Source organism: Saezia sanguinis (assembly GCF_963921665.1).
GTDB classification, from domain to species: domain Bacteria; phylum Pseudomonadota; class Gammaproteobacteria; order Burkholderiales; family Burkholderiaceae_C; genus Saezia; species Saezia sanguinis.
The window spans coordinates 139,068-196,738 of the sequence record NZ_CAWUGC010000014.1 but is presented as its reverse complement, the minus strand read 5'-3'; the positions used below and the strand labels follow the sequence as shown (position 1 = coordinate 196,738).

Sequence of the window (57,671 nt, the reverse complement as noted above, 5' to 3'; positions counted from 1 at the left end):
AGTTTTAACGGTTCTAACTGGAGCGGGGATATCACACTGAATGATGTGAAGGTTGATGCCGATGACAAGGTGACATTGGTCAGGCACGAAAACTGGGGGGTGGCCCAGCCTTTGAATGAAAAGCTATGGTCGGAGCGCCAGATTTTTGTCGGGCAGCGGCTGGCCGGTGATTATAAAGCGGTGGCATTTACCTGGGACCGCCTTTCGTCTTCGCAAAGAACGGCGATTTCCAGCGGTGCTTCAGCAACAGTGGGCCAGCAGCGTACCGATTATCTGCGGGGAGACCGCTCCAATGAAAGCAAAATGCGGTTACGCAGTGGGGTGCTGGGTGACATCATCAACTCCGGGGTTGTGTATAAAGGAGCACCTTTCAATCTGAAATACGATGCCGATTACACCACATTCCAAAATGCTTTGAGAGACCGCGCGGGGGTAGTTTATGCCGGTGCGAATGACGGGATGTTGCATGCTTTCAGTGCGGAGTCGGGTGAAGAATTGTTTGCCTATATTCCAAGTTTTGTGGTGCCTGATTTGTATCTGCTGACGTTGCCTGACTACAAACACCACAGCTATGTGGATGCCACCCCTGTTGTTGACGAGGCTAAAGTGGGTGACGAATGGAAAACGGTTCTTGTGGGCGGCGCCGGTGCTGGCGGACAAGGCGTGTACGCGCTGGATGTGACAGACCCGACCAAATTTGGCGCTGACAATCTGATATGGGAATTTACGGATGAAGATGACCCCGAACTTGGCAACGTAATGGGAAGTCCACGCATTGTGCGGATTGCAACCCAGTCTGCGCCCACGATGCCTATTGAGTACAAATGGTATGCCATTGTGCCCGGAGGCGTGAACGCTGAGGTAGAAGGCAACGCCAGTGTGATGTTAGGAATAAATACGCTGTTCATTCTGGATTTGTCCAAGCCAGCAGGGCAGCCGTGGCGTTTAAACAGCAACTACTATAAAGTGGTATTGCCTGGTGTTGCTAACCAGGCGCTGGGCATTATTAACCTGAGTGTGGCGGTGAATCGCAACAATACGCTGGAAGCGATTTATGCCGGGGATTTGTCGGGAACGTTATGGAAGGTTCCGCTGGGGACAAATCAAAGCTTGTGGTCTGCTGACAGTGCGCAGTTGTTGTTTATGGCGCCGCGAGGGCAGTCAATTTCCATGCCACCGATGGTCAGTTCGGACAATGCCAGAACGTACATTTCGTTTGGAACCGGTAAATACCTGGAAGTGGCTGATAACAACCCGCCCTACAAAGAGCAGGCGATTTATACGATTATAGATACCGGGGAGGAGGTTGACCTTGAGATGCTGGCACAGGCAACGATTGGGGTGGACCAACAGTTCACGGCACCCTCCTTTGTCTGGGGCTCGCCATCGGAAATTCAGAGTAACCCGGCAATGCGTGCCGGCTGGTATCTGAATCTTCCGGACTCGGAGAGCCGGGGAGAGCGCATTGTTTACAACATGGCACTCAAAGACGGCATTCTGGTGGCCAATTCGGTCATACCGTCTTTGGGCGGATGTGATGTGGGCAGCAGCAACCGCTACACCATGAATTTACGCAACGGAAGCGGTGAGTATGAAAACGTGCCGGACCAGATGCTGGGCGGGGCCTTCATTGTTGAAGGTGGGTATCGCGTGTGGGTAGACCCTGGAACCGGAACTGTCGTAGGCGGAACCGGCGGTGTTGCCGGCAGTGGCGGAACCAAAGATCCTGTGTTTGGCGGCGAGCTGCCGATTCCCGGGTCTATCACCGGCATTCTGGACTGGCGCGAACTGAATAATTACGACCAGCTTAAAAGCAGTTTTTAAAAAGGGCCATGCCGGTTTTCTGATGGAGCCGGCATGACATGCTGACGGGCAATGTTGAGACTTATAAGCGATAAGCGGCCAAAAGGTTGGTATATGCAAAAAGAACAATGGAGTTTAAAGCGGAAGACGCAGCGTGCTGGATTCACACTGGTGGAGATTCTGGTTGCGATTGTGATTTTGGGAATAGGCGCGATTGCCGTACTCGGATTGCAGGTGGCTGCCGTGAAATCCAGCATTGATGCCAAATACCAGAGCACAGCGCTGCAACTGGCCTCAGATCTGTCGGCCATGATGAGGGGCAACCCGACGGTTGCCAGCATGAACAGCAGCAGCAATCCGTATCTGATCAATAAAAACAATACGACGCCAGATGCAGTCAGCTCAGGCTCGGGGCTGGCGTCTCAGGGCAGTGCGTCGGCTATTGCGGTGGCAGACATCAAACAATGGTACGCACACGCCTATGAAACATTGCCTGCGGCAAAGGTCGTGGTCTGTTTTGACGCCAACCCTTATGACAGCGCAGGTGTGCCAAGGTGGGAATGCAGCGGGTCCGGTGCTACACCTTATATCAAAATCGGCTGGTCTTTGCGGCGGGGCAGCTCCGCTTTGGATCAGAAAGTACCGGGCGTAGTGATTCCAGTGGGGGTCTGTAACCCGCTGGATGCCAATGCAACGGCAGCGTGTGTCAGCGGCATTGCTGCAACACCGTAAATATGGGTGGTGATAAAGATGAATTTAATGATGAAAAAACAAAGCCAATTCATTCAGAGAAGCCACGCCTTGCGCTTTGCCTGGCAGGCGGGGTTGACGCTGGTGGAGCTGATGGTGGCGATGGCCTTGTCTTTGCTGGTGATTGCTGTGGCGCTGTTGTCGCTCATGGGCGTTGGGCAGGGGCTTCGCAGTACCAGTGCAACGGCGCAGCTCAATGATGCAGCGATGCTGGTAACTTCCGTGCTGCAGCGTTCCGCTGCGCAAGCAGGCTATCAGCCTTCGGGGACAGAGACGTTCACACGTGAAACTTATTATTCCGCTTTTAATGCACGCCCCGAACCCGATGTCTATGGGCGGGATGCAACCCAAATGGCAACGGCTGCTGCTGAAGTATCGTCCAGCGATATCAGTGGCTTTTATGCTGGCGGCGGCGGGGGCGGGCTGGCAACCAGTGGCAATACGGCGGGCAATGATTTGCTGGCAATCAGGTTTCAAGCGGTTCCCGAAACCGATGAAGAGAAAAAAGGGCTGACTGCCATGGCTGATTTATGTACCGGCAAGCCATTGACGACCAGTCCTTATGATACTTATTCGGCTGCTGACCGGTTTGAAATGCATAAGCCGATCTATACGTTTTTTGTGACGAATGATGTGCTGTATTGTAAAAGCTGGGCCCGCGCTGCCGGGAATTCCGAAGCCGTTGCAACGCCTATCATGGATGGCGTGCTTGCGTTTGAGGTGTTGTATGGTGTGTGGGACAGGACCACAGGGGCACAGGGCGCACCTAACCAGTGGAAGTCGGCAAGTGACATGGAAGCGGATGACTGGTATCGGGTCAAGCGTATTCGCGTTGGGCTGCTGTTGCAAAGCAAGGTGAACGCCGGACCGGCCCGAGATGAAGCGGCGACTTACTATCCTTTGGGGGAAGGGTTTTATACCAGTGCTGATCAGGGCTCCAAGGTAACGGTGAATTTCAAAGATGGCCGGGTGTTCAGAGTGGTGAACTTCACGGTCAATGTCAGCAACATGATGATACCTCGCAATGAGCAGTCATCTGATGAGGCGCATCAGGGCTGAGTCCCGTCTGGTGTGGGGATGTTATGAAAAATAATCAGTCAGAAAAAAGTGTTCTTTCTTTAAAAGCGCAACATGGTGTAACGATTGTTGTGGTGTTGATTGTGCTGATGCTGATGTCGCTGTTAGGTGTAGCGGCAGCCAAAGTTGCAATGCTTTCAAGTCAGTCGACGCGTTATCAGCGGGACTACCGTGTGGCGTATGAGTCGGCGCAAGCAGCACTTACCGATGCCATCATGGATATTGAGTCGGGCAGCCGGAAAGATATGTTTTTTGCCGGAAACGAAGCGCAGTTCCCGGCGAACTGTGGCAACAGCGGCAATACCAAGGGGCTTTGTTTATATGAAGAAGATCCGCAGAAGACTCCGGAAATTTATGCCATGGACTTTGCAAATAGCGACAAGGTGGTTCCTTATGGCGCATTTACCGGCCGCAGTTTTGCAAGCGGCGCAACCGGGCTGAAACCAGTCAAGCCACCCCGTTACATCATTGAACGGCGGGAAGATACTGTCGGTCTGTATGCCAACCCGGTAAGCGGGCACTATATTCCGCGCCCACCCATTTATCGGATTACGGCAATGGGGTTTGGCCCGAGTGAATCCGTTTATGCCGTCATACAGGCGGATTATCGAAAAGCAAACTGACTGCGGATGATTGAAGAAGTCATGCAAATAAATCGACAGGGGAAATGAACCATATGTTTTTACGCAGCAAAATTTTTTATGCAAAGCAGCGCGGGTTTACTTTGCTTGAGTTGATGGTGGTGGTTGCAATTGTCGGGATCATTGCCGTGTTTGCCTACCCGAGCTACAGGGATTCAATCGTTAAGGGCTGGCGGACAGAAGGGCGGGCGGCGCTGGCGGCATTGCAGATGGAGCAGGAGCAATATATCAACCAGACGGGACAATATAAAGTGTTTTCTGCGGGTGCGTCGACCAGTGGTTTTACAACATATTCCGGCTCTAATAAGGAGAGTTCGGCTTATCTGCTGGGTGCGCGTGAATGTGCGGGAAAAAGCCTGCGTGAATGTGTTGTGGTTTTTGGCAAGCCCTCAGCGTCCAAATCTGATCCTGTCATTACGGAGTTGACATTGGATAGCGCGGGGAGCAAATCGTGCTCCGGCGCTGCCGTATCGGTTTGCTGGCCATGAGCAACCATAAAGGTGAGACTGCTACTGCCTGTAGTCTTGTAGCCTGTAGATAGCAAAACATGAAAGCTGGTATGAAAGATAGATATGCTGCAAAAGGGTTCACGCTGATCGAGTTGCTGGTGGTGCTTATGCTTTTGGTCATATTGATGACCTGGGCAGTTCCGGGATTTAATGACTTTAAAAGAAACTATCAACTGGAATCTGCACTTGTCAGGCTGGACTCTTCAATCGGTTGGGCGCGCAGCCAGGCGATTCGCATGCAGTCGTTTGTTGTTGTGCAACCCGTGGGAGGTTCCTGGGCGCAGGGGTGGCGGGTATTTGCCGATAAGAACCGCAATGGGAGTTACGATGCAGGCACAGATGAAGTTCTTCAAACGGAAGAGAAGTTTGCCGACACGCTGACGGTGACGGGCGGCAATTCCGTTCAGATCAATCCTTCCGGGATGATTACTGAAATTACGGCCGTGGCCCGTTTGTCAAATGGCGCCAGGACGCGCAATGTATCGGTGCGCATGAACCGTCTGTTCATTTGTGATCCGGTGACTTCAGGGCTTCCTTCCAATGCTTCAATTCCGTCGTGTTCCTGATTGCGGGTGAAGCAAGTGATGAAGCAGGTGGCCAATAAAAAAAGCCATCTGGTCAGATGGCTTCCCAAGGAAGATATACGAAGGTTATACGCTCAGGGCAGCAATTGCTGCTTTGGCGTTGTCCATGGCTTTTTCCCAGGCATCTGGCCCCATGCCGAGACCTTCGGCGCGGATAAACGTGATATCGGTCATGCCCATGAACCCCAGTACGACTTTCAGATAGCTTTCCTGATGGTCCATCGCCTGTGCGGCTTCAGATGTTGAATAAAATCCGCCCCGGGCAGAAAGCACATAGACTTTTTTGCCGGTTACCAGGCCAATCGGGCCTTTTTCTGTGTATTTGAATGTTTTGCCGGCCTGGGCCAGGCGGTCAATCCAGTTTTTAAGCTGAGCCGGTATGGAAAAGTTATACATGGGCGCGCCAATGGCGATGGTGTCGGCGGCTTGCAGCTCGTCAATCAGTTGCAGCGTCAGTTTGTTTTCCGCGCGTTGCGGTTCAGTCAGGTCTGCGTGGTCAAGTCCCAGGCGGAAACCAAGCGAATCCATGTCCAGCGGCTTAATCGGCTGTTTGATCAGGTCCAGGTGGTTCACTTGTGCCTGCGGGTGTTTGGCCTTGATGTGTGTGACCAGTGCAGCGGTAAGCTGGCGTGATGCGGATTTTTCTCCCAACGGGCTGGAGTCGACTTGCAAAATGTTCATTTTGTGAAATACCTTTTTCTAAAAAATAAGGGGAAGCACGTTGTTTCCCTTGGTTCGTATTATGATCATGCATCAGTGTTTTGATAAGAGGGCATTTTTGCGATATATTGTTGCATGTATAGAACAATAGATGATTATGCAGGATTGGAACGATATTCAAATATTCACCGAGGTGGCGCAGTCTGGCAGCTTTACCGCAGCGGCGATAAAGCTGGAAGTGCCTAAATCCAAGGTTTCCAGAAGGGTGGCCGCGTTGGAGAGCCGTCTGGGTGTGCGGTTGCTGCACCGGACCACCCGCACTTTGTCATTAACCCAGGCGGGGACTGCCTTTTTACAGCATTGCCAGGTTATGCGGCAGGAGGCCGAGGCTGCCGAAGATGTTGTAGCTGGTTTGTTACAGGAGCCACGCGGAACGGTGCGGATTACGTGCCCTGTCACGGTGGCGCATACATGGCTGGGCGCATTGATGCCTGGATTTTTGCGTAAAAATCCGTTGGTACGGGTTGAAATGCAGGTGACTAACCGTGTGGTCAACCCGGTGGAAGAGGGCATTGATGTGGCCTTGCGGGTTCGCAGCAGTCTGGATGAAAGCGGTTCATTGGTGATTAAACGGCTGGGGTATTCAAGACAGGAACTGGTGGCTGCACGTGAGCTGCTGCCGCCTGCCGGGTTTTTAACCAGGCCGGAAGATCTTGACGGGCTGGAAACGATCGCCATGTCTGCCCTGGACGGGCAAACCACCTGGGTGTTGCAGGCAGAAGATGGGCGTGTACATGAATTCACGCACCGGCCACGTTATGTGGCGGATGACCTGCAGACGCTGAGGCTGGCGGTTTTGCAGGGTGTGGGTATCACGCTGCTTCCCGTTGAGCTGTGCTGGGAAGATATACATGCCGGCCGGTTGCTTAAAGTGCTGCCCGGCTGGGCTATGCCGCGTGGGTATGTCCATGCGGTGTTTGCATCACGGCGCGGGATGTCAACGGCAGTGCGTTCTTTTCTGGATTATCTAGGGACGGAGCGTGAGCACAATGAACATTGGTTTGGTGCCATGCTTTAATGGATGATCAAAAAGACCGTGTTTGTCAGTGCGGGGAGGTCTGAATTTTACGGATGTTGATGGCACCAGATAAAAAGCCGAAGACGCTGGTTTTCGGGATGTTTTCAGGTATGATGAGTTCGGACAAAAAAATGTGTATGCATCAGGCTATTCCATGCAGCAAACAGAAGCGACTTTAACTGCGGCTCCAGTGCCAAGCACTGAAAAAAATGGCGGTTTATATCCACCGATGGAAATATTGCAAAAGCAGAAAAAAAGTCAGTCAAAGCCAAGACATTGGCTGGGAGCGGCAGGGTGGTTTCTGATGGTTGCGGTATTGACGATTGCATTTATGGAACCCCGTAGTCTGGATAAGGTGTGGGGGATCTGGATTTTTTACTTGGGGCTGGCTCTGATTTTTTTAACTATCAGCATACCAATCAATATCATTTTGCACGAAGTGGGACACATGCTTGCTGGGCTGTTCTGCGGGATGCGTTTGTTGGTCTTAAGCGTGGGGCGGTGGCGTTTTGAACGGTCTGTGCAGGGGTTCCGGCTGAGGAGGGCAACACCTATTGCCGGTATCAGCGGGTTGGCGATGATGGTGCCAGATGTGACGCATACGAGGGCTTCGCCTAAGCGCGATCATGTGATTATTTTTTTAGGCGGGCCGGTCATGAACCTGGCCTGTGCTGCGCTGGCGTTGGTGGCGGCCTATGCACTGTCACTACATCTGATAGTCAATGTGTTTTTGTATACGTTTGGTGCAATGGCGTTGTTTGTTGGTGTGCTGAATCTGATGCCGCTCAAAATACAAAACTGGCGTACAGATGGTCTGCAAATCATAGATGTGTTCAGGCATAAAGAAGATATTCTGATGCAAAACATCCAGTATTTGTCGGGGTTGGCACTGACAGGTTTAAGAGCGCGGCAGTGGCCGCCGGAGTTGATACCGCAAGAACAAGTGGCTGGTGATGGAGCGCTTCCTTTTTTTACCCGGATCAGCGCACAGAATGCGCGGCTGATTTACGCATTGGATTGTGATGATGAAAAAATGGCACGGCCTTGTGTAGAGTGGCTGGCAAAGCATTTTGACCAGATTCCTGACGGTTTGCGGCAACTGGTTGCGGTTTTGATTGCAAGTTATGCAGCACAGATGTGTGGCGACAAAGATCTGCTGGCGGCGTGGCGCCCCTGGTGTGACGGGGGCTTGACTGATACCGGCGCGGTATGTCATTGGCTGGATGCCGAGCTTGCATGGCTGAACGGGGATGATTTGAAAGCCCGGCAATATATACAGCAGGCACAAGCTGCCATGTCTACAGTGATGAGCCGGGTTGACCAGCAGATGCTGGAGGAAAGCTTATCATCTCTTCAATTGCGAATGCGCGGTGGCCATCAGGAAATATGCCACACGGGTTCTTAAAATGCATACCGTATATACCGCTGATGAATGAAAATACGCCCCTGAGCTCAGAGCCAATGCTGTATCCGCCGCCAAAGCGCAAAACCGGAGCGCAGGACACACCTGCAACTGGTGGGAACGAATGGCTGTTTTATGCCATCTGGGGTGCGATTCTGGCAGCCACGACGCTGGTGGTTGCTTTGTTCATGGAGGGTGTAGAGGGGGCCAGAAACTCGGTGCCTACATTGCTGAGCGTATTTGGTTTTGGCGTATTGCTGCTGGTGTGTTTCTGGTTCAATGTGGTTTTGCATGAAGCCGGGCATTGCATTGCAGGCAGCATGGGGGGACGGCGTGTTTATATCATTGCCGTTGGGCCTTTGTGGTTTAAGCGTACCCCCTGGGGGTGGCGTTTGCGCTGGTATAAGCGCATCCAGGAGATTGGCGGCCTTGCGTTTATGCTGCCTAAAGCCGGACGGCAGTCTTCCAAGGCGGAAGATGTGATGTATTCGCTGGGCGGTCCGCTGGCTAATTTTGTTCTGGCGCTGGTCTGCTGGGGTTTGTTGTCATCGGGGGCAGATGGTTTGTGGCGCATGGTGCTTTACACAGTGATGGTTCAATCGTTGATTATTGGTGTCATGAATCTGCTGCCATTTCATGTAGGCGCCTGGAGAACAGATGGACAGGCGGTTCTTGATACCTGCTTTGCACCGCCATCATCCTTGGGGCAGCAAATCACACAGCTGACCGCGTTGGAGTTTGAGGGGGTATCCACCCGGAACTGGCCGCAAGACCTGGTGCCAACGGAAGCGCAGTTCCAGGCGGCCGAGCATGTCACGGTGGCGCATCTGATTCAGATTTTTCGCCTGACATATGCCATTGCCTGCAGGGATGATGTGCAGGCGCAGCAGTGCGCATACTGGTTTGCGCAACATTATGATACGCCGGAACTGGATGCAACATTGCAGTCTCAGACCGCGCTGTTGATGGCAATTTATGCATTAGTGATGTGTAAGGACGTTGCCTTATGCAAAGCTTGGCGCAGCCATTGGTCACAGGACCAGGTACAGGTGTTTGACGGTTCCGCACAGGCATATATTTACTGGCTGGATGCAGAGCTGGCGCTTGCGGCTGGAAATATCGAGCAGGCTAAACAAGCGTGTGTGAAGGCGTACGGAGCGTTGCAGGATTGCATGGCTAAGAGCGATGTGATGCAACTGCAGGCATATCTGATATCTGTTGTTCAGCGCATTGATGCACTTGAGAAGGATATGAGCGGGGGATTTAAACAAGCTGTTTAAGAAGCAGACGCACCCGGTATCAAGTCTGGATTTGGTCTGCCATATGCAGATTTGCAATGGATATGATAGATTGGCTCCATTCATTTTAATCACAAATTTTTTTATTTATATCTTTTAAGGAGAAGGCATTCATGAAATTTCGTCCTACTTCATTATTGACCGCTATGGCTGTTGCCTGCGGCTTTGCTTTTTCTGTTGCGGCTCACGCTGACAATATCAAAATTGCATTTGTTGGCCCGATCACCGGCCCGGTGACGCAATATGGCGATATGGTCAAAGAAGGGGTGCAGACCGCAGTGGAAATGATCAATGCCAATGGCGGTGTGAACGGCCAGCAACTGGAGATTGTTTACATTGACGATGCCTGTGAGCCCAAACAGGGACCGACCGCAGCCAACCGTGTGGTGAATGAGGGCATCGGGTTTGTTGTCGGACATGTGTGCTCAGGCGCTACGATTTCCGCGGTGGATATTTATAACAACGAAGGCGTTGTTATGGTCACGCCTTCGGCTACAGCGCCAGGGGTGACAGATGGCAAGAACCTGGAAACCATTTTCCGTACCATCGGGCGTGATGACCAGCAAGGGCCTGCGGCAGCGAAATTTATCATTGAGCATGTCAAGCCGCAGCGCGTTGTGGTGTTGCATGACAAACAGTCTTACGGACAGGGTATTGCGACGTCCGTGCGCGATAACCTGCAAAGCGCTGGCGTGAATGTGGTGTTTTTTGAAGGGATCAATGCCGGAGACAGTGATTATTCGGCAACGATTACCCGCATCAAGAGTTCAGGGGCTGATTTTGTTTATTTCGGCGGCTACCACCCTGAGATGGGGTTGTTAATGCGTCAGGCAGCCGAGCAAGGCATTAAAGCGCGCTTCATGGGCCCGGAAGGTGCGGGCAACCCGGAGATTAACGCGATTGCAGGTAAAGCGGTTGAAGGGATGCTGGTGACGTTGCCGGCAGATTTCTCCAGCGATCCTGAAAACGGCAAGATTGTGCAGGCCTTTGAAAGCAAGGGGCGTAATGCCAGTGGCGCTTTCCAGCTGACAGCTTATGCGGCAGTGCAAACGATTGCAGAAGGTATTAAGGGTGCGGGGTCAACCGATCCAGTGAAGGTGGCGCAGTACCTGCATGGAGCGACATTGAATACCACCATTGGTAAAACGTCGTGGAACGCTCAGGGGGATTTGAATGAGTTCAACTTCCAGGTGTATTCATGGCACCAGGATGGTTCACGCTCGCCTGCTAAATGAGCATGATGTAATTTGTTGAGTCCGATTTGAAAACGCTGCGCCTTAGTATGGTGCAGCGTTTTTTTATGGGGTTTTACAAGGGATATAGGGTAACTACCTATGGCAGGAGAGGTGAAAAAGAAATTATTGTGTAACTTTTGCAAGGTACGCGCATAGCCCGATGGGTAGGGTAAACGGTATCAGGTAAAAATTAAAAAATTGATATGCTTGTGGTGCACAGGCCTTGACCAGCTTGCTTCAAAGATGCCCCCGATACAACCGGATGGCATATTGAAGCGGGTCTGGGAAAGCCAGGAGTTCATTTTTACTGGGTATCAGGATAGACGTCAGGCCAGAACCTAACCGTGTGCGACTCGATGGCCGGGCACATGAGATTGATGCAAGTACGTGATGAAGTGTTAGACAATGTTGTATACGTTTTGCTGGGCGGCATGATTCTTGCGGGTTTGTCATAGCGATAGAACATTTGTCGGGAGATCTCAAAAAGGGGCATGTAAAGTGGCGCTTATGCACTGTTTCAGTGCGAAATGTTGCGGCAGGCTTCTTTTGTGGACAGATTGTGTTTCATTTTTTCAGGAGAATTTTTCATGAAATATGTGTTCCGCCCCCAATCCGTTTTGACTGCTTTGGCGCTGGCCTGCGGTTTTGCGCTGTCCGCAGCTAGCGCACAGGCCGATGTGATTAAGATTGCTGCTGTTGGGCCCATGACCGGGCCGGTCACGCAATATGGTGACCAGATCAAAGCCGGGGCATTGACGGCCATTGAGGCGATTAACGCGGCCGGAGGGGTTAACGGGCATACTTTTGAAATGGTGCCAGTGGACGATGCCTGTGAACCTAAACAGGGGCCGATTGCCGCCAATAAAGTGGTTAACGACGGGATTAAATTTGCTGTTGGCATTGCCTGTTCAGGCGCAGCAATTGCTTCGACCGACATTTACGAGAATGAGGGCGTTGTCCTGATCACCCCGGGGGCTACTTCGCCGCTGGTGACAGAGGGCAAGGGGTATGAGTACATTTTCCGCACCATTGGTCGTGACGACCAGCAGGGCCCTTTGGCAGCCAAGTTTATTGCAGAGCAGGTCAAGCCCAACCTGGTGGTTGTGTTGCATGACAAACAGTCTTATGGGCAGGGTATTGCCACTTCAGTTTATGAAGCGTTGAAAAAGGCGGGCGTGAATGTGGCTTTCTTTGAGGGCATCAACCCCGGAGACAGCGATTATTCGGCCATGATCACCCGTGTGAAGACCTCTGGCGCAGATTTTGTCTACTTTGGTGGCTATCACCCGGAAATGGGGCTGTTGCTGCGCCAGGCTGCTGAGCAGGGGCTGAAAGTGCAGTTCATGGGGCCGGAAGGGGTTGCAAACTCTGAGCTTAGCGCCATTGCCGGGCCGTCATCTGAGGGTATGCTGCTGACATTCCCGGCAGATTTTTCGTCAGATCCGGCGAACGCCAAAATTGTGGAGGCTTTCAGAGCCAAAGGGCGCGAGGCTGACGGTGCATTTACATTGACGGCTTATGCCGCAGTGCAGGCGCTGGCCGAAGCCATCAAGCAAACGGGCTCGACCGATCCGGACGTAATTGCCAAATACCTGCATACACATGCGATTGATACCGTGATTGGCAAAGGCACTGCATGGGATGAACAAGGCGATGTCAAGGACTTTGATTTTGCTGTGTTCCGCTGGCATGCCAATGGGCCAAAAACACCTGTGAAATAAGCATAAAAAGTTTGTATGCGGCACGGAACCCCTTTCTGGGTTCAGTGCCTGCATACACGGTGTCAATAGGAGAAAAATAGGTTTTTGTTCATCAGATAGCAGAAGATGGATTTGTCTTTGTTTGATTGTTGGGGCGTTTCAGGGCATAAAAAACATGGAATTAACTCGTGTTTATCGGCAACAGCTAAAGCATCATGCAATGAAATGGTATTCTTCTAAGTTCCCTGCTACCTTATACAGGGATAACGGCGGACATTTATATATAAGTCATATGAATGTAGATACCCAACTATCTTTCTGATGCCAAAAGTACAGAAGCTGTTGTTTGGTCTGCCACCATTTACCTTGACAGCACTAGTCAAACCGGACGGCGCACGCATTTTCCCGTGCAGCATCCGGCATATGCTGTGTTGATTCTGTCTCAGGTAGACGCAGCGGAGGGCTGCAAAATGGTGCTCAATTAAAAATTAAAGGTCATGCATATGTCTGACATGTTGCCGCAACTTATACAGCAATGCTTCAATGGGCTGTCGCTTGGGGCCATTTATGCTCTGATCGCGATTGGTTATACGATTGTTTACGGCATTATCGGGATGATCAATTTTGCGCATGGCGAAATTTATATGGTGGGTGCTTACGTGGGCGTTGTGGCTTTGGCTGCCATGGGGACTCAGGCCGGGGCACCGGTCGCAACGGTTGCGTTGCTGATTGGCGCAGCGGTTCTGATTTCGGTACTGGTGACAGGAACGTTTGGCTACAGCACAGAAAAGGTGGCTTATCGCCCGCTGCGCCAAAGCCCGCGTCTGGTGGCGCTGATTTCTGCTATCGGGATGTCCATCACATTACAGAATTATGTGGCCTTGGGTCAGGGCGCCAAAGACATGGCGGCCCCTTCTTTGGTTACGGGTGGTTTCGTATTTCATCTGGGAACAGATTTTGACGTGAACATTTCATATGGGCGGTTGATGATCATCGTTGTGACGGTGCTGCTGATGATTGCCCTGACATTGTTCATCAAGTACTCCCGCACGGGCCGTGCATCCCGCGCCTGTTCGCAGGATTTGCGCATGGCCAACCTGTTGGGGATTGATACCAACAAGATCATTTCCTCCATGTTTGTGCTGGGCGCGGTTCTGGCGGCTGTGGGCGGGGTGCTGTATGCGCTGACCTTTATCAAAATCAGCCCATTCATTGGTTTTATTGCAGGGATTAAAGCGTTTACCGCCGCCGTATTGGGCGGTATTGGCAGCATCCCAGGGGCCATGCTCGGGGGCGTGATTCTGGGGCTGGCCGAGACGTTTGCCGCCGCTTATATTTCTGCTGAATACAAAGACATCGTTTCATTTGGTTTGCTGGTGCTGATTTTGCTGTTTAAGCCGACCGGGTTGCTGGGCAAGCCGGAAGTGGAAAAGGTGTGATGATGGGCACGATGCAAAGCACATTTAAAAATGCCATCATCGCCAGCATTCTGACGGCGATCATCCTGATGCCCATTGTGGGGATGCCCCTGCAGCGTGAAGGCATTAATCTGGTTATTAACTACCAGATATGGAAGGTCGGGGTCGGTTGTCTGGCTGTGTTTCTGTTCCAGATGGCAAGCCCGTTTTTTGTCAGGCTGCCATCGGTGAGCCGGTTGACCATCATTGTGGTGGCTGTTCTGTCGCTGATACTGATTGTGCATCCGCTGTATTCGGATTATGCGGCGGTTGCAACGATGTGGTCGCTGGCCTGGCGTGTGGGCCTGGTTGTTTTTTGTGCAGTGGCCATACCGTTGCTGATCCGATTGAATGAACGCATTGCCTCTTCGCGCAGTGAATCCCGGCCGGCGCTCACATCAAACCCCTGGGTGGTGGCTGCGGTGATTGTGGTTGCTGTCGTCTGGCCGTTCATGGCGGATCGCAGCGCGTTGAACGTCAGTACGTTGGTGCTGATTTATATCGTTCTGGGCCTGGGGCTGAACATTGTGGTTGGGTTTGCCGGCCTGCTGGATCTGGGGTATGTCGGGTTTTATGCGATCGGGGCATATACCTATGCGCTTCTTTTCAAGTTTTGCGGATTAGGGTTCTGGGAGGCGCTGCCTGTCGCTGGGTTGATTACCGCGATTTTCGGATTTATATTGGGATTCCCGGTGCTGCGGTTGCGGGGGGATTATCTTGCCATTGTGACGCTCGGGTTTGGTGAAATCATCCGTTTGCTGCTGTTAAATCTGAACCAGTGGACAGGGGGGCCGGACGGTATATCGAATATTCCCAAGCCGTCGATATTCGGGTTGGAAATGTCGCGCCGCGCCAGCGATGGCGGACAAACGTTTCACCAGTTTGTTTCGTCCACATTGGGTATTGACTGGTCGTTCAACACCATGCATGTGATGATTTTCATGTACCTGATCGGGCTGCTCATGGCGCTGGTGACGCTGTGGGTTTCGAACCGGTTGATACGCATGCCCATTGGCCGTGCCTGGGAAGCGCTGCGCGAAGATGAAATTGCGTGCCGTTCGCTGGGGCTGAATCCGACCAATATCAAGCTTTCGGCCTTTACGCTGGGTGCGATGTTTGCCGGGTTTGCCGGTGCTTTGTTTGCTGCCATGCAAAGCAATGTGACGCCCAAATCGTTTGAGTTTATGGAGTCTGCGCTGATTCTGGCAATTGTCGTGCTGGGTGGCATGGGGTCGCAGTTGGGGGTGATTCTGGCGGCAATTTTGATTACAGCGCTGCCGGAAATTGCACGTGATTTTGCCGAATACCGCATGCTGGTGTTTGGCCTGATCATGGTGCTGATGATGCGCTGGCGGCCGCAGGGGCTGTTGCCAATGAAGCGTCCGCATGTGGAGCTCAGAACATGAGTAGTGTATTGTTGAATGTTGAGCAGTTGAGCATGCGTTTTGGCGGTCTGCTGGCTGTGGATGGCGTTGGGTTTGAGGTGCTGTCTGACGAGGTGTTTGCCATTATTGGCCCGAACGGGGCTGGCAAGACCACGGTGTTTAACTGTGTCGGGGGCTTTTATAAGCCGACGGCTGGCACGGTGGTGTTTGACGGGAAGAATATCACAGGCCTGCCAAGCCATAAGGTGGCGCAGCATGGTGTTGTGCGCACCTTTCAGAATGTGCGGTTGTTCAAAGGGCTGACGGTGCTGGAAAATCTGCTGGTGGCCCAGCATATGCGGCTGAAAAGCCGGATGATTGGCGGGCTGCTGAAGCTCAAGTCATTCAACCGTTCTGAGCAAAGGGCGCAGGAGCGGGCTGCGCAGTGGCTTGATTTTATGGGGCTGCGTGAATTTTCCAACCGCGAGGCGGGCAACCTGCCTTATGGCTATCAGCGTAAGCTCGAAATTGCCCGCTGTATGATTACCGAGCCGCGTTTGCTGATGCTCGATGAGCCGGCGGCGGGGTTGAATCCGCAGGAAAAGCACGATTTGCAGAAGATGATTGACCGTTTGCGCCGTGAGTTTAATGTGGCGGTATTGCTCATTGAGCATGACATGAGCCTGGTGATGGGGGTGTCTGACCGGATTCTGGTGATGGAGCATGGCCGCCCGATCATCACGGGCACACCTGAGCAGGTGCGCAATGACGAGCGTGTGATTAAAGCGTATTTGGGAGAGGCCTGAGCATGGACGCAGCACAAGAAAAAAGCCCGGTCATTCTCCAGCTGGAAGAGGTCAGAACTTTTTACGGTGCGATTCAGGCACTGCACGATGTGTCTGTTGAAGTTCGGCGCGGCGAGATTGTGACTTTGATTGGTAGCAACGGTGCTGGGAAAACCACCACGCTGATGACGATCTGCGGCAGCCCCCGCGCTGGAACGGGCAAGGTCTTTTTTGAAGGGGAAGATATTACGCTGTTGCCTACGCATGAAATCATGCGCAAGGGGATTGCCATTTCGCCAGAGGGGCGTCGTATTTTTTCCAGCCTGACGGTGACGGAAAACCTGCAAATGGGCGGTTTCTTCAGTGCCAAGCAGGAGATAGAGGCCGGTATCGAGCATGTCTTTGATTTATTTCCGCGGTTGCGTGAGCGCGCAACACAGCGGGCTGGGACCATGTCCGGCGGCGAACAGCAAATGCTGGCGATTGGCCGCGCGCTGATGACCAAGCCCAAGCTTTTACTGCTGGATGAGCCGACACTGGGCTTGGCGCCTTTGATCATCAAGCAGATTTTTGACATTATTCAAACGATTCGTGCAAGCGGCGTGACGATTTTTCTGGTGGAGCAAAATGCCAACAAAGCACTGCAGGTGGCGGATCGCGGCTATGTGCTGGAAACAGGCCGGGTTGTGCTCAGCGATACAGGTGCCAACCTGATGATCAATGAAGATGTGAAAAAAGCCTATCTGGGACATTGATGCTGCAAAGGGCAGCTTTAAAACGGCTGTTCAGGCACGCCGGGTTTGGCGTGCCATGCATCCGTGAAAATGCGCTCGCTATCCTCGCTTGTCTTGTTAGATTCTGTGCCGTTTGATCCCCTAAGCCTGGCAGAGTATGTCACAATGGAGGGCAGTAACAGGTATGACGGGGATGCAAAACGATGAGCAAGTCGTCTAATGAAGAGCAATGTGATGTTCTGGTGCGTGGCGGCGGTATTGCCGGCCGGACGCTGGCGATGCTGCTGGCGCGTGACGGGTTTAATATTGCGCTGGTTGAGCGGCCAACGCCCATGGATGAGTCCAAGGACCCCCGCGCCTATGCGCTGAATGCCGCAGCGGTCAAGCTGCTCAGGGATCTGCGGGTCTGGCCGAAAGAGGATGCCTGCCCGGTTTACGATATGCAGATTGCCGGAGATTCCGGCGGGCAACTGGCTTTTTCAGCCTGGCGGCAGGAGGTGGATACACTGACCTATATTGTGCCGGCTGTTGCCATTGAACGGGCGCTGGATAAGGCGCTTGATTTCCAGTCACGGGTGCAGCGGCTGAACGCACAGGAAAATCCTCGCTTGCCCCAAACGCCATTGGTTGCCATTTGTGAAGGGCGTGACAGCGAAACCCGTGCCGCGTTCGGGTTCAAAATGAAAGCGTCTGAGTATGGACATTCTTCCTTGGCGGCGCGGCTGGTGTGTGAGCATGGTCATGGACACATTGCCCGCCAGTGGTTCAGCGGGCAGGATATTTTGGCATTGTTGCCCCTGACATCGGAAAATGACAAGGAAGTCAGCCTGGTCTGGTCAGTGCCTTCAGCCCGTGCGGCAGAATTACAGGCTTTGTCGGCGGCAGAATTTGAAGCGGTGTTGCGCGAAGCTTCTCATGGGGCTTTGGGTGAACTGCGCTTGAAAACACCGGTAGTCGGCTGGGCGCTGCGGTTTGCGCACGCCGAGCGCTGGATTGCCCGTGCGCACGGGCAGACGGCTGTACTGGTTGCCGATGCCGCGCATGCCATGCACCCGCTGGCGGGGCAGGGGCTTAATGTGGGCCTGGGAGATGTGATGGAACTGGCCCGCGTGCTGCGCGAAAAAGAAACCTGGCGCTCACTGGGCGATGAAAAAATGCTGCGCCCTTATGAACGTGCCAGGCAGACGGCGTTTTTGAAGGTCGGCGGAGCATGCAATGCGTTGTTCCATATTTATACGGGCCAGGCCGCACCGCTGAAAGCGGTGCGCAATGCGGGTATGAATGTGGTCAATGCCGTCAAACCGCTCAAACGCTGGCTGGTCGGCCAGGCCAGTCAAAATTAATGGAATTTATGGGTTATTTTTTAATCTGAGGGTGAGAGTCCGCTATTTCAAATTGATGAACAGGAGAATTGTGTTGAATAAGATATGGCGCAGCGTGTTGGCTGCAATGATGGGAATTGGTATTTTGTGCAGCGCAACGATGGCCTGGGCAGAGGATTTAGAGGCCATTAAAAAGGCCATCAGCCAGAAATGGACCCAGAATATGCCCGCACTGCCGCCAGTGCAGGAAGTGCGTGCAACCGGTATCAGCGGTTTGTATGAAGTCCGCCTGGGCGAAAGTGAAATTGTGTACGCCGATGCCAAGGGCGACTATATTCTCCAGGGTAACCTGCTTGATTTGCAGAACCGCCGGGATCTAACGCAGGAGCGTATTGACCAGTTGACCGCGGTGGATTTTAAGGCCTTGCCGTTTAAAGATGCGATTGTCATTAAACGTGGTGATGGCTCGCGGCAACTGGCGGTGTTTGAAGACCCGAATTGCGGCTACTGCCATAAATTTGAGCAGCAACTGGCAACCGTGGATAATGTGACGGTGTATGTATTCCTGTACCCGATTCTTTCCCCAGACTCACATGCCAAATCCAGAAATATCTGGTGTGCCGCCAACCCGGCGCAGGCATGGCAAGACTGGATGCTGCGTCAAAAGGCGCCCAGCAATGCGGCGTGCGATACCGCACCGCTGGTGCGCAATGTGGCGTTTGGAGAAAAGTACCGTATTACCGGAACACCAACCCTGATTTTTGCCGATGGCTCTAGGATTCCGGGCGCGGTAGATCCGGCAACCATCGAGCAGCGCCTGGCAGTGGCGCATGCACAATAATACGGCAATGTCAGTGCTGATTTGTTGACAGAAAGAGTACGTATGCTGGAATACGGGTTGCGCATCCAGAGTGCCAAAGCACATGTTTTTGAACTGTCGCTGGTGATTCCGGCGCCTGCGCAAACGCAGCATGTCAGCTTGCCGGTGTGGATTCCGGGCAGTTATCTGGTGCGTGAGTTTGCCAAACACCTGTCAGGCCTGCAGGCATGGCAGGATGGCCGGGCCAGAAAAATTCGCCAGTTGGATAAGTGCTCCTGGGAGATTGCGTGCGATTCCAGTGCGGGGGCGCTCGAATTGAACTGGCAGGTGTATGCGTTCGATACATCGGTGCGTACAGCGTTTCTGGATCAGCGGCGTGGTTTTCTCAATGGCACCAGTGCATTTTTACGCGTTCATGGACGGGAAGATGAAGCTGTTCGTCTGAACGTGGCAAAACCGCATGAACCTGAATTGCATGACTGGTCTGTGGCATGTGCATTGCCGTGCACGAAGGGTGACTCACAAGGGTTTGGCGCCTACAAGGCGGCCAATTATGATGAACTGGTCGATTCGCCAATAGAGCTGGGGACATTCTGGCGTGGGCGGTTCCGCGCTGCTGGTGTAGTGCATGAGTTTGTTGTGGCGGGTGCTCCTGCCACTTTTGATGGCAAGCGCCTGCTGGCCGATACGCAGCGGATCTGCGAAGCGGAGATTGCATTCTGGCATGGTAAAAACGGCAAACCGCCGTTTAAGCGGTATGTGTTTATGCTCAATGCAATGAGTGATGCCTATGGTGGGCTGGAACACCGTGCCAGCACAGCGCTGGTATGCCAGCGGTGCGATTTGCCCCGTAAAGGAGAGCCTGCCGGAGAAAAGCTGCGCTCCGGTTATCAGACGCTGCTGGGGCTGATCAGCCATGAATACTTTCATGCCTGGAATGTGAAGCGCCTGCGCCCGGCAGCTTTTGAGCGTTATGACTACACACAGGAAAACTACACCGAGCTGTTGTGGTTTTTTGAAGGGTTTACCAGTTATTACGATGACCTGATGTTGCGCCGTGCCGACCTGGTGGATGACCAGCAATATCTGGCTTTACTGGCTAAAAATATCAATGCGGTTCAGGCCATGCCCGGGCGCTTGAAGCAAACGGTTGCGCAGGCCAGTTTTGATGCCTGGATCAAATACTACCGGGTGGATGAAAATACGCCGAATGCAACCGTCAGTTATTACACCAAGGGTGCTTTGGTGGCTTTGTGTCTGGATTTGACTTTGCGTGCTCAGGACAAAGGATCATTGGACGACGTGATGCGATTGCTTTGGCAAAAGCACGGTGGGCCTGTTTCTGAGGCTGATATTGCCAGCGCGTTTAAATCCATCAGCGGGCGGTCATATGCAAGAGAGTTGCGTGCCTGGGTGCACAGCACAGCAGACTTGCCGGCAGAGAAATTATTGCGCAGCGCCGGGGTTGAAATGAAACACGCAACGGCAACGGTGGAGCAGCAACTGGGCTTGAAAGTGGCTGAAAGCACTTCGGGGGTGGTGGTTAAGACGGTGCTGAATGAATCAGCGGCGCAACGGGCGGGGATTGCGGCTGGCGACGAACTGATTGCAGTGAATGGCTGGCGTCTGAAAACGCTGAAAGACTGGTGTCTTTATGCGCCCGCAGAAACAAGCGCTGAGCTGACACTGGCGCGTGATGCAATGCTGCTGACAGTGACGCTGGAGATGGCGCACTCTTCTGTGGCGCGGACGGCCCGCCTGACACGGCTGCCTGAAGCCAAATTGAAACAACAGGCTGCGGCGTTGAGAAACTGGCCCCGTAAATAGCACCGCCGATAAACCATCGTACGGTGCTTCATATTCAAAATGGCACCATGCTCCAGTAAATGGCATAGAGTGCTGCACATGTACTGAACCAGACACCATAAATCTGTGTCGTGGAAAGCCAGCGGCGCAGCAGTTTGACAATGCCTGCCATGATCAGCATATAACAGGTAAAGCGTAGCCAGCGCGCGCCTGCGCCCATAAAAAGGAATGCTGCAAAATCAAGTTGCTGGCTGCCGGCGTACCAGGCGTATATTTTGTAGGGCATGCCGCTGAATCCGCCGCTGAGCATACTGAAAGCGCCATGCTGCTGGTATTGCAGTGCCACCTTTTCTATCAGGGAGGGCGAAATCCATGGCACCGTTTCGAGCACTTTGCGGGCCAGTTCCGGGGCATGCACAGCGAAGAAGTAGGCACAACTACCGCCAAGCATTGCGCCGGCCCATGCGGCGAAAACAGCCTGAAAAGCCAGCCGGAAAGAAAGAATGACAATAGCAGTTAAAAAGACGTCCGGAACAATGAAAAAGACAGTGGCTTCTGAAAACCCCCACAGAAAAGCGATAACTAACAAAATACCGCACATGCGGAGAGAAAGCGTGTTTTCAGCAGGCATTGTGATAGGGTTCAATGGTGGTGCAGTATCCTGGCTAATCCAGAGGTGATAGAAAATCTAAAATCTGTTGCAGGTGCACAGTATCCAGTTTGCCATAAATGGGTTGTGAATTTGTGCCCGTTGAGTCTGGCGAAAATTGCCAGAAAGTAGTGTGCAGTGACAGTGTGCCTAATGGCTGCTGGCCTGCATACAAATGCAGTTGAACCGCAACCGGTTCTGCGGCATCCGAAAGGCCGATGGTCAGAGGCTGACCAGCAGCAATGGTTTGCTCCAGCAGGCGATTCAGTTCGGGGGCTTGTTGTTTGGCGATGTGAAGCCATGTTTGATTGCCCGGCCTGTGAATGTCAACCACCGTCCATTGTGAAAGCAGTTGATTCATGGTGGCCAGTGTATCAGTTGATGGGAGTATCCGGCCTGTCAGTGTGGCGGATGATGGGGCACTATCGGCGGTTTCCCGAGACGGGAAGCCGGAGGCAGAGGCAGCTGCCGCTGGTGCAGGGCGCAGCATGGCATCCAGCGCAGGAGGAGGTTCTGTTGCAGGTGCCGACGATGCTGATTGCGCGCTGCTGGGGGGGCTTGTTGCGGCTATGGGTGCTGGTGAGCGCGAAGGCATTGCAGAACCTGCCACAGTGGCAAGCCTGTCATCAATATGGCGGGACTGTTGCTGTGGCACTGACTGTTGACGCGCTGCGGGTACAGAGGCCAAGCGGTCAGATCCTATAGCAGATGTCGGCGTAGGAGATGTTTGCATGGCAGGTGCTGCTGGTGTTTCCGGTCTTGCAGCAGATGCAGATGTGCCAGCCGCTGTCACAACCGATGTATCTCTGCCGGTGGCAGGCAGGGTAATGGCCTGAGAAAAAGATGCCGAAGATGCTGGCACGGGTGTTCTTTGTGCCGCAAGGTGCTCCGAAACAGTGTCTTCGGTGATCGACAGGCGATCAGATGGCGCTGGCTGACGCGGTGAGGCTGTTACCACAGGTGGTTGCGGCATAGCCTGAGCCGGCTTTTCTTCTACCTCTGCTTTCTCCGCAGAAATGGATGCCGCTGGTGCTGACTCAAGGGCGGGACGAGGTATGTGGGCGATAGGGGGTGCTTCTGCAACAGATAGGGTGTCATGTGCGGGTGGCGAAAAAACGCGGGGTTCTGCAGTAATGATCTCTATGGAAGGAGAAAGATTTGCGTCCTGACGCAGGCGGCTTTGTTCGGCTTGATCAGGCACCGCAGCAGGTTCTGCCTGCTGGGGTACTGGCTGAGGTGCTGGCTGAGGTACTGGGGCTGGCAGCGTGTTGACAGGCATAGGCATGCTGGCCGTTCGGTGATCGTTTTCATCCAGGAACTGTTGCGGGTCATTGATGGCCCATAGCAGCCCGATAAAGCCGGCTACCAGCAATGTCGCAAATGCTGCATTCCACGGCATGTGCGAGCTTCCAAACAAAGCGTTGAGTACACGCTTCCACCATGGTGCGGGTGGCGGCGTGGTCGGGGCTGGTGTGACAGCATCATGCGCGGCTTTGAGTATGGCATCGCGTGTGGCCGCAGCAGGTTTGGTTTGTGCATCCGGTGCCTGCTCCAGTGCCTTTTGAAGACGGGCATCCTGCCAGTGATGTTGTGGCCCGGTCATGATGAGCCCCCCAGTTCATTCAAATAGCGCTGCATGCAATGGCGCAGCTTCTGCATGGCATAGCGCAGGCGGCTTTTCACGGTCTCAAAAGGCAGTGACAGGCTTTGGGCCATTTCTTCTATGGAAGCATCGTTTTCATGGTGCAGCAAAAAAGCGCTGCGCTGCACGGGCGGCAGGTCATCAATGCATTTGAGCAACTGTGAGCCTGCGGCACGCCAGTAAGCGGAGTCTTCGCTGGAGTGTGCCGTCATGCCCAAAGTGGCCTGAATCCACTCCATCGGGTCGCCGGTATTTTCTTCCGTTTCAATGGTTACGTATTTGTTCTGGCTGCGGAACCGGTCAATGGCGGCATGGTGTGCAATTGTGTAAGCCCAGGTTTTCCATGACGCGCCGCCCTGGTCCGGTGGCAAAAACCCGGCCCGGTTGGCAATGATACGCATCCAGACGTCCTGAAACACTTCTTCAGCCTGCGAAACCAGTGCAGAACCAAGTATCCGCCGGATAAAGCGCAGCATGGCGCTTTCATGGCGGGTGTAGAGGGTGTCAAAAGCGGCACTGTTGCCGCAAACGTAAGCAATCATCAGTTCTTCGTCGCTAAAGTGTTGATGCGAAATGGACATTCAGCAATGGTTCTTAGATGTTTTACGTTGGATGTACTGGCAAAGGGTTAGTTTAATCTCAGAAAGTAAAAAACTTTTTTAACCCCTAACCCCGGTGGGCTGCGTATAAAACATCATCTTAACAAGGAGTGGACCATGGCGCACCATTGTCGAACAGAAAAAAGGTATTTATGGGGAACGGGGCGATTGCAAAAACAGGCTTTGGCCTGGCTGGGGCTGTTTGTTTTTATGATCACGGTTCTGCTGGTCAATTCTGCTGCGTGGGCACAACAGGAAAATACACGGCAGACAACACAAAGTCCTTACTTTTATATTCCGGGTGGGAAAGAAGGGGTCGATGAACTGCCGCTTAAAAATACCGATGTGGATGTGCGTATTTCCGGTGTCATTGCAGACGTGACCATCGTGCAGCATTACAGCAATACCGGTTCGCAGCCAATTGAAGCCAAATATGTGTTTCCGGGTTCTACCCGTGCAGCGGTATATGCGATGAATGTACGCATCGGCGAGCGGCTGATTGAGGCCGATATCCGCGAAAAGCAACAGGCGCGTGCCGAGTATGAAGCGGCCCGTGAAGAGGGCAAAACAGCAGCCTTGCTGGAAGAACACCTGCCAAATGTGTTTCAGATGAATGTGGCCAACATCATGCCGGGGGACGATGTGCGGGTTGAGCTTCATTACACGGAACTGCTGGTGCCGCAGTCGGCAAACTACCAGTTTGTGTTTCCGACCGTGGTGGGGCCGCGTTACAACAGCCCGCATACGCAGGACCCGCGCTCACAGGCAGCGGCTTCCGCTACCAGCCTGCCGTATCTGCATGCCGGAGAGCCCAGCAGCAGTGACTTTCATCTGAAAGCCGTTATTGTGTCACCGCTGGGGATTAAAGAGGTATCGTCTCCATCGCACGAGCTTCAGGTGGCGTTGGCAGAACACGATCAGCGTGCAAACATTGATCTGGGGCAGAGTGCGCAGGCCAATAACCGTGATTTCATTTTGAACTATCGCCTGGCCGGAGACCAGATCGAGTCCGGCGTGATGTTGTATCAGGGGGAAAATGAAAATTTCTTTTTAGCCATGGTGCAGCCGCCCAAGGCCATCAGCAGTGAGATGATTCCACCGCGGGACTATATTTTTGTGGTGGATATTTCGGGCTCAATGGGCGGGTTTCCGCTCGATACAGCCAAACAGGTGGTGAAAGAACTGATGGGCACCCTGCGCCCGAATGACACGTTCAATGTACTGCTGTTTTCCGGCAGCAGCAGCACACTGGCGCCGCAGTCGGTGGCTGCAACAGAGGAAAATATCCAGAAGGCGCTGCAGATGCTGAGCACCTACCATGGCAGCGGCAGTACCGAGCTGATTCCTGCGCTGCGCCACGTGTATGGTTTGGAAAAGGCTCCCAACCTGTCACGGACCGTGGTGATTGTGACCGACGGTTATGTCAGCGTAGAGAAGGAAGCGTTTGATCTGGTGCGCCAGAACCTGGATAAAGCCAATGTGTTTGCCTTTGGCATCGGCTCTTCTGTGAACCGCTACCTGATCGAAGGGCTGGCGCGTGCCGGTATGGGTGAGCCGTTTGTTATTACGAACGCGGCCCAGGCCGCTGAGCAGGCGCAGGTATTTCAGCGCATGATTGCTTCACCCGTGCTGACCAGTGTCAAGGCTGGTTTCCAGGGGTTTGATGTGTATGATGTGGAGCCCAGCCATCTGCCCGATGTGCTGGGAGAGCGCCCGGTCATTGTGTTTGGCAAATGGCGTGGCGAAGCTACGGGCAGTATTGTGATCGAAGGTCAAAGCGCAAACGGCCCCTATCAGCAGGTGCTGACCGTATCCGGGCAGGCCAGCCGGGATGCCTCTGCCTTGCGTTACCTGTGGGCACGCAGCCGTATTGACGGGCTGATGGATAAAGAGCGTCTGGGTTATGGCAATTTCTACAAAGAGCAGATCACCGAACTGGGTCTGAAATACAGCCTGCTGACGCCGTATACCAGCTTTGTCGCTGTGGACCATACCGTGCGCAACCAGGGTGGTGAATCGACTTCTGTGACCCAACCGTTGCCGATGCCGCAAGGGGTTAGTGATCTGGCGGTTGGCGCACAGGGCAATATGCGCTACCAGGCGGCGGCAAGTCCTGCAATGGCTATGCCTTCTGCGCCGACATCGGCAATGGGGTCTGATCGCCTGCCCACTGTAGCTGTAGCGCAATCGGCAGATGAGCGCAAAGAAGAACTGGCACGGGAAGCGCCTTCAGTTGTTGCAGAGCCTGCCTTATCCGAACCGGTCTCCACAACGATGACGGGAACTGCAACGACAGTGGATACGGCTGCTTCTGCACAGAGTCAACCGGCGCAAGAAACATCCGTTTCAGAGCGGGATAGCCAAACCGTTGTGGACAAGCCTGTGGTAGTTGATGAAGGTGGTTTGCCGGGCTGGGTTCTGCCTTTGTTGTTGCTTGTGGTTGCCGCAGGTGTGCTTTGGGCTATTCTGGGGTATGTCCGGCGCAGCCGCCAGCACAAAGGATAGGTTCAGTTTCTGAGAAGACGTTTTTAGCAAGTTAAGGGTATGCCGGAGGAGTGAAGCGCGTGATGCAGATCATTGCTCCGGCGCCCGGATTCAAATTTGAATAAAGGAATACATCATGATGCAACGATTCTGGATGGGGCGCCGGCATCCATTGGCGGCGGCCATTTGCTTTTCGCTGTTATTGACCTCGGGAGGCCCGGCTGTTTATGGCAGGACGCCGGCGGTTGCTTCGTCAGTGGTCTGGCCCCAGCCTCAGGTGCAGACGCCTTTGGAGCCGGGGCGTGCAGTACAGGTACAGATACAAATGGTGCCGAATTTCAGAGCACCCAGCGCAACGTCATGCAACCGTGCCCCCGTAATGCGGGAGGTTCCTGGCGGCAGGTCACAGGGCGGATGGGCGTATGAAAGCCATGCTGAAGACAGGTTGATGTTGTCCCGTAGCGATGCAATGCCGTTGCGCGATGAGATCAGTGCCCCTGTTCCTGCTGCAGCACCCCCTGTCGCTCCAATGGAGACAGCGCGGCCATCTCCTGTGACAGGGAGTAGCAGTGCCGCCAGCGAACGTGTCAGAGGTGCAGATGTTGTCCGCCCGGAACCCGCACAGCAAACCCGTGTGACAGCCGGCATGGTGGATGACAATGCGGATTTTGGTGAATATCTGGCGTATTTAAAACGGCATGCCCAGGTTGTACACCGTGAGCGCGATGTGAGTGAGCGCCATGTGTTATGGGTGCGTGATGAGCAGGGCCGTTCTGTGCCGGATGCCGAAGTGGCGATCATGTCCCAGCAAGGTGCTGCCATGTGGGCACGGACTGATGCGGCGGGCCGTGTCTGGGTGCACCCCAACGCGTTTGATCCTCAAAAAACAGCATCCACCTACCAGGTGTATGTGCGTAAGGGGGATCAGCAGACACAGGGCATACTGCGCCGCGCTGACCGGAGTGCGCTGGAGCTGGTATTGCCGTCCGTGCCGGTGGCCCAGCGTGCCCAATTGGATCTGGTTTTTCTGATAGATTCTACAGGTTCGATGGGCGATGAAATCGCCAAATTGCGGGCCAGCCTGAAAAGCATCACCGCAGAAGTCGCGCAACTGCCAAGCCAGCCGGATTTATGCCTGGGGCTGGTGACGTACCGGGATCAGGGGGATGCTTATTTGTTGCGCAGCTACGATATGACCAATGACGTGGATGCCTTTCAGCGCATTCTCAACCAGTTGCAGGCCAATGGGGGCGGCGATGAACCGGAAGCCATGAACGAAGCCTTCAATGAAACGGTACATAATCTGAGCTGGCGTGGCAGCGGCGCCACACGGCTGGTGGTTTTGCTGGCAGATGCGCCTCCTCATCTCGATTATGGTGGCCCGCAGTACGATGACGACATGGTGGCGGCTTTGGGGATGGGGATTAAAGTGTTCAGTGTAGGGGCCAGCGGGCTGAATGAACAGGGAGAGTACATTCAGCGACAGATTGCCCAGTACACGGGGGGTAAATTCGTGTTTCTAACCTATAAAGACGCCAGCAACCCCGCCAGTGGCCCGGGAGCCCAGACGGTGCATGATGTGCGCAATTATTCTGTGGAAACGCTGGATCAGTTGATTGTGCGTCTGGTACGGGAGGAACTGGCCTACTTGCCAAGCGCACAATAAATGATTAAAATCACACACTCCCGGTTCTGACAGAATGCAGGGTAATATATCGGGTATGTATAAAACGGCGCATTAGCTCAGTTGGTTAGAGCGGTGGAATCATAATCCATGTGTCCGCGGTTCGAGTCCGTGATGCGCCACCAATACTACATGACTTGCTCGGCACGCCAGACGTCTGGGTGCCGTTTTTGTTTTTCTGTTGGCGTTTTTATGGCAGACTGTATCATTGAACGTTGACAGTAAAAATTTCAAGGGACATGTCATGATGCAAAATCTTTCCGCGCGCTCCTCTTTCCTTCGGATGTTCCTGCTTGCATTGTTGATGGTGGCAGGGCTGGCTTTGCTGGTGCCGGAGTCACATGCACAGAATTACCGGGCGCATATTGGCGGGCCGTACGGGCGTGTTTTCCCGCCGCAGGCCTATCGCGGGGTTCTGACCGTGGTTCAGTATCCGGTGGTGGAACTGGATGGCGAGCGCGAAAGAATGGTGCCTGGTACGCGACTGATTGACACCAGTAACCGTTCTATCACCCCTGCTTCGGTTACAGGCAAGCGCCTGGTGGTAAATTACGTGCGCTATGCCAACGGGCAGCTCCATACAATCTGGATTTTGACCCCGAAAGAAGCGCAGGAACGGCGTGCCGTGGCCAATCCCTCTTGGTGGGAAGGGCTGGTGGAAAGCCTGGGCTCCTGGGCAAATGTGGTGAATTGGTTAGGGTATTGAGAAACCGGTATGAATCGTTTGTTTGAGGCACATGACCAGGAGGTCATGCAACCGGCCGACACTGTGGCAGACCGTCAGCCTGATGGGCGTGTGCGCAAGGTGTTTATCAAAACATTTGGCTGCCAGATGAATACCTATGACTCGGACAAAATGGTTGATGTGCTCAAAGCGCAGCAGGGCTATGAGCTGACGGACGACCCGGAGCAGGCCGACCTGATTCTGTTTAACACCTGCTCAGTGCGTGAAAAAGCGCAGGAAAAGGTGTTTTCCGATCTGGGGCGGGTCAAGCATCTGAAAGAAAAAGGGGTGCTGATTGGTGTGGGCGGCTGTGTCGCCTCACAGGAAGGGCAAACCATCATTGACCGGGCTCCTTATGTGGACGTGGTTTTCGGGCCGCAGACGTTGCACCGCTTGCCTGCCATGCTGGAGGCGCGCCGGCGTCAGCAGCAGCCACAGGTGGACATCAGCTTTCCTGAAATTGAAAAATTTGATAACCTGCCCCCGGCAAAGGTCGAGGGCGGCAGCGCTTTTGTCTCCATCATGGAGGGCTGCTCCAAGTACTGTTCTTACTGCGTTGTGCCTTATACCCGGGGGGAAGAGGTGTCACGCCCGTTTGAAGATGTGCTGGTTGAAGTGGCCGGGCTGGTTGAGCAGGGCGTGAAGGAAATCAACCTGCTGGGGCAAAACGTCAATGCCTATCGGGGCGTTATGGGCGCATCGGGTGAAATTGCAGATTTTGCCCTGTTGCTGGAGTATATTGCCGAAATTCCCGGAATTGAGCGTCTGCGTTATACGACCAGTCATCCCAATGAGTTTACCCAAAGGCTGGTTGACGCCTACGGCAAAATTCCTCAGTTGGTGAGCCACCTGCACCTGCCGGTGCAACATGGTTCTGATCGCATTTTGATGGCGATGAAACGTGGCTATACCGCGCTTGAGTACAAAAACATCATCCGGCGTTTGCGCGAAGTGAGGCCGCAGATCAGTTTGTCCTCGGATTTTATTGTGGGTTTTCCAGGAGAAACCGCAGACGATTTTGCCAAGCTGATGAGACTGGTGGAGGATGTCGGGTTCGATAATTCGTTTTCTTTCATTTACAGCCCCCGTCCGGGGACGCCGGCAGCCAATTTGCAGGATGATACCCCCCATAAAGAAAAAGTACGCCGCTTTCAAATGCTACAGGAAGTGCTGGAAGCCAATATCAACCGGATATCACAAGGTATGGTGGGAAGTGTTCAGCGCATTCTGGTTGAAAGCGCCGCACGCCGTCCGGGGCCCGATGGCCGTCCGGAGATGATGGGCCGCACAGAATGTAACCGCAAGGTGAATTTCCAGGCCGGTCCGGTTGGAGCGCGATTGATGGGGCAGTTTGTCGATGTACGCATTACGGATGCATTTTCTCACTCTCTGAGAGGGCAGGTTCTGACCGATGAAGTCGTTAGCCCATCAGGAGCGTAAAAGAAAAATTGAAAAGTAGAACAGATAGGGATGCTTTTTTGACAATCGTGCTACTATGTCAGATACACCATAATCAAGCGGCATAGTTGACTGGATAGTGTATATATACTTTTGAATTGGCTTGGTGCCCTTATCTAGGGCAGAGAGGCTATTAAAGGCTGTTGAAAAAGCCGTTGATGGTGAAAAGCGGGTATGCCAATGGGTATGTCTGCTGCTTGACTCATTTGACCGTGATGCCGGAGCTTTGATGCCGGGTCATCGGATTTAGGACGATTTTGAATGGAACTGATACCTGTAACGATTCTGACGGGTTTTCTGGGCGCAGGGAAAACCACTTTACTGCAACGTGTGCTGACAGAGGCGCATGGGCAGAAAATTGCCGTGATTGAAAATGAATTCGGCGAGGAAAGCATTGATAACGATCTGCTGGTTTCGGAAACGAATGAGCAGATTGTTCAGTTGAATAATGGTTGTGTTTGCTGCTCGATCCGGGAGGATCTGCGCTCAGCTTTGGTGATGCTGGCAGACAAAAAGCGGCAGGGAGAACTGCATTTTGAGCGTGTTGTGGTGGAAACCACTGGCATGGCTGATCCGGGGCCGGTGGCGCAGACTTTTTTCATGAATGAAGATGTGGCGCAAACGTATATGCTGGATTCAATCATCACCATTGTCGATGCCAAACATGGCAATCAGACGCTGGATGAGCGCATTGAAGCCCAGCAGCAGGTGGGTTTTGCCGACCAGATTTTTATCAGCAAGGCCGATCTGGTTTCCCAGGAGGAGCTTGCGGATTTGCAGCATCGTCTGAAACACATGAACCCCAGAGCCTCACAGCGGGTGGTACATTTTGGTGAAGTGCCGATTGCTGAAGTATTTGACCTGCGCGGATTCAATCTGAACGCACAACTGGAAATCGACCCGGATTTTCTATCGGAACAAGAGCACGAACATCACCACCATGATCACGACGGTCACCATCATCATGAGCATGATGAGCACTGTGGTCATGAAGGGGGGTGCGGTTGCGGCCACGCACACCATCACCACCATGATGACGATGTGAAGTCGTTTGTATTCCGGTCTATGCGTCCTTTCAGTGCTGCCAAGCTGGAGGACTTTCTGGGTGCGGTGGTACAGATTTATGGCCCCAAAATGTTGCGCTATAAAGGCGTGTTGAACATTGTGGGGACGGACCGCAAGGTGATTTTCCAGGGTGTACACCAGATGATGGGGTCGGATCTGGGGCCCAAGTGGGCAGAGGGTGAGCCGAAAGAGTCAAAAATGGTTTTCATCGGGATTGACCTGCCCAAGGATATATTTATGCAGGGTTTAGAGCAATCTCTCGAGTGATTGCACAGATCATGTGATAATGAACGGCAAAAGAACGAGTTAAAGTAAAATTTAACCAAGGAAGGCAGTACGGATAAGGTTTTATGGAATAGGAAGTTCAGGCTATTATGCGCTACGCTCTAGCCTGATTTGTGGCCAGAAGATTGACGCTTCCTGCAGCATGGGTTGCAGAGGTTTGGATTTTGAAGGCGTTTATGGCAAAAAGACGTTGAATGGGGTACCTGTTCAACATAAGGGGGCTTTGAAAATCAAGGCCTGTATTCTGCAGTAAAGCAATGGATTCTGAGAACCCATGAAAAAAACCAATACATCTGAAAAAAAGGCGTCCGCTAAAGCGGATCAATCCCTAGCCTGGAAGAATAAACCCGGAGACGAGCTGACCTCTGAAGAGTTGCTTGCGATGCCGGATTCTGAGTACATGAATGAGCAGCAAAGAGCGTTTTTCCGTAAATTGCTGGAGCAGCAAAAGTATGATCTGCTGCACAATGCGGATAAAACAACCGAAAACCTGAAGCAGGAAACCGTGATTGTGCCTGATCCCGCAGATCGGGCCACAATTGAGGAAGAACACGCCTTGGAGTTGCGGACACGCGATAGAGAGCGTAAACTGCTCAAAAAGATTGAACAGGCCATTGCCCGCATTGATTCGGGAGAATATGGCTATTGCGATGAAACGGGAGAGGCTATCGGATTGGCGCGACTGCTTGCCAGACCAACGGCAACATTGTCTTTGGAAGCGCAACAACGGCGAGAACTTCGACAAAAAATGTTTGGTGATTAAAAGGGCATGTAAAAGGCAAGGGTTATATTGATAGTTGTACAAGAAGGCTGCTTGTACAAAGGAAGCTAAAATGAGCAGCAATGATCAGGATAACAGCACGCAGGCAAGCCAGGGTGGTTTGTTTAAACGTGTGATGAAATTAGTCTCTAACCCAAAGCTTGGGGACAAGCCTTATGCGGCGGATCAGTTGTCTGCTGAGGAAAAGACGCAAATGCTGATTCGAAAGCAGCGCAACGATTTGGCGCGCCGCAGAGAATTTGAAGAGCTCCGGCAGTTGCGGCGTCAGCAGGCTGCCAGCGAAGAGGGCTCACGATCGTTGTTGAGTGGAGATATGAGTAGCAAACCCAGCACCCGTCAGATAGAAACCCTCAATAAAATTAATCAGATTGAAAATCAGATGGCTAGCCGCTGGGCGCAGCCACCTGCAGCCAATTTGAATCCAGGCACTTCAGCGGGGGCGGGCCCGGCAGCGACTAACCCGGCACTTTCTCAGGTACCAACTGAAATTGCTTCTGACCATGTCAAAACAACCCCTCTTGAGGGCGGTAATGTACAGAGCAGTCCACCGCCACCAGAGGTAGATCCCACTCAGATATTGGCTACCCTGGATGCGTCTGATGCCGCAGAAGACCAGGAACTGGCCGAACTGGCTGATCCGTTGCTGGAGGAAGCTGCTGTTTTGTTTGCCAGCAATGAAGATGCGCAGGTGGAGCAGAACCTGAAAGCGCTGCTCGCTAAAAATTCGCCACAACGCAATAAACGCGGCACCTGGTTAACGCTGATGGATTTTTACCGTGCGACGGGGAACCAGGTTGCATTTGAATCTCTGGCGATGAATTACATGACGCTGTTTGCCGAGTCGGCACCGCAGTGGCAGTTGTTTGACCCTTCTTTGCTCAAGAAGCTGCAGGCCAGTAAATCGGCCTCAGGTTCTTCGGTCTACTGGCAGTCTCCTGCAGAGTTGAATGTGGAAGCGGCCCAGGATATGCAGCAGAAATTCCTGGCTGCAGAGGATAAGCTGATCCGGATCATGGACTGGAGTGGATTGAAACAGTTGTCTGTGGATGGTGTTCAGATTGTTCTGGAAACGCTGATCAAACTGGATCGCGCTGGCATTACCCTGCAGGTGACAGGGCTGGCAACGATCATGATGCTGCTGGCTGCGCAGACCAAGGTCAACGGGGCGGAAGCTGACCAGTTTATCTGGCAGTTGCGGCTGGAACTGCTGCGTATGTTTGATACGCCCGAAGAATTTGACATGGAAGCCATGGAATACTGTCTGGCACATGAAATATCTCCTCCAGCCTGGACCAAACCACAATGCACCTGCGAGGATCTGGACCGCGATCCAGATACAGATGGCATGGACGATGAGGTCAGTTCTACCGGATTAGGAGGGGCGACCACGATTGGTGCTTCTACCGGATTTTATGGGCAGAATGTCGGGGCACCGTTGCGCCTGCGTGGCGCACTGAAAGGCAGCCTGTCTCAGGAACTGAAAGACTTTGACGAGAAAATTCCTGCTGAAGAAGGCGGCTTTTTACGGATCACCTGTGAACGGCTGGTCCGCATTGATTTTGCTGCCGCGGGTGACCTGCTCAACTGGGTGTCTGAGAAGGCAGCCAGAGGCTATTCTGTGCAATTGGTGAAAGTGCATCGTCTGGTGGCGCTGTTTTTTGCTGTCATGGGGATTTCTGTCTCGGCGCGGGTTTTGCTTAGAAAAGATTGATGGATGAGGTGCTCTGAACGGTAAAGTGATCTCAGGAGCATAATCGGGCTGTGTGGTATTCACAGCCCTTTATTTTTTATAGATACGGATCTTGAATTCGGCAGCTTAACCTTTATCTAAAAAAGCTATGGAACAATATCACGGAACAACGATTATTTGCGTGCGTCGCGATGGCAAGGTAGCCCTGGGGGGCGATGGCCAGGTGACTTTAGGCAACACGGTGGTTAAAGCGACTGCCCGTAAAATACGGCGGCTTTACCATGATCAGGTCTTGGCCGGATTTGCAGGCAGCACGGCAGATGCTTTTACCTTGTTTGAAAAATTTGAAGGCCAATTGGAAAAACACCAGGGGAACCTGGTGCGTGCTGCCATTGAGATGGCGAAAGACTGGCGTACCAACCGCGCGTTGCAGCGGCTGGAGGCGATGCTGATTGTGGCCGACCGGGAAAGCTCACTGATCATTACCGGGAATGGCGATGTGCTGGAACCCGAACATGGCATTGCCGCGATTGGTTCCGGTGGTTCGTTTGCACTGTCTGCCGCACGGGCACTGGTGACGCACAGCACACTGGACGCTGAACAGATTGTCAAAGAAGCGCTGAATATTGCTGGGGACATCTGTATCTATACCAACCACAACCATCTGATTGAAACCATTGGCTGATAGCCACCGGGTGGAAATCAGGCCGTTTGTATTTTTGCGCCCGTTCGGGCACTGATTCATGACAGGATAATTATGTCGAGCATGACACCGCAGGAAATTGTTTCTGAGTTGGACCGTTATATCATTGGGCAACAGTCTGCCAAGCGTGCCGTGGCGATTGCCATGCGTAATCGCTGGCGGCGCCAGCAGGTGGATGAAAAGCTGCGTGTAGAGATCACGCCCAAGAATATTCTGATGATTGGCCCCACAGGGGTTGGAAAAACAGAGATTGCCCGTCGTCTTGCCCGCCTGGCTGATGCACCCTTCATCAAAGTAGAGGCGACCAAATTCACAGAGGTTGGGTACGTCGGCAAGGATGTGGACTCAATCATCCGCGATCTGATTGACACCGCTGTCAAGCAAGAGCGTGAACATGCTATGCATACCATGCGCAACCAGGCAGAAGATGCGGCAGAAGATCGTATTCTGGATGTTCTGGTTCCGCCTGGTGGTGGCGTGGAAGCCGTTGGCAAAAGCTCTGACGGTGCGGCACGGCAGGTTTTTCGCAAAAAGCTGCGTGAAGGCCAGTTGGATGACAAGGAAATTGAAATTGCCGTGGCGGATGCTGGCCCTAAAGTCGAACTGATGGGCCCCCCCGGCATGGAGGAAATGACAGAACAACTGCGTGGTATGTTTGCCGGCATGTCTCAGGGGAAAAAGAGTACCCGGAAATTAAAAATTGCGGATGCCCGTAAATTGCTGGTCGATGAAGAGGCCGCACGGCTGATCAACGAAGACGAAATCAAAACCAGGGCGGTACACAATGCCGAACAAAATGGCATTGTTTTCATTGACGAAATAGACAAAGTAGCCACCCGTTCGGAAGGGCAGGGGGCCGATGTGTCGCGCCAGGGCGTGCAGCGGGATCTGCTGCCGCTGGTGGAAGGCACCACAGTCAATACAAAGTACGGCATGGTGAAAACCGATCACATGCTGTTCATTGCTTCCGGCGCATTTCATTTAAGCCGCCCCAGTGATTTGATTCCTGAGCTGCAAGGCCGTTTTCCGATTCGTGTAGAGCTGCAATCGCTTTCGGTGGATGACTTCAAAGCAATTCTGACGCAGACGCATGCCAATCTGCCGGATCAGTACAAGGCATTGCTGGCTACGGAAAATGTGACGCTGGAATTTGCCAGCGACGGCATTGAGCGTTTGGCGGATATTGCATTTTCCGTCAATGAGCGCACAGAAAATATTGGCGCCAGACGCCTTTCCACCGTGATGGAGCGGTTGCTGGAAGAAGTCTCTTATGATGCCAGCAAACTGGGCGGGCAATCGGTTCACATTGATGCGGCTTATGTGAACAGCCGCCTGGGAGACCTGTCGACCAATGAAGACCTGTCCCGCTATATACTCTGACAGTTAAGCTGTTTTCTCAGCGGCAGGGCCAGACGAAGCATCGTCATCCAAGGGGGTGGCGGTGCTTTGGTCTTTTTCTGCCGGCGTATCTGCCGCTGTTGATGTTTCTGCTGCCTGCGCTGATGCAGCAGGCGCATTGTCTTCAGAGCCAGGAGCCGGGTCAGGCATCATTTCCAGCGCTGTGGTACTGGTATTGACCATCGGTACAAACTGGGCAAACGGCTCGGCAATTTTGTTTCTGACAAAGCGGATCTGGTAAAACGTATAAGCGGCCAGTAAAGCAATGACCGTAAAGAAATAAAGCGGCAGGGCGTTGGCGCCAAAGGGCTGCATCAGCAAACCAGCCAGTGTCGGGGCAAAAGCAGCCCCCACCCCGTTGACCAGCAGCAGGCTGGCTGAACCGGCCAGGATTTCTTCCGGTTTGAGCTGGTCAATCAATTGGGCCACTGAAACAGGGTAAACCGTAAACGACAGGCCGCCCCACAGGCAGAAAAGGGCAAACAGCCAATGGTTGGCCAACGGCAATGCAATGATGGCTGAGCAAAGGGCGGAAGCGCATAAGACAGTAAACAAAACACGCCGCCGGTCAAACCGGTCTGAAATCCGGCCAATAGGGTATTGCAGCAGCGCACCGCCTAAAATCGTCATAGACATCAGCGTAGCCACTTCACCAGTGGAGAAGCTTTTCATGCTGGCGTACACAGAGGCCATGCCCCAGAACGCGCCGGTATTCAGGCCGGATAAGGCAGAGGCGACCAAAGGCAAAGGCGCTTTGCGAAACAGGGTGCGTAACCCGATGGTTTGTTTTTCCGGCAGGGTTGGTTGAATGCGGCGCGTCAGCATCACAGGGGTTAACGATGCGCACATGGCCATGGCCGCCACTGCAAATACGGTGAAACCCAGCGTTTCGTCCAGGCGCAACAGTTGTTGCCCTGTAGCCAGGGCCAGAAAGTTCGCTACCATATAAACGGCAAAAATGCGCCCCCGGTGGGAATTGGGTGCCTGCGCATTCAGCCAGCTTTCAACCACCATGTAGATGCCGATCAGTGCAATGCCATAGACAACGCGCAGTGTTGCCCAGACCCACGGGTCAATGAGCAGGATATGCAGTAATACGGCAATCGCTGCAACAGAAGCAAACAAGGCAAAGGAGCGGATGTGCCCGATCCGGCGAATAATGGGTGCGTCAACCCAGTTGCCGATGAAAAAGCCACCATAGTACGCAGACATGAGCAGGCCAATGGTGGTGGTGGTGTAGCCCTCACTGAGGCCGCGCAACTGCAACAGCGTATTGAGCAGGCCGTTGCCGGTGAGGAAAAATGCGATCCCCAGCAACAGTGAACTGATGGCAGCGATGTGAGAGATCATACCGATTCAAAACAAAACAAGCCCGCCTGAGGGCAGACGGGCAATGGAAAATGGAGTTTGTTCATAGGCATCATACGCAAAATGGCTGCCTTTGACCAGGAAATATCTCACAGAAACAGTTTTAATACGGCAGGCCGTGTGTTTGAAGCAATGATTTTAGACGGCGGATTTCCTGCGAAAGTTCCATCAGCATGGCAACGGCATCCAGATTGGTGTTGAGCAGATGTTCAAGCCGGCGCGCTTCCAGCGCACGGGCAATGTCCTGACTGACAAATTGCCATTGGCTGATGTCAGCACTTTGCATGGGTTGAAGAATACCGACCTCGACGACGCGAATCACCCAGTCGCGCTGTACGCCGCACAGGTGGGCAAGGTCATCGGCATTAACCGGGTCGGTTGTACTGATCAAGGTAGCAGAAACGGTGGTTTTATTCATATCCTCAATGCCTCTTGCTTTACTCTATACCATCAAAATGACCTTGGATTCAGCGGGGCGGCTTCTGCCAATGCACGGTATGCCTGCTTGGCTGCCTCTGTGTTGGCAGCAGGCAGCACCACTTCAATGTTCAGATACAAATGCCCTGCCGGGTTGCCTGGAAAGCCCCGGTCCTTGACGCGCAATTTGCTGCTGTTTTTGGTATTGGGCGGAATTTTGATATTGACCTTCTGCCCGTCAGGCAGCGGAACCTGTAGTTCTGTCCCCAGCGCCGCTTCAGTGGGGGTAACCGGCAGCTTCATATAAATATCTTTGTTTTCAACCTGGTACAGAGGATGGGGTGCAATATGTACCTCCAGATACAGGTCCCCATTGGGAGCACCGCCCCGCCCAGGCAGGCCCTGGCCGCTCAGGCGTATGAACTGGCCCTGGTGGGTGCCCGCAGGAATCTTGACCCGTAAAGTACGTGGCTGCCATTGCATCATGCCTACGCTATCTTCTGCCAGGTTGCGTAAGGTGATGTCACGTTGTGCGCCCCGCAGTGCGTCTTCCAGAGAAATTTCAATACTGGCATGCTGGTCTTCCCCAGGCACGCGAAAGTGTGTTTGAGCACCGGCCCGGGCTCCGCCCTGTGGTCTGCCACCCTGGCGCATGGAGCCGAACAGGGATGAAAAAAAGTCGCTGAAACCGGCCTCATCGGCTGCCCCGGTGCTGCTGCGGAAAGTAAATCCTTCATCCCATCCCGGTGGCGGCTGGAAATTACCATCCGACCATTGCGCCTTGCCGTTTTTGGCGCGGTCATACAAGGTGTCATAGGCTTTGCGTTTTTCTGCATCACCCAGGACATCATTGGCTTCATTCACGTCACGCATGCGTTCCTGTGCATCCGGCTCTTTGCTCACATCGGGGTGGTACTTACGAACCAGCTTGCGATATGCTTTGCGAATATCGTCGCTGGAGGATGCCTTGTCAATGCCGAGAATTTTGTAATAGTCTTTGAAGTCCATGATGATTGCTTGAGACGTGCGGTGGAATAAATCTGGTGAAATGTATGCAGACCAGTTTATCCGCTTTATTTACATATGCAATAGAGGTGGGAGCAAAAGCAGAAAAATCAATACAGGGCCGGCCAATGGAAATAGCCGGAAATAGAGTCTTTTCCGGTATCGTACGGATGAGACAAACCCATTTAAGAAATATGGTATTGGCTGGTGCCAGACAAGGCTAGCGAAAAGATAACACCAGATGTTTTAGGCTGCCAATATCGGTGGGGATGTGGTCCAGGTTTCTGCGGCCACAGAAAGCAGGCCGTCAAAAATCAGTGATTCAGCCAGCGTGAATGGCCGTGTCAGGCTGGGCGCTACTTTCCAGGCTGCGCCACCGGTCAGATAGATGCGGGGTTCCTGCTGAGTATGTTGTTGCAGGTTGTGTGCCATGCGCTCAATTGCACCCGTGATGGCATAGGTGCCGCCTGTGGCCAGTGCGTCACTGGTATTGGTGGGAAATGTATGCACTTCCCCGGTTGGAACGTGCAGTCCGGCGGTACCGCTTTGCAATGCATGCATCATGATGCCGTACCCGGGCATGATCAGACCGCCAAGGAATTGCCCTTCGGCGGTCAGCGCATCTACTGTAACCGCTGTGCCCACCATGACGACAACGGCCGGGCAGGTCTGCTGTTCAGCCTGCAGGCGCTGGCGCACGCCAATGAGCGCCATCCAGCGGTCGATGCCTAAACGGGTCGGGAAGTCATAATTGTTGCTTACGCCACATTGCTGTTCACGCACCTGCGCCCATACCGGGGTGATGCGCCAGCGCTCTTCCAGTTGGGTATTGACGCTGATTTTCGCGGCCTCTGCCGCAACGCAGCAACCCAGCACATGAACGGGCTGAGGCAGATTGCGCCAGTCCTTTTCCCCCAGCTCTTCAATGCGCTCAAGAAATACTGCACCTTGCGCCAGAGGCGACTGGCAGATACCGGGGCGCTGATACAAAGCCCATTTGAGACGGGTGTTTCCGATGTCGATAGCGAGCAGTGTCATGGGGGGGAACGTTATGCAGTAGAAACCAGATTGTCTAAGGGGTAGTATAGGATATGTCTAGAATAAGTTCATAAAAAATCACGCAGGAGAAATTCAAAATGAATGATCAAAAGCCATTTAGCCCTCAGGATATCCGTCCCGCCGCAGGTTATGCCGGGGATATTACACCCCAGAAGGCCTGGGAATGGGTGCACCAAGATAAAGCGCTGCTTATCGACGTGCGTACCAGTGCTGAACTGGCATGGGTTGGGTATGTGCCAGGGGGAGTACATATCGCATGGAAAGAATGGCCCGGCATGGTGGGCAATGAGCAGTTTGATCACCGTTTGGAGGAAGTTGCGCCCGATCTGACCCGGCCGCTGTTGTTTTTATGCCGCTCAGGCCAGCGCTCGGTTTTTGCTGCGCAACGGGCCACGGCGCTGGGATACACGGCGGCGTATAACATCTTGGATGGTTTTGAAGGCGTGCTGGATGCCCACGGGCACCGTAACACCGTTTCCGGCTGGCGCTCCCTGGGCTTGCCGTGGCAGCAGGGGTAAGCACGGGTTTTGCATGGCAAAACAACAGATGGAGCTAAAAGTACCCTCCGGATTCCGCCTGCGTGGTCTTATGCAATTGAAAAATTGTTCATTTTTGAGGAAAATGGCTCGATAGAGGTATCAGGCTGACGCGGGGCGGCTTTTTAAAGCCAGAGTCCCACGGTGACAAGCATTAACGTATTTGTCAAAGCCTGCACGCGGATTTTCAAAAGAAATCCTGTCATGACATTGGTCTTTGCTACAAGTAGAGCATTGGTAGCACCCTGAATAGGTTCGTTAAGTCAGAATCTGAAAAGATCCTGGCTTTCATTCATTTGGGGCAACGGCTGTTCGGCGGCCACATGGTATCGTTACGATTACCGGGCGCTGAAAATCAGAGATACATGTAAAAGGAGATTATGTTGAAAATCACACGTCGTCAGGCCATCGCCTGGGCTGCAGCCAGTACGGCAGCCATGGGGGTCCCGGCAATTCTGCGGGCGCAATCACTGGAGCAGGAAAAAATCACTATCGCAGTGGGCGGTAAACCGCTGTTCTATTACCTGCCACTGTCTATTGCCGAAGAAAAAGGTTTTTTCAAGGATGAGGGGCTGCAGGTCAAAATTGTTGATTTTGCCGGCGGCTCCAAGTCATTACAGGCTGTGCTCGGCGGGAGTGCGGACGTGGTGTCAGGGGCGTTTGAGCACACCATCTCCATGCATGCCAAAGGGCAGCCTTTCCGCGCGTTTGTGGCCCAGGGCCGCACGCCGCTGATTGTGTTTGGCGTGTCGAAAAAGACCATGCCAGATTACAAATCTGTGGCAGAGCTCAAAGGCAAGCGCATTGGTGTGAGCGCCCCGGGCTCATCCACCAACGTGATGGCCAGTCTGCTGCTTACCAAACATGGCATTAATCCAAAAGATGTTTCATTTGTCGGTGTGGGTACTGGTGTGAGCGCGCTCAACGCCATGCGCAGCGGGCAGATTGATGCCATTACCAGCCTGGACCCGGTGACCTCCATGCTGGTGGGAGGTGATGAAATGACCGTGGTGGTGGATACGCGCTCGGTGCAGGAAACGATCGATTTGTATGGTGGCGAAATGCCTTCAAGCTGCTTGTATGCGCCGGAAGACTTTATCGTTAAAAAGCCCAATGTGACCCAGGCGCTTACCAACGCCATTGTGCGTGCAGACAAATGGATTCAGCAGGCCGGTGTGGAAGAGATTGCCCAAACCGTTCCTTCCGCTTACCTGCTGGGTGACCCGGCGCTTTACAAAACGTCGCTGGGCCATAACCTGCAGGGGCTGTCTCCTGACGGCATGTTCCCGGAAGATGGCGCACAAACCGCATTGAAGGTGCTGGCAGCATTTACGCCCAGGTTTGAAGCCGACAAGGTGGATACAGCCAAGGCCTGGACCAATGACTTTGTCCGGGTCGCTAACCAGAAGTATCCCAATGCCTGATATTGCGCTTTCTTTGAATCAGGTCACGTGTACTTTTCCTGCACGTGACCATGCCGGACAGTCCTATACAGCGGTGAAGGATGTCACGCTGCATATTGCGGCCGGCGAATTTGTTTCTGTGGTAGGGCCTACCGGGTGCGGTAAGTCCACTTTGCTGAATGTGGGTGCGGGCCTGTTACAGCCCACGCAAGGCAGCGTACAGGTGTTTGGTCAGCCGCTGACGGGGCTGAACAAAAGAGCAGGCTATATGTTCCAGGGCGAGTCACTGATGCCCTGGCGCAATGCTTTGGATAATGTGACTGCCGGGCTTGAGTTTGGCGGTACGGCCAAATCGGCTGCACGTGCGTTGGGGCTGGAATGGATGCAGCGTGTGGGCTTAAACGGTTTTGAAGACCGCTATCCGCATGAAATGTCCGGCGGTATGCGCAAGCGTACCATGCTGGCACAGGTGCTGATTCGCAATCCGGATATTATTTTGATGGATGAGCCGTTTTCCGCGCTTGATATCCAGACACGGCAACTGATGGAAGACGAAGTGCTGGATATCTGGATGAAAGAGCGCAAGGCCGTGCTGTTCATCACGCACGACCTGGACGAGGCCATTGCCATGAGTGACCGGGTGGTGGTGCTCTCAGCCGGGCCGGCCACACACCCGATCGGCGAGTTTGAAATTGATCTGCCGCGCCCGCGCCATGTGGCCGAAATCCGAACGGACCCGCGTTTTGTCGAACTGCATGAAGCCATCTGGGCGGAGTTGCGGGAAGAAGTGCTTAAAGGCTACGCTCAGCAAAAGAAAAAGTGAGTAAAAACATGTCTGAATACGTGCGTCAACGGGTCATGCTGCGGGTGTGGCAGGTTCTGGTGCTGGTTGTTTTAATTGGTGTCTGGTGGGGCGTGTCGCGCAACCAGACCTGGGTCATGTATTTCGGTGAGCCGCTTGAGGTAGCGCGGCGCATCTGGGACTGGTTTGTCGTTGAGCACGATATTTATGAGCACCTGGCTGTGACCATGATTGAAACCGTGCTTGCGTTTGTGCTGGGCACTGCTGCAGGGCTGGCGGTGGGGTTGTGGCTGGGGCTTTCCCGGCGCGCCAGTGAAATTCTGGCACCGTACATTACCGCGGCCAATTCCATGCCGCGTGTCATTCTGGCGCCTATTTTTGCGCTGTGGTTCGGGCTGGATGTGGAATCCAAAGTTGCCCTGGCGTTCACGCTGGTTTTTTTCATCGTGTTTTTTAACGTGTACCAGGGCATACGCGAGGTCAGTTCCGTGCTGCTGAACAATGCGCGTATGCTGGGGGCTAACCGCCGGCAGTTATTGCGCTATGTCTACCTGCCTTCCGCCACCAGTTGGGTGTTTTCCAGCCTGCATACATCTGTGGGCATGGCGTTTGTCGGGGCGGTGGTGGGTGAATACCTGGGGTCTTACCGCGGGGTGGGGCACCTGATTTTACAGGCCGAAGGCAGCTTTGATACCAATACAGTGGTTGCCGGCATCATCGTGCTGACACTGTGCGCGCTGGTGCTGGACTATATGGTGACGCTGGTAGAAAAGCGGCTGCTCAAATGGCAGCCCAATAACAATGCCGGGTCATCCATGTGACCCATCATGATGGCACATGATATTTCTCTGCAAAAAAGGGCACATAAGTGCCCTTTTTGATGGGGAGGTGTGTGGTCACGTTTGGATATATAAAACAGATGCTTGCAATGGCGGTTGCCAGGAGGTGAGCGCGTGCGCTGTGGTTTGTGCCGGTGTGTGCAGTGATGCCACCGGTGCCTCAGGTTTACCGACGCCAAACCACAGTACCCACACACCGATGCCCACAAAAAACAGGGCCGCAATGCCACGGATCAGTTTCAACGGCATTTTATGTGCTGCTGTGTGACCGAGCCACACGGCAGGCACATCGGCAATCAGCATACCCAATGTGGTGCCTGCAATCACACCGGTCAGGGAGTCAAAGTGCGCTGCCAGACCAACGGTTGCCAACTGGGTTTTATCGCCCATTTCAGCCAGAAAGAACGTTGTCAGCGTAACCAGAAATACCGTCCAGGCGTTCTTGGGTGCCGAAGCGTTTTCCTGTTCGCCGGTATCATCCAGTTTGTCGGGAACCAATACCCATGCGCCCATGGCAATAAAGGCACCGCCCAATACCCAGCGCAGTACATCCGGGGACAGGGTGGTACGTATCCAACCGCCCAGCAGGCCTGCCAGTGTGTGGTTGAGTAAAGTAGCGCACAGAATACCCAGCACAATGATCCAGGGACGGCGGAAACGTGCGGCCAGCATCAGTGCCAGAAGTTGTGTCTTATCGCCGATTTCGCCCAGTGTAACCAGGCCAGCAGAGGTGAGAAAAGCTTCCATTGAGTTGTGAGCAATATCATGGGCTGGGCAAGAGACAACAAAAGCGCGATTACCCCGGCCCAACCCGGCAACAGGATAATCTCGCTATGGTCTCGCCAGAACCGCATGCAGCCTTGAATGCATTAAGCTGAAGGCCTCTGCTGGAACCGAACGCGCCATGCTGATCAGTACAGCAAGCATGTTGACGCGATCCTGCAATCTGCCGGCCTGTTCGGCCCAACGATTACAGCGGCTACTCCCCACAGGAGTAGCGCCATTGTAATGGCTTTATTTAAAAAGAGTGAAATGCCTGACTGTCAGGAGGCACATTGTGCGTTCAGGGCGCAGGCAGAGGCAGTTGGGTCGTGAACTTGCTGCGCTGGGTGCAGAAGAATGCACGTACATTGCGCACATTGTGGTGGGCAGAGAACACGTCATGAGCTAAAGCCTGATAAGCCGCCATATCTGCCACAGTGATCACCAGTATAAAATCCGGCCCTGCGCTGACGCGATAGCACTGCTGTACGGCATCTACCGAGGCGACCAGGGCATCAAATTCATCTTGTGCAGCGCTGTCCTGCCGGTCCAGTGTGATTTCGGCAATCACCTGCAGGTAAGCACCCAGTCGGGCCGGGCTGAGAATGGCAACCTGCCGTTCAATATGCCCGGTCTGCTTCAGGCGGTTAATACGCCTTAACGCTGTTGCCGCAGAGATATGCACTTTTTCAGCCAGTTGCCGCTGGGTTAAAGAGGCATCTGTTTGCAGCAAATGCAATAATTTCAGATCAATGCTATCCATGGTTGCCAATCAAAAATATAAATATAATTTCTTTTTTATTAAATTAATGAAATTATATTTCTTATTACATATTAAATGAAAATAAATTTCATATTCTAATGATATATGAAAGCACATTTTCCTGCGGGTTGAGTAAGATATTGACAATTTGAAACGATAGGTGCCAGGACATTGGCACACATAGCAGTAGCAGAAAAGAGGTCAACCATGTGCGGCATTGTAGGAGCAGTCAGTTATCGCAATATTGTTCCGGTATTGATCGAGGGGCTTAAACGGCTGGAATACCGTGGCTATGACTCGTGTGGTGTGGCGGTGCATCAGGATGGTGAACTCAAGCGCGCGCGCAGTACGGCCCGTGTTTCTGAGTTGGAACAACAGGTGCAGCAGACGGGGTTGAACGGCGTAACCGGTATTGCACACACCCGCTGGGCAACACATGGTGCACCGGTGACCGACAATGCGCACCCGCATTTTTCATTCGGCATTCACCAGGGCGACAAAGTCCGGGCCCGGGTAGCCGTGGTCCATAACGGCATCATTGAAAACTATGAGGCGTTGCGCAGTGAATTGCAACAAAAGGGCTACCACTTCAGCAGCCAGACCGATTCAGAAGTGATTGCGCACCTGGTTGACTATCACTACCAGGGCGACCTGTTTGAAGCGGTACAGCAGGTTCGCTCGCAATTGCGGGGGGCATATGCCATTGCGGTTTTCTGTGCTGATGAACCGCACCGCCTGGTGGGTGCACGGCAGGGCTCGCCACTGGTGCTGGGTGTGGGAGAGCGAGAAAACTTTCTGGCATCCGACGCCATGGCGCTGGTTGGCGTGTCAGACCAGATCGTTTATCTGGAAGACGGCGATGTGGTTGATGTGCAGACCGACCGCTACTGGGTGCTGGATGCACAGGGTAAATCGGCCGAGCGTCTGCCGCGTACGGTTCATGCGCATACGGGTGCTGCGGAACTGGGACCGTACCGCCACTACATGCAAAAAGAAATTTTTGAACAGCCCCGTGCCATTGCCGATACGCTGGAAGGTGTGGCAGGCATTTCTCCGACCCTGTTTGGCGAAGATGCAAAAACAGTTTTCAAAGACATTGATTCCATCCTGATTCTGGCCTGCGGCACCAGCTACTATGCCGGCATGACAGCACGTTACTGGCTGGAGGGCATTGCACGCATTCCAACCACGGTGGAAATTGCCAGCGAATACCGCTATCGCTACAGTGTGCCCAATCCGAAAACGCTGGTGGTCACCATCAGCCAAAGCGGAGAAACCGCTGATACATTGGCCGCATTGCGTCACGCGCAGTCGATGAGCATGTTTCAAACACTGACCATTTGCAATGTGGCGACCAGCGCCATGGTACGTGAATGCAAGCTGTCGTATGTGACCCGTGCCGGGGTTGAAATTGGTGTGGCATCGACCAAAGCGTTTACCACTCAACTTGCAGCACTGTTTTTGTTAACCCTGACGCTGGCCAAAGTTAAAGAACGCCTGCCAGCCGAACATGAAGAAAAATACCTGACGGCCATGCGACACCTGCCCAATGCATTGCAGGCCGTGCTGGCGCTCGAACCACAGATCATGGCATGGGCGGAAACTTTTGCCCGTAAAGAAAATGCACTGTTTTTGGGGCGCGGCCTGCATTACCCGATAGCGCTGGAAGGCGCGCTGAAACTCAAGGAAATCAGCTACATCCATGCAGAGGGCTATCCGGCGGGGGAGCTGAAACACGGGCCGCTGGCCTTGGTGACTGACCAGATGCCGGTGGTGGTGGTAGCGCCCAACGATGAACTGCTGGAAAAACTCAAGAGCAACATGCAGGAGGTGCGCGCGCGTGGCGGGCAACTGTATGTGTTTGCCGATGGTGGTACGCAGATTGACAGTGAGCCGGGGGTCCATGCCATCCACATGCCGGAACACTACGGGCAACTCTCACCGATACTGCATGTGGTACCGCTGCAATTACTGGCTTACCATACTGCTGGCGCGCGCGGCACCGATGTGGACAAGCCGCGCAATCTGGCTAAGAGCGTGACGGTGGAGTGAAATGAAAAAGACGTCGCGCAATCCACCCTGGATAAGAGATGAGCTTATTCTGGCGTTAGATTTGTATTTTAAATGTCGTCAGTCTTTACCAGGGCCTAAAAGTGCTTCCGTTATAGAGTTATCACATTTGCTCAATCAAATGGGGGCGATGTTGCGACGGACCAAAGATAGCTCTACATATAGAAACCCGAACGCGGTTTCTATGAAGTTGATGAATTTTCGCCGTTTAGATCCTCTTTATATTAACGAAGGTAAAAAAGGGTTAACTGCAGGAAATAAAGAAGAAATAGTTGTATGGGATGAATTTGCCCATCAACCAAATCAGCTTTCTGTCGTAGCGCACGCAATTCGCCAAGCGATTGCAGTCAGCGAGCCCGAAAAACTTAACATAGAGTTAAGTGAGGATTGGGAAATGAGCGAAGCATCAGAAGGGCGTGTATTAACGCGCATGCATCGTATTCGAGAGCGTAACCCTAAATTAGTGAAACAAGTAAAAAATAATGTATTGAAAAAATACGGGAAGCTATTTTGTTTTGCGTGTCATTTTGATTTTGCAGAAAAGTATGGTGAGGCAGGTAAGGGGTTGATAGATGTTCACCATACAAAGCCAATTCATACATTGGGTGAGCATAGTAAAACAAAAATAGAGGATTTGGTTTTACTGTGTCCAAATTGTCATAGAGTGGTACACGCTAAGCGTCCATGGCTTTCTCTCGATGAGTTAATTTCATTGGTGAGGCAATAATAAGGTAAAGTTCAACAGCAGGGAGCCGGTCGTATATCACTGTCTATACACGGTCTTCGCTGCCATTTGTTAATTGGAAACCGGCTTTGTCTTTCTCTGATAAAAATACCACTTCAGGCAGAGAACCAAAAACAGCAAAGCGCACAGAAGATAAACGGAGTTAATGCCCCAGTAGGCATTCATGAAGTAGGCCACCAGCGGGCCAATCGCAGCGCCAACATCGACCATCAGTGCAAAGCTCATGAGCAATGCCCGCCCACCGTTTTTGGATGCCGTGTCCGAGGCCAGGGCTTCAGTCACCGTATTGAGAATCGTGGCAATCAGTTGCACGATCAGCAGGCATAAAAACCACAGAAACAATGGCAGGTTCAATGCCAGCAACAGCATACCGGCCGCGCCAACGCCAAATGCAGCATACATCATGCCTGTACGCGTGAAGCGCTGGTCTGACAGCTGGCCGACAAAGGGAGCAAGCCATGGTTCCCAGCCCCAGCGCAAGGCCTGAAAAAATCCGGCCAGTGTTGCTGCTCCCAGCATCATGCCCCAGATAGTGATATCTCCATTTGTATGCGTGTCAATCAACCGGCTTAACGTTGAAGCGATGACACCTTGTGTGACAAACGCAACGGCAGTGCCACTGGCCATGATCCACAACACGTGGGGTTGCCCGACCAGTTCAGCGAATGCTCTGATGACACTGCGCTGTTTTGTAACTGTTTTTTCGGATGTTGCCATGCCTTTGGGCAACCGGGAAAATGCCAGAAAACCTGCACAGGCAGTCACTGCGCCAAAAATCAATACCGTATTTTGAAAACCGATCTGGTCAGCCAGCAACCCGCCCAGCAACATGCCACCAAGGCTGCCCAGGCGGTACAGGCCATTGTACTTGCCTGTCAGTTGTCCGCGGTTTTCCGTGGAACTGACCCGCAAGATGCTGAAAAGTGCACCCAGTCTTAGCAGCGTCCAGGCAACGCCCCACAGGCAGCGGGCCACAATCCACCACACCAGCCCCGGCAGCCAGCCATAAGCTATGGTGGTCAGCACAGCAAGTGCTACAGCAATGAGTATGCCGGTGCGCTCACTGATGTGGTTATAAAACCAGCCAATGAGCGGATTGAGTGGCAGACGCACCAGCCGGTTAACCGACAGGACAATGCCGACCTCCCACAGCGAGCTGAGTCCGACTTGCTGGTAATAAACCGGCAGCACAATGTAAAGCATGGAGTCTCCCAGCAGGCATAAGGCGGTGATGATTGCCAGTATGCTGATGTGGGAGTTTTTGTCGCTGTGCATGAATCGGTGTCTTGTTCAGGGCAAATCAATTGAAAGCGTACTGTGCCCTGGATTTCCGATTCTACATCACAGCTCCCTTCTCAAGGAGCGTGTATATTAATGTGCATACTCTGCATGCGATAAAACATCACTTGACCCAGGGTGATGCAGTTGTAACTGGGTCGTTTGTATTTTTATACCGGTGATTTCGTACCGGCAAAACAACTGATGCAAAAATAGTTTGATACATGAGCGGATACAGTTTCTAACCTGCATCCGCTCAAAGTCACCCTTTCACGCACACCACCTGCTTGAGGGTATGCACAACCTCAACCAGATCCTGCTGTGCCTGCATGACAGCGTCAATGTTTTTATACGCTTGTGGCGTCTCATCAATGACGGCTTCGTCTTTTCGGCACTCCACACCGGCGGTAGCCGCTTTGTGGTCTGCCAGCGTAAAAGCTTTTTTAGCCGCAGTACGGCTCATGACGCGGCCTGCGCCGTGTGAGCAGCTGGTAAAGCTTTCCGGGTTGCCCTTGCCGCGCACAATGTAGCTGCGCGCACCCATGCTGCCTGGAATGATTCCCAGCTCTCCGGCCTTGGCGCTCACCGCACCTTTGCGTGTAACAAAAACATCTGCACCGAAGTGATGTTCTTTTTGCACATAGTTGTGGTGGCAGTTGACCGCTTCTACATGCGTTTCAAACGGTTTGGTGATGATTTCACGGGCAGCGCCAATCACACGCTGCATCATTACTTCGCGGTTCATCCGGGCAAACTTCTGCGCCCAGTTGACCGCACGCACATAGTCGCCAAAGTAGCGTGAGCCTTCTTCCAGATACGCCAGGTTCTGATCCGGCAGGTGCACGTCATTGCGTATGGCATCTTCTTTGGCCAGATTGATAAACAACGTGCCAATTGCATTGCCTACACCGCGTGAGCCGGAATGCAGCATGAACCAGACAAAACCTGTTTCGTCCAGACAGACTTCAATGAAATGGTTGCCTGTTCCCAGTGTTCCCAAATGGGTGTAGTTGTTGGTTTTCTCCAGTTTGGGGTAGTCTTCGCAAATGGCTTTGAATTCCGGTTGCAGTTGTGCCCAGGCGTTATCAACGGCAGAAGGTGGCCGGTTCCATGCGCCGGGGTCACGTGGGCCGGGTTCACGCCCATGCGGAATGCTTTTTTCAATGGCTTTACGCAGCGGCGCCAGATTATCCGGCAGGTCTTCTGCGCGCAGCGTGGTGCGGCAGGCCATCATGCCGCAACCAATATCCACACCCACCGCAGCCGGAATAATGGCCTTGATGGTAGGAATAACAGAACCGACTGTCGCACCTTTACCCACATGCACATCAGGCATGGCAGCAATGTGTTTGAACACCACGGGCAGGCGCGCAGCGTTTTTCAACTGCTCACGGGCCCCTGGTTCCACAGGGACGCCTTTCACCCACATTTTCAGTGGTACACCGTTTTCAACAGGTTCTTCAAGATAATTATTTTGTGATGTCATGGTTTTTCTGATATGAAAGTATATGGTTGTACAGCAGGTTTTCTGCTTCGATAATCATGTCTGCGGTCAATTGAAAATTTCTCTTTGGACTTCCTGTGGGCCACCACGCAAATTTTCGCCATATAACCACAGTTGCAGCTCCTGAAGCGACACCGTTGATTCGGTGAAAAATATCGCTGCCGTAAGTGCAAAGCGCAATCGACTCACGAAGATCTGGCGCAGTAAGCATGTGTTCAAATTTGTCATCGGTTAATTGAATATCATGTTCAGATGCAATTCTATGCAGCTCCTGACGCATCAGTTTCTGTGCCCGTTTCTTGTCAGCTGTTTGAGGCGACTTTACTGCAAGAGAGGGCGCATCAAATAAATTAAAAGAGTTTTCAAGGTAAGTCGAGAACAAAGCACTGAACCTTTGAATGTATCGCCGCTCAGGCCTGGCCTTTAACGGAATATTATCGTAATTGCGGTTAATCCAATCCGCTGCTGCGCAAGATTGGGACGAATAGGTATGTATGTGTTCAAAAGGAATAAATCCTTTTTGAGCTGCCGAGGCTGCCCAACGAAGCAATTCGTATGTCCGTGCCTGAAGATCAAGCGCAAGTGTCAATTCATCTTTGTTAAACATGGTGGATATTCTCGAAAATGCTATTGAGTCATTACGGTTATTTGTGGACAAAAGGGAAAAGTCTTCTTTATCGGAATTCAGAAGAAAAGTGCCTGCAACAAGGGGTTGTGAAACACCTGCTCTACCAACTGAGCTACGTTGATGGTGGCTGGCACCCTCAACGGCAGGACTCGAACCTGCGACCCGGACATTAAAAGTGTGTAGTTTCACATGCATTTGCAAACACTTTTCAAAAAAATGGTACTTCAACTGAGTGGCTGCTTTAAAGGTGGCAACCTTAAAAGTAATTCATTTTGGATGCAGTGTTGGGCATTCATGATCATATCAACGGTCAGTTTAAAGTTTTTCTTTGGCGAGCCATGATAGTTCCATGCAAATTTTCTCCAGAGTGCTAAAACAGGTACGCCATTGATTTGCCCCTTTTGCCTTTGAAGCAAGTCGGTTGCATATGCACATATTGCTATAGGCTCATGCAGGTTTTTATCTTTCAGCATGGTTTGCAGTTGCTCAGTGTCGGTTTCTAAACCTAGCTTTTCGGCTGTATGGGCTAATTGGGTAATCATCATTTTTTCTGCCTCTAATTTATTGGTTTTGGTGACATGTCTGAGAGATATGTAAAAAGGGTACATGAATGCACGGAATACAAAAAATGACATGTGCTTTAACGCATTGTGCGGTTTGTCAAAATCGCCAGTCAGAACGAAAGAAATGTGAAAGTAAGAGTGAAGCAAATGGCTGAACGCAGGTATTTCCTCAGGCAAAGGCTTGCAGTGCTCAGGAATGAGAGCGCAATGTTGTTTCACCCACTTTTCAGTGTCAACAGCTACTTCAGCAAAAGCCCGGACTTTTGATAAGGAACGGCTTTCGTATATGACGCTGTTAATCCACATCAACGTGTTGTAGGACTTTGATTTGATTTCCAGCGTGTGTTTCAATTCATTTGGATTAAACATATCAATACTCTTTATGGTGTGTCTTTGCATTCATGGTGAAAACATAAGCTTGAACCGTAAGTTGCTATCAGAGTGACAAGTGAGTGAGCAAGACGGAAGCATTTCCTCAAAATGTAGTCCTGTTCTGGCATTCACCCTTTTAGCAACGAAACCAGATCAATCACAAAACAAACCACACTGCTGACAAACAAATTGGTGAGACGTTTGTGCCTGTAACAAAGGAATGTAGTCACACCAGGCATTCAGCAGCGGATTTGTATTTTTCCTTTCAATATCTTTTTTAGTGCAGCCTGCACTACTTGTGCCGCACAGGCTGCGGTTATCAAAACAGCATTTCGGTTTTAAATCTGGGCCAACGAAATGTTTTCAATCACATCAACCCAGTGGTTGGCTCCAGCGTCATTTTGTGCAAATGTGGCGATGGTATCGAACACAGCGTCTGAGAACCCGCCCACATTCATGATGTCGGCCTGTTCTGCCGCCTGCGTGGTCCCGTATGGCTGGATATCAATGCACACCAGTTTTGCTTTTGGGCAGCGGTTTTTAATCTGCGCCCATTCACGCATGGTCTGCGTTGCACCGTGGCCGCGGTTATCCAGCCACGATTCGTTATCCGATACCAGAATCACCAGATCCACTTTGGCATTTTTCGAATTCAACCATGCCAGTGGCGCACTCACATTGGTTCCGCCTCCGGGCATGCTGGCCAGCTTTTCGGCGTTGGTCATAACCGAATCACGTGGATTCAGAATAATCTTACGCACAACGTTTTCAAACGGCAGCACTCTGGTCTGCGGATTCTTGCGCACCATGGCTGCGGTAACCAGTGCAGCCACATCAATGCAGCGTACAGACGATGTTGCACCACGCCGGTAGCCGGTGGCTGGCGAGTGCATGGAGCCTGAAATATCAGGACATACCACCACCTGGCCATTGATCGCAGGCACATTGGCCAGAGCGATTTCCATCGCATCCTGCAACGCTTCCCGCACCACATGTGGCACCGTATTCCCCGTCATTTTGTAGGCAGACATCAACTGGTACGGCATTGCATTGGCGTTGGCAATGGCTTTACGGGTCCGCAGTTTTGCGGCAATTAGACCTGCCATGCCTTTTTGCTTAAACAAACCGTGGCGTGCAAATGTGTTCAGGTTTTGCCGAACCATCTGCCATGACCCCTTGCGGGCAATTTCTGCCCACTGCGTATCTGTCAGCTCCAGTGCAGTCAGCATCTGAAACGGCACATCAGGCAGTGCGGGCAGCGGTTGCCCGCTTCGAAGGGCCTGTTTGAACTGTTCAAATGCTTGTGTTGCAGGCGGCAGGTCAGCCATGTTGTAATCACGGTCGATCAACCATGCAAACCATGCGGTACGCCACGCCTGCTCCGGTTTAGGGTGCACCATTTTCACTACATCGGCCAGGGTTGGGTTGTTGCCAACGGCAGCGTTCAGCAACTGTTTTTCAGACGCGTTCAGCAACCATTGCTGCACCAGCTTTTTAGGGCGGGTTCCCAGTGATTTACGCCCAACAGCGCCGCTACGCATGATCTGCACAAAGTTACGCAGCATCTTGCCGTTGTTGATCACACGGCCAAATACCTGCGAGAGCAATTGCACATCACGCACGGCCAATACTGCGGCCAGCAAGGCGGGCATGTCTTTCATGTAGCCTGCTTCGCGGGCATAAACCGCTATTTTGGCAATGAATGCGGGTTCCATGTTTTTTGTCAAAGCCAATACTGTATCCAGTTGCGATTCGGCGTTGACGTAAAAAGTCTGGTTCAGGCAACCTGTGGCTGCCAGTTGCGCCAGTTGATGCCGCGGGCTCAATGCGTAAGCAATGGCATTGGCCTCGTTTTTGGCATTTGCCTGCGGCAAGGCTTTTCCGCGAAAAGTTTGAAATACATTGATGTTGACCATTTTGATTCACTCATTCAACTTGTTGTTATGCTTTATGTACTGCAACAGGCGTGCCAGGAATGGATAAATAATGCATAAAAGTTTTTAACGCTTTGTTTTTATGAGTAAAAATTATTTTTATCCCAAAATAAGAGTTTGGTTACATGATTTAAAAATATATAATAGTTATTTCTATAACTATATTTTTATAAAATTAGATAATGAATAAAAAAACAGTTGTCATTGGTTTTTTGGGAACACAGTTGGATTCCGGTATGTCTGCACGGCGCTGGGATAAATGGCGTCCCACTGTTTCGGTGACACAGCAGCCGGATAAGCCGGTAGACCGGATTGAGTTGTTTTATGCGCCACAGCATGAAACACTGGCAAAGTGGGTTGTTGCCGATATTGCGCAGGTTTCTCCGCATACGCAGGTTAATCTGGTGCTGATGCCTTTAGCCAACCCCTGGGATTTTGACGCGGTGTATACCGCCGTTTATGACTGGGCCCGGACATATCCGTTTGACCTGGAAAAAGAACAATATTGGGCACACATTACAACCGGGACACACGTGGCGCAGATCTGCATGTTTTTGATGGTGGAGGCGCACTTTATTCCCGGTGTGTTGCTGCAGACAGCACCACCCCCTAAAAGTGAGCCGAAAGGGGCTGGGCGTGTAGAACTGATCGATCTGGATTTGTCGCGCTATGACCGTATTGCACAGCGTTTTAATGCGGATCGGGAAGATGCGCTGACATTTTTGAAAAGCGGCATTGCAACGCGTAATATACGTTTTAACGCAATGATTGAAGAGATAGAGCGCATTGCGGTGCGCTCCAAGGCGCCTGTGCTGCTGGTGGGGCCAACCGGGGCGGGCAAGTCTTTTCTGGCGCGCAAGGTGTATGAGCTGAAAAAAGCGCGGCATCAGGTCTCAGGCGAATTTGTGGAGGTGAACTGTGCTACCTTGCGGGGAGATGGTGCGGCTTCCACATTGTTCGGACATAAAAAGGGTGCGTTTACCGGTGCCGTGGTGGACCGCTCCGGTTTGCTGCGGCTGGCGCATAAAGGCGTGCTGTTTTTGGATGAAATTGGCGAGCTGGGAATGGATGAACAGGCCATGCTACTTAAAGCCATTGAGGAAAAGCGTTTTTTGCCGGTGGGGGCTGATCACGAGGTGCAGAGCGATTTTCAACTGATTGCAGGGACCAATCGCGATTTGCGAAAAGAGGTGGCGGCTGGTCATTTTCGTGAAGACTTGTTTGCGCGCATTAATTTGTGGACATACGTGTTGCCTGGGCTGAGTGAGCGTGTAGAGGATATTGAGCCTAACGTTGATTACCTGCTGACGCTGGTGGCACAGGATACGGGGCGTAAAGCCAGATTCAATGTCGAGGCTAAAAAATGTTATTTTGATTTTGCACAGTCGGTTCAGGCCTGCTGGCTGGGTAACTTCCGTGACCTGACGGCTTCTATTGCGCGTATGGCCACGCTGGCTGATGGGGGGCGGATTACCGTGGAGCTGGTGGAGGCGGAAATTCAGCGCCTGCAATGGATGTGGCACAGACCGGATGGTATGGCAGAAAAAACAGGGCGTGTGGATGCGGAATTTTTGCAGGCATTGCTGGGCGAAGAGGTATGGACGCAGATGGATCTGTTTGACCGGATGCAGTTGCAGTCGGTTGTAGCCGTATGCCGTCAAAGCAAAACGTTGTCAGAGGCTGGCAGGAAGCTGTTTAATGCAACCCGTGAACAGCGCGCAGTGGTTAATGATGCGGACCGGTTGCGGAAGTATCTGCAAAAGTTTGGTTTAAGCTGGAAAAGCGTTTCTGCCTAGCATGCGATGTGTGTTTGACAGCAGCGGGGGTTGGTATGGCAGTTGTCAATTGATCCATACCAGTCTGGAGGCAGGTGCATATTGTGTACGTGGCTGCAAACAAAGAAAAAGCGCAGGGTAGCGAAACACCCTTGCTGAGTTATGAAAAAGCTTGGCATAAGCCGGGGGGCGGAGTATGCCCGAGTGGGCTCAATAACGCGAACAGAAACGTCGGTTATACGGGCATAAGGTATTGCTGTCATAGGCGAATAACTGTATAAAAAAGTAACAATTCTCAGGCAATGCCTTCTTAAAGTCATATAACTGCTTGATCAAAAAGCGAAAAGTCATGCTTGAATATACCGCGTGGTTTTTCGCCAAAAAAGTGTGTTTCATAGGCATACTTTCAACTGTTGTCCCCAATTCACACAAGGTTTTTCTTTCTGTATAAAGGGCCTGCGAATCAAAAGCAATATTCGGGCAGGTGTAGCCGGCTGCAACCTGCCAAGGCCCAGTGCTTTTCTATGAAAGAAGAATAAAAAATTACAGTTGTCTAAGACTGTTACTAAGGGCTCTTATGAACTGCATCTATCGCGTTGTCTGGAATCATTCCCTGGGTTGTTTTCAAGTTGTATCCGAACTGGCCAAGGGCAGGTCAAAAAACAAATCTTCACGTACTCCGGCTGATAAACCTTTGCGCAGCAGATTGCAGCGGTTTACGCTCAGCACCTTAGGTGCTGTTTTCATGCTGGGCTCCAGTGGGGCATGGGCTGACAGTTACTGGAATGCCGAAGGCGGTGTGGGTAATCTGGAAGGGGGCAGTGGGACTTGGTCAACAACCAGCGATGTGTGGACGGATTCGACTGCCTCAACACCAAATACTGCAATGGGCAGCGCAGATAACGCTATTTTTGCAGGCAATACGGCGGGTACGGTCACTATATCAGGTACGGTGGAGGCGACAGGACTGAGTTTTCTGCTGGATGGTTATACGCTGACCGGTGGTACATTAACCCTGGTGAGCGACGGAGTGAGCCCACAGTCTGCTGTGGATGTCGGGGCCGGTAACACCGCTATCATCCAAAGCGTGATCGCAGGCAGCAATGGATTGGACAAAACCGGCAGCGGAATTCTGGAACTGACCGGAAGCAACACTTATACCGGTGGCACCACAGTCAGTGCTGGCCGTTTGAAAGGCAATGCAAGCAGTCTGCGTGGCGCAATTGTCAACAATGCGGAGCTGGAGTTTAACCAGACCGCCAATGGAACGTTTGCCAGCACCAGTTCAGTGACCGGGACAGGCAATATCTATAAAACCGGTAGCGGAACACTCACTCTTCAAGGCAGTTGGACGACAACGGGCTCTGGCAGCACACAGATTCAGGACGGCACGCTGACCAGTGTTGCCGGGGCGCTGCAAGGCAATGTGGTGAACGACGCGACGCTGGTGCTGGACTCGTATTTTTCAAACGGAACCTATACGCTCACGGGGGACATCAGCGGCAGCGGTCAGGTGGTCAAGAACACAACCGGAACGTACATTCTGGTGGGCAACAACAGTTACAGCGGCGGGACCGTGATCAACAATGGCACGCTGCAAGGGGATGCGAACAGCCTGCAGGGGGCTATTACATTTGCAGACAATGCCAACAACAAGGGCC

The 57,671-nt window shown here is 52.6% G+C and carries 50 protein-coding genes, 1 tRNA gene and 2 pseudogenes (1 of these 53 only partly in view); 37 read left to right on the top strand and 16 right to left on the bottom strand.

Features of this window, described 5'->3' with window-relative positions:
• The 6 genes from AACY98_RS09275 to AACY98_RS09250 form a co-directional block, all read left to right on the top strand.
• Nucleotides 1–1,824, top strand: partial view of a pilus assembly protein gene (locus AACY98_RS09275; protein ID WP_339804350.1) — the 3' end only. 2,019 nt of this gene lie to the left of the window's left edge; only the last 1,824 of its 3,843 coding nucleotides appear in the window; its start codon lies off the left edge, out of view; it ends in the stop codon at nucleotides 1,822–1,824.
• 93 nt (nucleotides 1,825–1,917) lie between these two features.
• On the top strand, nucleotides 1,918–2,535 hold the full coding sequence (gene pilV / locus AACY98_RS09270; RefSeq protein WP_339804347.1) for a type IV pilus modification protein PilV: 618 nt from the start codon (nucleotides 1,918–1,920) through the stop codon (nucleotides 2,533–2,535).
• 27 nt (nucleotides 2,536–2,562) lie between these two features.
• Entirely contained in the window at nucleotides 2,563–3,612 is a 1,050-nt protein-coding gene (locus AACY98_RS09265; protein ID WP_339804345.1) for a PilW family protein, read from the top strand.
• A 23-nt stretch (nucleotides 3,613–3,635) separates the two neighbouring features.
• Nucleotides 3,636–4,253 carry a pilus assembly PilX family protein gene (locus AACY98_RS09260; RefSeq protein ID WP_339804342.1) on the top strand — a complete coding sequence of 206 codons (618 nt, stop codon included), beginning with the start codon at nucleotides 3,636–3,638 and terminating at the stop codon, nucleotides 4,251–4,253.
• Between the two features lie 53 nt (nucleotides 4,254–4,306).
• Nucleotides 4,307–4,759 (top strand): type IV pilin protein, encoded by a 453-nt coding sequence (locus tag AACY98_RS09255; protein ID WP_339804339.1) that lies wholly within the window; start codon nucleotides 4,307–4,309, stop codon nucleotides 4,757–4,759.
• 71 nt (nucleotides 4,760–4,830) lie between these two features.
• A complete protein-coding gene (locus AACY98_RS09250) occupies nucleotides 4,831–5,346 on the top strand; it encodes a GspH/FimT family protein (RefSeq protein WP_162615253.1) in 516 nt (171 codons plus the stop codon).
• Nucleotides 5,347–5,430: 84 nt separating this feature from the next.
• Here AACY98_RS09250 and AACY98_RS09245 read toward each other — a convergent pair whose 3' ends face one another.
• Complete coding sequence (locus AACY98_RS09245; RefSeq protein ID WP_339804335.1) at nucleotides 5,431–6,045, bottom strand: FMN-dependent NADH-azoreductase; 615 nt, start codon at nucleotides 6,043–6,045, stop codon at nucleotides 5,431–5,433.
• A gap of 130 nt (nucleotides 6,046–6,175) precedes the next feature.
• Between AACY98_RS09245 and AACY98_RS09240 the strand changes: the two genes are divergently transcribed.
• The 12 genes from AACY98_RS09240 to AACY98_RS09185 all read left to right on the top strand — a co-directional run bounded on the left by AACY98_RS09240 (nucleotide 6,176) and on the right by AACY98_RS09185 (nucleotide 21,046).
• Nucleotides 6,176–7,102, top strand: coding sequence for a LysR family transcriptional regulator (locus AACY98_RS09240; RefSeq protein ID WP_339804332.1), 927 nt, complete (start codon nucleotides 6,176–6,178; stop codon nucleotides 7,100–7,102).
• 331 nt (nucleotides 7,103–7,433) lie between these two features.
• Complete coding sequence (locus AACY98_RS09235) at nucleotides 7,434–8,507, top strand: M50 family metallopeptidase (RefSeq protein ID WP_339804330.1); 1,074 nt, start codon at nucleotides 7,434–7,436, stop codon at nucleotides 8,505–8,507.
• A 23-nt stretch (nucleotides 8,508–8,530) separates the two neighbouring features.
• Complete coding sequence (locus AACY98_RS09230) at nucleotides 8,531–9,784, top strand: M50 family metallopeptidase (RefSeq protein ID WP_339804327.1); 1,254 nt, start codon at nucleotides 8,531–8,533, stop codon at nucleotides 9,782–9,784.
• Nucleotides 9,785–9,915: 131 nt separating this feature from the next.
• A complete protein-coding gene (locus AACY98_RS09225; protein ID WP_126978690.1) occupies nucleotides 9,916–11,037 on the top strand; it encodes a branched-chain amino acid ABC transporter substrate-binding protein in 1,122 nt (373 codons plus the stop codon).
• A gap of 587 nt (nucleotides 11,038–11,624) precedes the next feature.
• Nucleotides 11,625–12,758, top strand: coding sequence for a high-affinity branched-chain amino acid ABC transporter substrate-binding protein (locus AACY98_RS09220; RefSeq protein ID WP_339804324.1), 1,134 nt, complete (start codon nucleotides 11,625–11,627; stop codon nucleotides 12,756–12,758).
• A 482-nt stretch (nucleotides 12,759–13,240) separates the two neighbouring features.
• Nucleotides 13,241–14,176: a high-affinity branched-chain amino acid ABC transporter permease LivH gene (gene livH / locus AACY98_RS09215; protein WP_339804321.1), complete on the top strand. Its 936-nt coding sequence runs from the start codon at nucleotides 13,241–13,243 to the stop codon at nucleotides 14,174–14,176.
• 11 nt (nucleotides 14,177–14,187) lie between these two features.
• Entirely contained in the window at nucleotides 14,188–15,600 is a 1,413-nt protein-coding gene (gene livM, locus AACY98_RS09210; RefSeq protein ID WP_339804318.1) for a high-affinity branched-chain amino acid ABC transporter permease LivM, read from the top strand.
• The gene (livG, locus tag AACY98_RS09205; protein ID WP_339804315.1) at nucleotides 15,597–16,364 is read left to right on the top strand and encodes a high-affinity branched-chain amino acid ABC transporter ATP-binding protein LivG; all 768 of its coding nucleotides are present in this window, start codon (nucleotides 15,597–15,599) and stop codon (nucleotides 16,362–16,364) included. The genes livM and livG overlap by 4 nt, the downstream gene beginning before the upstream one ends.
• 32 nt (nucleotides 16,365–16,396) lie before the next feature.
• Entirely contained in the window at nucleotides 16,397–17,098 is a 702-nt protein-coding gene (locus AACY98_RS09200) for an ABC transporter ATP-binding protein (protein WP_126979634.1), read from the top strand.
• 182 nt (nucleotides 17,099–17,280) lie between these two features.
• Nucleotides 17,281–18,420 carry an FAD-dependent monooxygenase gene (locus tag AACY98_RS09195; RefSeq protein WP_339804312.1) on the top strand — a complete coding sequence of 380 codons (1,140 nt, stop codon included), beginning with the start codon at nucleotides 17,281–17,283 and terminating at the stop codon, nucleotides 18,418–18,420.
• A gap of 106 nt (nucleotides 18,421–18,526) precedes the next feature.
• A complete protein-coding gene (locus tag AACY98_RS09190; RefSeq protein ID WP_339804473.1) occupies nucleotides 18,527–19,240 on the top strand; it encodes a DsbC family protein in 714 nt (237 codons plus the stop codon).
• 42 nt (nucleotides 19,241–19,282) lie between these two features.
• Entirely contained in the window at nucleotides 19,283–21,046 is a 1,764-nt protein-coding gene (locus AACY98_RS09185) for a M61 family metallopeptidase (protein ID WP_339804310.1), read from the top strand.
• A 34-nt stretch (nucleotides 21,047–21,080) separates the two neighbouring features.
• On the opposite strand, the gene AACY98_RS09180 is transcribed toward AACY98_RS09185, so the two are convergent.
• The 3 genes from AACY98_RS09180 to AACY98_RS09170 form a co-directional block, all read right to left on the bottom strand.
• Nucleotides 21,081–21,614 carry a hypothetical protein gene (locus AACY98_RS09180; RefSeq protein ID WP_339804307.1) on the bottom strand — a complete coding sequence of 178 codons (534 nt, stop codon included), beginning with the start codon at nucleotides 21,612–21,614 and terminating at the stop codon, nucleotides 21,081–21,083.
• A gap of 76 nt (nucleotides 21,615–21,690) precedes the next feature.
• Nucleotides 21,691–23,277, bottom strand: a complete 1,587-nt coding sequence (locus AACY98_RS09175) for a hypothetical protein (RefSeq protein WP_339804304.1) — start codon at nucleotides 23,275–23,277, stop codon at nucleotides 21,691–21,693.
• Nucleotides 23,274–23,897 (bottom strand): RNA polymerase sigma factor, encoded by a 624-nt coding sequence (locus AACY98_RS09170; RefSeq protein WP_339804301.1) that lies wholly within the window; start codon nucleotides 23,895–23,897, stop codon nucleotides 23,274–23,276. The genes AACY98_RS09175 and AACY98_RS09170 overlap by 4 nt, the downstream gene beginning before the upstream one ends.
• Nucleotides 23,898–24,032: 135 nt before the next feature.
• Between AACY98_RS09170 and AACY98_RS09165 the strand changes: the two genes are divergently transcribed.
• From AACY98_RS09165 to hslU, 10 genes are all read left to right on the top strand, one after another.
• The gene (locus tag AACY98_RS09165) at nucleotides 24,033–26,420 is read left to right on the top strand and encodes a VIT and vWA domain-containing protein (protein ID WP_339804299.1); all 2,388 of its coding nucleotides are present in this window, start codon (nucleotides 24,033–24,035) and stop codon (nucleotides 26,418–26,420) included.
• 115 nt (nucleotides 26,421–26,535) lie between these two features.
• The gene (locus tag AACY98_RS09160) at nucleotides 26,536–28,065 is read left to right on the top strand and encodes a vWA domain-containing protein (RefSeq protein WP_339804296.1); all 1,530 of its coding nucleotides are present in this window, start codon (nucleotides 26,536–26,538) and stop codon (nucleotides 28,063–28,065) included.
• Nucleotides 28,066–28,131: 66 nt separating this feature from the next.
• Nucleotides 28,132–28,208: transfer RNA gene (locus tag AACY98_RS09155), tRNA-Met, on the top strand.
• Between the two features lie 119 nt (nucleotides 28,209–28,327).
• Complete coding sequence (locus AACY98_RS09150; protein ID WP_339804294.1) at nucleotides 28,328–28,789, top strand: hypothetical protein; 462 nt, start codon at nucleotides 28,328–28,330, stop codon at nucleotides 28,787–28,789.
• Between the two features lie 45 nt (nucleotides 28,790–28,834).
• On the top strand, nucleotides 28,835–30,247 hold the full coding sequence (miaB, locus tag AACY98_RS09145; RefSeq protein ID WP_339804471.1) for a tRNA (N6-isopentenyl adenosine(37)-C2)-methylthiotransferase MiaB: 1,413 nt from the start codon (nucleotides 28,835–28,837) through the stop codon (nucleotides 30,245–30,247).
• A gap of 279 nt (nucleotides 30,248–30,526) precedes the next feature.
• Nucleotides 30,527–31,597, top strand: a complete 1,071-nt coding sequence (locus AACY98_RS09140; RefSeq protein ID WP_339804292.1) for a CobW family GTP-binding protein — start codon at nucleotides 30,527–30,529, stop codon at nucleotides 31,595–31,597.
• 292 nt (nucleotides 31,598–31,889) lie between these two features.
• Complete coding sequence (gene dksA / locus AACY98_RS09135; protein WP_126978717.1) at nucleotides 31,890–32,378, top strand: RNA polymerase-binding protein DksA; 489 nt, start codon at nucleotides 31,890–31,892, stop codon at nucleotides 32,376–32,378.
• A gap of 70 nt (nucleotides 32,379–32,448) precedes the next feature.
• Complete coding sequence (locus tag AACY98_RS09130) at nucleotides 32,449–34,107, top strand: STAS domain-containing protein (RefSeq protein ID WP_339804290.1); 1,659 nt, start codon at nucleotides 32,449–32,451, stop codon at nucleotides 34,105–34,107.
• A 127-nt stretch (nucleotides 34,108–34,234) separates the two neighbouring features.
• A complete protein-coding gene (gene hslV / locus AACY98_RS09125) occupies nucleotides 34,235–34,771 on the top strand; it encodes an ATP-dependent protease subunit HslV (protein ID WP_339804288.1) in 537 nt (178 codons plus the stop codon).
• A 72-nt stretch (nucleotides 34,772–34,843) separates the two neighbouring features.
• Entirely contained in the window at nucleotides 34,844–36,169 is a 1,326-nt protein-coding gene (gene hslU, locus AACY98_RS09120; protein WP_339804286.1) for an ATP-dependent protease ATPase subunit HslU, read from the top strand.
• A gap of 3 nt (nucleotides 36,170–36,172) precedes the next feature.
• Here hslU and AACY98_RS09115 read toward each other — a convergent pair whose 3' ends face one another.
• The 4 genes from AACY98_RS09115 to AACY98_RS09100 form a co-directional block, all read right to left on the bottom strand.
• Entirely contained in the window at nucleotides 36,173–37,537 is a 1,365-nt protein-coding gene (locus AACY98_RS09115; RefSeq protein WP_339804284.1) for an MFS transporter, read from the bottom strand.
• 121 nt (nucleotides 37,538–37,658) lie between these two features.
• Nucleotides 37,659–37,973, bottom strand: a complete 315-nt coding sequence (locus tag AACY98_RS09110; RefSeq protein WP_339804282.1) for a chaperone modulator CbpM — start codon at nucleotides 37,971–37,973, stop codon at nucleotides 37,659–37,661.
• 32 nt (nucleotides 37,974–38,005) lie between these two features.
• Nucleotides 38,006–38,980: a DnaJ C-terminal domain-containing protein gene (locus tag AACY98_RS09105; RefSeq protein ID WP_339804280.1), complete on the bottom strand. Its 975-nt coding sequence runs from the start codon at nucleotides 38,978–38,980 to the stop codon at nucleotides 38,006–38,008.
• A 243-nt stretch (nucleotides 38,981–39,223) separates the two neighbouring features.
• Nucleotides 39,224–40,015 (bottom strand): type III pantothenate kinase, encoded by a 792-nt coding sequence (locus AACY98_RS09100; protein WP_126978731.1) that lies wholly within the window; start codon nucleotides 40,013–40,015, stop codon nucleotides 39,224–39,226.
• 98 nt (nucleotides 40,016–40,113) lie between these two features.
• Here AACY98_RS09100 and AACY98_RS09095 point away from each other — a divergent pair, with 98 nt between their 5' ends.
• From AACY98_RS09095 to AACY98_RS09080, 4 genes are all read left to right on the top strand, one after another.
• Nucleotides 40,114–40,554: a rhodanese-like domain-containing protein gene (locus AACY98_RS09095; protein WP_339804277.1), complete on the top strand. Its 441-nt coding sequence runs from the start codon at nucleotides 40,114–40,116 to the stop codon at nucleotides 40,552–40,554.
• A 401-nt stretch (nucleotides 40,555–40,955) separates the two neighbouring features.
• On the top strand, nucleotides 40,956–41,996 hold the full coding sequence (locus AACY98_RS09090; RefSeq protein ID WP_423817561.1) for an ABC transporter substrate-binding protein: 1,041 nt from the start codon (nucleotides 40,956–40,958) through the stop codon (nucleotides 41,994–41,996).
• Nucleotides 41,989–42,798, top strand: coding sequence for an ABC transporter ATP-binding protein (locus AACY98_RS09085; RefSeq protein ID WP_126978737.1), 810 nt, complete (start codon nucleotides 41,989–41,991; stop codon nucleotides 42,796–42,798). The genes AACY98_RS09090 and AACY98_RS09085 overlap by 8 nt, the downstream gene beginning before the upstream one ends.
• Nucleotides 42,799–42,806: 8 nt before the next feature.
• Nucleotides 42,807–43,598: an ABC transporter permease gene (locus AACY98_RS09080; RefSeq protein ID WP_126978739.1), complete on the top strand. Its 792-nt coding sequence runs from the start codon at nucleotides 42,807–42,809 to the stop codon at nucleotides 43,596–43,598.
• A gap of 186 nt (nucleotides 43,599–43,784) precedes the next feature.
• Here the strand turns inward: AACY98_RS09080 and AACY98_RS09075 are convergent.
• Both AACY98_RS09075 and AACY98_RS09070 read right to left on the bottom strand, forming a co-directional pair.
• Nucleotides 43,785–44,363 (bottom strand): annotated as a pseudogene (locus tag AACY98_RS09075) (TMEM165/GDT1 family protein); the annotation flags it as partial.
• 316 nt (nucleotides 44,364–44,679) lie between these two features.
• On the bottom strand, nucleotides 44,680–45,141 hold the full coding sequence (locus AACY98_RS09070) for an Lrp/AsnC family transcriptional regulator (RefSeq protein WP_126978743.1): 462 nt from the start codon (nucleotides 45,139–45,141) through the stop codon (nucleotides 44,680–44,682).
• 207 nt (nucleotides 45,142–45,348) lie between these two features.
• Here AACY98_RS09070 and glmS point away from each other — a divergent pair, with 207 nt between their 5' ends.
• Nucleotides 45,349–47,193, top strand: coding sequence for a glutamine--fructose-6-phosphate transaminase (isomerizing) (glmS, locus tag AACY98_RS09065; RefSeq protein WP_339804273.1), 1,845 nt, complete (start codon nucleotides 45,349–45,351; stop codon nucleotides 47,191–47,193).
• A gap of 1 nt (nucleotide 47,194) precedes the next feature.
• Nucleotides 47,195–47,938 (top strand): HNH endonuclease, encoded by a 744-nt coding sequence (locus AACY98_RS09060; protein WP_339804271.1) that lies wholly within the window; start codon nucleotides 47,195–47,197, stop codon nucleotides 47,936–47,938.
• Nucleotides 47,939–48,007: 69 nt separating this feature from the next.
• Here the strand turns inward: AACY98_RS09060 and AACY98_RS09055 are convergent, their stop codons facing one another.
• The 5 genes from AACY98_RS09055 to AACY98_RS09035 all read right to left on the bottom strand — a co-directional run bounded on the left by AACY98_RS09055 (nucleotide 48,008) and on the right by AACY98_RS09035 (nucleotide 54,217).
• Entirely contained in the window at nucleotides 48,008–49,231 is a 1,224-nt protein-coding gene (locus tag AACY98_RS09055) for an MFS transporter (protein WP_339804269.1), read from the bottom strand.
• A gap of 265 nt (nucleotides 49,232–49,496) precedes the next feature.
• On the bottom strand, nucleotides 49,497–50,720 hold the full coding sequence (locus AACY98_RS09050; protein ID WP_339804266.1) for an RtcB family protein: 1,224 nt from the start codon (nucleotides 50,718–50,720) through the stop codon (nucleotides 49,497–49,499).
• Complete coding sequence (locus tag AACY98_RS09045; protein WP_339804263.1) at nucleotides 50,704–51,594, bottom strand: hypothetical protein; 891 nt, start codon at nucleotides 51,592–51,594, stop codon at nucleotides 50,704–50,706. Before AACY98_RS09045 ends, AACY98_RS09050 begins: the two co-directional genes overlap by 17 nt.
• Complete coding sequence (locus AACY98_RS09040; protein ID WP_339804260.1) at nucleotides 51,591–52,298, bottom strand: hypothetical protein; 708 nt, start codon at nucleotides 52,296–52,298, stop codon at nucleotides 51,591–51,593. The genes AACY98_RS09045 and AACY98_RS09040 overlap by 4 nt, the downstream gene beginning before the upstream one ends.
• Before the next feature lie 341 nt (nucleotides 52,299–52,639).
• Nucleotides 52,640–54,217, bottom strand: coding sequence for a vWA domain-containing protein (locus AACY98_RS09035; protein WP_339804259.1), 1,578 nt, complete (start codon nucleotides 54,215–54,217; stop codon nucleotides 52,640–52,642).
• Nucleotides 54,218–54,417: 200 nt separating this feature from the next.
• Between AACY98_RS09035 and rtcR the strand changes: the two genes are divergently transcribed.
• Nucleotides 54,418–56,031 (top strand): RNA repair transcriptional activator RtcR, encoded by a 1,614-nt coding sequence (gene rtcR, locus AACY98_RS09030; protein WP_339804256.1) that lies wholly within the window; start codon nucleotides 54,418–54,420, stop codon nucleotides 56,029–56,031.
• Nucleotides 56,032–56,587: 556 nt separating this feature from the next.
• Nucleotides 56,588–56,650 (top strand): annotated as a pseudogene (locus AACY98_RS15040) (ESPR domain-containing protein); the annotation flags it as partial.
• On the opposite strand, the gene AACY98_RS09025 reads toward AACY98_RS15040, so the two are convergent.
• Entirely contained in the window at nucleotides 56,635–56,757 is a 123-nt protein-coding gene (locus AACY98_RS09025; RefSeq protein ID WP_339804253.1) for a hypothetical protein, read from the bottom strand. The pseudogene AACY98_RS15040 and the gene AACY98_RS09025 overlap by 16 nt on opposite strands.
• On the opposite strand from AACY98_RS09025, the gene AACY98_RS09020 reads away from it, so the two are divergent.
• On the top strand, nucleotides 56,756–57,671 hold a 916-nt coding region (locus tag AACY98_RS09020), incomplete at its 3' end, for an autotransporter-associated beta strand repeat-containing protein (RefSeq protein WP_339804250.1). The two genes, AACY98_RS09025 and AACY98_RS09020, sit on opposite strands and share 2 nt — an antisense overlap.

Excerpts from the sequence above, each read along its gene's own strand:
- pilV (WP_339804347.1), top strand. The coding sequence starts at position 1,918 with ATGCAAAAAGAACAATGGAGTTTAAAGCGGAAGACGCAGCGTGCTGGA.
- AACY98_RS09265 (WP_339804345.1), top strand. The coding sequence starts at position 2,563 with ATGATGAAAAAACAAAGCCAATTCATTCAGAGAAGCCACGCCTTGCGC.
- AACY98_RS09260 (WP_339804342.1), top strand. The coding sequence starts at position 3,636 with ATGAAAAATAATCAGTCAGAAAAAAGTGTTCTTTCTTTAAAAGCGCAA.
- AACY98_RS09255 (WP_339804339.1), top strand. The coding sequence starts at position 4,307 with ATGTTTTTACGCAGCAAAATTTTTTATGCAAAGCAGCGCGGGTTTACT.
- AACY98_RS09250 (WP_162615253.1), top strand. The coding sequence starts at position 4,831 with ATGAAAGATAGATATGCTGCAAAAGGGTTCACGCTGATCGAGTTGCTG.
- AACY98_RS09245 (WP_339804335.1), bottom strand. The coding sequence starts at position 6,045 with ATGAACATTTTGCAAGTCGACTCCAGCCCGTTGGGAGAAAAATCCGCA.
- AACY98_RS09240 (WP_339804332.1), top strand. The coding sequence starts at position 6,176 with ATGATTATGCAGGATTGGAACGATATTCAAATATTCACCGAGGTGGCG.
- AACY98_RS09235 (WP_339804330.1), top strand. The coding sequence starts at position 7,434 with ATGGAACCCCGTAGTCTGGATAAGGTGTGGGGGATCTGGATTTTTTAC.
- AACY98_RS09230 (WP_339804327.1), top strand. The coding sequence starts at position 8,531 with ATGAATGAAAATACGCCCCTGAGCTCAGAGCCAATGCTGTATCCGCCG.
- AACY98_RS09225 (WP_126978690.1), top strand. The coding sequence starts at position 9,916 with ATGAAATTTCGTCCTACTTCATTATTGACCGCTATGGCTGTTGCCTGC.
- AACY98_RS09220 (WP_339804324.1), top strand. The coding sequence starts at position 11,625 with ATGAAATATGTGTTCCGCCCCCAATCCGTTTTGACTGCTTTGGCGCTG.
- livH (WP_339804321.1), top strand. The coding sequence starts at position 13,241 with ATGTCTGACATGTTGCCGCAACTTATACAGCAATGCTTCAATGGGCTG.
- livM (WP_339804318.1), top strand. The coding sequence starts at position 14,188 with ATGCAAAGCACATTTAAAAATGCCATCATCGCCAGCATTCTGACGGCG.
- livG (WP_339804315.1), top strand. The coding sequence starts at position 15,597 with ATGAGTAGTGTATTGTTGAATGTTGAGCAGTTGAGCATGCGTTTTGGC.
- AACY98_RS09195 (WP_339804312.1), top strand. The coding sequence starts at position 17,281 with ATGAGCAAGTCGTCTAATGAAGAGCAATGTGATGTTCTGGTGCGTGGC.
- AACY98_RS09190 (WP_339804473.1), top strand. The coding sequence starts at position 18,527 with ATGATGGGAATTGGTATTTTGTGCAGCGCAACGATGGCCTGGGCAGAG.
- AACY98_RS09185 (WP_339804310.1), top strand. The coding sequence starts at position 19,283 with ATGCTGGAATACGGGTTGCGCATCCAGAGTGCCAAAGCACATGTTTTT.
- AACY98_RS09175 (WP_339804304.1), bottom strand. The coding sequence starts at position 23,277 with ATGACCGGGCCACAACATCACTGGCAGGATGCCCGTCTTCAAAAGGCA.
- AACY98_RS09170 (WP_339804301.1), bottom strand. The coding sequence starts at position 23,897 with ATGTCCATTTCGCATCAACACTTTAGCGACGAAGAACTGATGATTGCT.
- AACY98_RS09165 (WP_339804299.1), top strand. The coding sequence starts at position 24,033 with ATGGCGCACCATTGTCGAACAGAAAAAAGGTATTTATGGGGAACGGGG.
- AACY98_RS09160 (WP_339804296.1), top strand. The coding sequence starts at position 26,536 with ATGATGCAACGATTCTGGATGGGGCGCCGGCATCCATTGGCGGCGGCC.
- AACY98_RS09150 (WP_339804294.1), top strand. The coding sequence starts at position 28,328 with ATGATGCAAAATCTTTCCGCGCGCTCCTCTTTCCTTCGGATGTTCCTG.
- miaB (WP_339804471.1), top strand. The coding sequence starts at position 28,835 with ATGCAACCGGCCGACACTGTGGCAGACCGTCAGCCTGATGGGCGTGTG.
- AACY98_RS09140 (WP_339804292.1), top strand. The coding sequence starts at position 30,527 with ATGGAACTGATACCTGTAACGATTCTGACGGGTTTTCTGGGCGCAGGG.
- dksA (WP_126978717.1), top strand. The coding sequence starts at position 31,890 with ATGAAAAAAACCAATACATCTGAAAAAAAGGCGTCCGCTAAAGCGGAT.
- AACY98_RS09130 (WP_339804290.1), top strand. The coding sequence starts at position 32,449 with ATGAGCAGCAATGATCAGGATAACAGCACGCAGGCAAGCCAGGGTGGT.
- hslV (WP_339804288.1), top strand. The coding sequence starts at position 34,235 with ATGGAACAATATCACGGAACAACGATTATTTGCGTGCGTCGCGATGGC.
- hslU (WP_339804286.1), top strand. The coding sequence starts at position 34,844 with ATGTCGAGCATGACACCGCAGGAAATTGTTTCTGAGTTGGACCGTTAT.
- AACY98_RS09115 (WP_339804284.1), bottom strand. The coding sequence starts at position 37,537 with ATGATCTCTCACATCGCTGCCATCAGTTCACTGTTGCTGGGGATCGCA.
- AACY98_RS09110 (WP_339804282.1), bottom strand. The coding sequence starts at position 37,973 with ATGAATAAAACCACCGTTTCTGCTACCTTGATCAGTACAACCGACCCG.
- AACY98_RS09105 (WP_339804280.1), bottom strand. The coding sequence starts at position 38,980 with ATGGACTTCAAAGACTATTACAAAATTCTCGGCATTGACAAGGCATCC.
- AACY98_RS09100 (WP_126978731.1), bottom strand. The coding sequence starts at position 40,015 with ATGACACTGCTCGCTATCGACATCGGAAACACCCGTCTCAAATGGGCT.
- AACY98_RS09095 (WP_339804277.1), top strand. The coding sequence starts at position 40,114 with ATGAATGATCAAAAGCCATTTAGCCCTCAGGATATCCGTCCCGCCGCA.
- AACY98_RS09085 (WP_126978737.1), top strand. The coding sequence starts at position 41,989 with ATGCCTGATATTGCGCTTTCTTTGAATCAGGTCACGTGTACTTTTCCT.
- AACY98_RS09080 (WP_126978739.1), top strand. The coding sequence starts at position 42,807 with ATGTCTGAATACGTGCGTCAACGGGTCATGCTGCGGGTGTGGCAGGTT.
- AACY98_RS09070 (WP_126978743.1), bottom strand. The coding sequence starts at position 45,141 with ATGGATAGCATTGATCTGAAATTATTGCATTTGCTGCAAACAGATGCC.
- glmS (WP_339804273.1), top strand. The coding sequence starts at position 45,349 with ATGTGCGGCATTGTAGGAGCAGTCAGTTATCGCAATATTGTTCCGGTA.
- AACY98_RS09060 (WP_339804271.1), top strand. The coding sequence starts at position 47,195 with ATGAAAAAGACGTCGCGCAATCCACCCTGGATAAGAGATGAGCTTATT.
- AACY98_RS09055 (WP_339804269.1), bottom strand. The coding sequence starts at position 49,231 with ATGCACAGCGACAAAAACTCCCACATCAGCATACTGGCAATCATCACC.
- AACY98_RS09050 (WP_339804266.1), bottom strand. The coding sequence starts at position 50,720 with ATGACATCACAAAATAATTATCTTGAAGAACCTGTTGAAAACGGTGTA.
- AACY98_RS09040 (WP_339804260.1), bottom strand. The coding sequence starts at position 52,298 with ATGTTTAATCCAAATGAATTGAAACACACGCTGGAAATCAAATCAAAG.
- AACY98_RS09035 (WP_339804259.1), bottom strand. The coding sequence starts at position 54,217 with ATGGTCAACATCAATGTATTTCAAACTTTTCGCGGAAAAGCCTTGCCG.
- rtcR (WP_339804256.1), top strand. The coding sequence starts at position 54,418 with ATGAATAAAAAAACAGTTGTCATTGGTTTTTTGGGAACACAGTTGGAT.
- AACY98_RS09025 (WP_339804253.1), bottom strand. The coding sequence starts at position 56,757 with ATGAAAACAGCACCTAAGGTGCTGAGCGTAAACCGCTGCAATCTGCTG.